This is a genomic window from Phytobacter diazotrophicus, from assembly GCF_052061655.1.
In the GTDB taxonomy this organism is placed as follows: domain Bacteria; phylum Pseudomonadota; class Gammaproteobacteria; order Enterobacterales; family Enterobacteriaceae; genus Phytobacter; species Phytobacter diazotrophicus.
Genome location: NZ_CM125428.1, coordinates 2,057,548 through 2,114,763, shown reverse-complemented (window position 1 = coordinate 2,114,763; position 57,216 = coordinate 2,057,548). Strand labels below are relative to the sequence as shown.

Genomic DNA, 57,216 nt, shown 5'->3' with positions numbered 1-57,216 from the left:
GAAGCGCTGGCGCTGCATAAACGCATCGATAGGTCCACGCAAGACCTGCAATTGCTCACGCAGATCCTGACGTTGAAACCGGATACTCTTCTCTTTGCCACTGCGATTTTCGTTATCCAGCACCTCGATCAGCGCCTTGACGGTCAACATCAGGGTCAGGGTGCGTTGCTGACCATCGACGATATCAAGCATCTCGCCCTGCTCACTATCGGTGTGCTGATGAAACACCACCGAGCCCAGCCGGTAGGCGCTCTTGTCCTGATGGGTTGCCAAATCGGTAAAGAGATCCGAGATATTCTTGGAGCCCCAGCGGTAAGGTCGCTGATAGCTTGGGATGGCCAGTTGGGGAATGGCCAGCAACTGGCGTACCGACTGCACTTGATTATTAATGCTCTCCATCATGCCTCCTGCGGTATGAAGTGGTCAACAAAAACTGGCCACCGCGTTAGAGTTTTTCCAGTATCGGTTTTCTGATTCGTTTGGCGGTAACCCACCATTATATTCGTGCGGTCTTAGTGCGCTGTAATATCCAACGATATAGTCCGTTATTGCGTGAGCTGCATCGCTGAAGCTTACATAGCCCGTCGCCGGCACCCATTCGTTCTTCAGACTCCTGAAGAAGCGCTCCATTGGGCTGTTATCCCAGCAGTTTCCACGCCGACTCATACTCTGCCTGATCCGGTATCGCCACAGTAACTGCCGGAACTGCCTGCTCGTATAATGGCTGCCTTGATCGCTGTGGAACATCACCCCGACGGGCTTACCACGGGTTTCCCATGCCATTTCCAGTGCTTTCATGGTGAGCCTGCTGTCCGGCGAGAACGACATGGCCCAGCCCACTGGTTTTCTTGCGAACAGGTCGAGAACAACGGCGAGGTACGCCCAGCGCTTACCCGTCCAGATATAGGTCACATCACCGCACCACACCTGATTTGGTTCCGTTACGGCGAACTGTCGCTCAAGATGATTCGGGATAGCAACGTGCTCATGACCGCCACGCTTATACCGGTGAGTCGGCTGCTGGCAACTGACCAGCCCCAGCTCTTTCATGAGTCTGCCAGCAAGCCAGCGCCCCATCTGGTAGCCTCTCTGGGTTGCCATTGTGGCGATGCTTCTTGCTCCGGCAGAGCCGTGGCTGATGCCATGCAGTTCAAGTACCTGACTGCGTAATACAGCCCGTCTGCCGTCTGGCTTTTCAGGACGGTTTTTCCAGTATTTGTAGCTGCTGCGATGAACCCCGAACACATGGCAGAGAGTGGCCACAGGATAACGCGCCCTGAGTTTCCCGATTATCGAGAACTGTTCAGGGAGTCTGACATCAAGAGCGCGGTAGCCTTTTTTAATATTTCATTTTCCATTTCAATACGTTGTAGCTTTTTCCTGAGCTCACGGATTTCAATTTGTTCGGGGTAATGGGGGAGGCTTTTGGTGTTTTGCCCTGCCGTTCATCACGTAATTATTTCACCCATCGCGTCATTGTGGAAAGGCCGACATCCATAGCGCTGGCTGCATCTGCCACGGTGTAGTTCTGGTCAACGACCAGTTGAGCGGATTCGCGTTTAAACTCTGCGCTGAAATTTCTTTTTTTCATTATGACACCTGTGTTGTTCTGAGGTGAGCATATCACCTCTGTTCAGGTGGCCAAATTCAGTAAACCACTTCATACCGACTGCGGCCTGAGTTTTTTAAATGGCGGAAAATCGTGTTGAGGCCAACGCCCATAATGCGGGCGGTTGCCCGGCATCCAACGCCATTCATGGCCATATCAATGATTTTCTGTTGCGTACCGGGTTGAGAAGCGGTGTAAGTGAACTGCAGTTGCCATGTTTTACGGCAGTGAGAGCAGAGATAGCGCTGATGTCCGGCAGTGCTTTTGCCGTTACGCACCACCCCGTCAGTAGCTGAACAGGAGGGACAGCTGATAGAAACAGAAGCCACTGGAGCACCTCAAAAACACCATCATACACTAAATCAGTAAGTTGGCAGCATCACCGACAAATGAGCCCATTGGAATAAGTTAGAAACTACATATCTGCCAACAACATCCCAGCCATACCATCCAGTCGCTTCTTGACCTTTTCCCACCCCGGCATAACCTGCCCCATCAGACGGTAAAACTCCTCACTATGGTTGTGCTCAGCAACATGACATAACTCATGTAGCAAGACATAATCGATGCATTCTGAGGATGCCTTAACCAGCCATGGATTCAAGGTCAGACAGCCTTTTGCTGAACAGTTGCCCCATTGCGTTTGCATCGCCCGCAGACGTATCGGAGGACGCTCACTGACCCAAAGGGTCTGCGGAATCAGTAAATCAAGCCTGCGTTGAAATACATCTCTGGCACGTTCCCGATACCATTCAGCCAGCAAGGCTTTAATCTTTTCTGCCGATTTGTGTCTGACAGTCACTTCCAGACGCCCACGCAACATTTTCACTCGTTGCGGCACAGTAGCGTCTTCTGTCACTTTCAACTGATATTGCTTACCGAGATAATAATGGCTTTCTCCGCTGACATACTGACGCGGAACAATGTGTGTCTGTTGCTCCCTGAAATCACGCAGTTGCTGGTATATCCAGCGACTTCTTTTTTTCAGCGCAGACAACAGCTCGTGCTCCGGTGTTTCTGGAGGTACAGAGACAATAACCCGGCAGTCCGGATGCACCTTGATGAGCACCCTACCCTTTACGACCTGACGCGGAACACACTGTACGACGATGACCTCATCACCATAGACAATGCGTAACGCTTTCATTGATGGCGATTCTTTTTCACTCATGATTTCATCAAACCAACGCGCAGTATCTGGATGATGGTTTCCACAATACGGTTAACCTGATTCATTCCGGCACCAATTTCCCGGCAGGCCGTAAACAGCAGTGGTAGCAGACTTGTCTTAACGACTTTCTCAATGTCCTGGGGGTTCAGGGAGTTTTCTGCCACCGCTTTGACGATAATGTTGTCCACTTCAAAAGCCAGCTTCGTCCACTTATCCTGCACCTGAACGTCGTTTACCGCAAAAACCTCAGGTAGCTCTTTTTTAAATACACCGTAATACGCCTGAGCATGCTTGTTTACCGCCAGTGCATCCGGGATATCGCTGAGCTTACGGGCTTCAACCTGTTCTTCAAATTCACGGAACAAAAGGTACTGTTTCAGCGGATGGTCAAACAGTTTTTCAGCCTCTTCGATAGCCATACGCAGGAGTTTTGAAAATGCCTCCTGAGCATACGGGTCATCACGCAGCTCCTGCTCAATCATCTTTGTCACACGGGTTTTAATGATGTCGGTTTCATTGCGGGTTTTATTGTTGTCCCACTCTTCGGGCTTTTCGCTCTTGCCCATTTTACCGACTTCATACACGCCATCCGGTTCACGAACCTCAACGCCGGTGACATGCTTATCCAGCAGTTTTTTCACCTGCTCAGCGTAGTCGTCATAATTGACCTGCTCTCCACTTACCTGCATCGCCCACTGGCGCAGGCTGGACATCTGTTTTACGGTTTCTTTATAGAGATTTCGGTCTTGTTCCGTAAAGCTCTTGTCGGTGAAGAAGGTAGCGGACTGCAGTGCCACTTTCAGGCATCCGGCAAAGGCCGTTAACGCCTCGAAGAAATCATCACGGGTTTTCTGATGGATATCGACCATCTCTCCGTCACGTTCTTCCATTTTAGGCACCAGTACCGCACGTAACTGCTCAGTATCATTTTTGTTTTTAACACCGGCAAATATGGCCCACAGCTGGTTATACAGATGCGGCAGACGCTTATATTCAGAGCTCATGGCGCTGTACAGCCCGTCAATATCTTTGATATCGTATCCGCCCTGAGTTCGGGAGGCGAGGTCCTGATATTTGCCGATAGTCGTGTCCAGCTCAGCCAGAATGCCGCGATAATCAATCAGCAGACCGAACTTTTTTAGTGGATGCAGTCGGTTCACCCGCGCAATCGCCTGGATAAGGTTGTGGGACTTAAGCGGCTTGTCGATATACAGCACGGTATTCTTCGGCTCATCAAACCCGGTGAGCAGTTTATCAACGACTATCAGCAATTTGAGCTTCTCATCGGTATCGAAACGACTGATGATATTGCGGGTATACACAGACTCATCCTGCGTGCCGACGTTATCTTTCCACCATTTCGTCACTTCCGGCAGTTTGCTTTCATCCACCTCAGTATTCCCTTCCCGGGTATCCGGCGGGCTGATAACTACAGCTGACTCAAACAACCCGGCTTCATCAAGATACTTTTTATATTTGATGGCGGAAATCTTGCTGTCGCAGGCAAGCTGGCCTTTCAGTCCCTCATCAATATTCTTCGAGAAGTGCGTGGCGATATCGAGTGCGATCAGACGGATGCGATCATCTGCACTATAAACCTCACCTTTACGGGCATATTTACGCTTAAGGTCGGCTTTTTGCGCTTCGCTTAACCCATCGGTAATACGATCAAACCAGGCATCTATTGCCCGATCGTTAACCTCAAGGTCGGGAATACGTTCTTCATACAGCAAAGGTGTAACGGCTTTATCTTCTACCGCTCGCTGCATGGTATAAGCGTGGACAATCGGTCCGAATTTATTGGTGGTCTTATCTTCTTTTAGCAATGGCGTACCAGTAAATGCCACAAAGGCGGCGTTCGGCAGTGCCAGTTTCATTCGCACATGGTTCTCACCACCCTGGCTACGGTGTCCTTCATCAATCAGTACGATGATGTCGGGGCTGGTATTGACGCATTCAGGAAGTTTTGTCGCTGAATTAAATTTCTGGATTAGGGTGAAAATGATGCGTTCTTTACCGGAGCCAATCTGTTTCGCCAGCATCTGCCCGGATGTCGCCATTGCATTGGCTTTGTCTTTTTTCCCGGCCAACTCGCCGCCGGATGCAAAGGTACTGCTGAGCTGCCCTTCAAGATCGACACGGTCCGTCACCACCACAATGCGACACTGCTTCAGGCTGTCATGAAGAATCAGCGCCTTACTGAGGAACACCATGGTGTACGATTTACCGGACCCCGTGGTATGCCAGATCACACCACCTTCTCTGCCCCCGTCCGGTCTGCGGGTGCTTATGCGTTCCAGCAGCTTTTTAATCCCGAACACCTGCTGATAGCGGGCGACAATTTTCCCGGTCTTTTTATCAAACAGGGTGAAAAAGCGGGTCATCTCCAGCAGACGTTCCGGTGAAAGCAGGCTGATGAGCAGCTTATCCTGCCCGCTGACGGCCAGTTCACCGGCGGCGATTAACTGTTGGTACCAGTCGAGATCGGCTGAAGGACGATGATCAAACAACGCATGAATTTGTTCAGTCGATAACTTATGGTTGCGCAGCGCATACATCTGCGCGTAAGTAATATCTTCTTCGCGCCATGCCGCCCAGAATTTCATTGGTGTATGACAGGTGCCGTAGCGCCCGTCATACCCGTTAATCGACAGTAATAGCTGGCTATAGGCAAACAGCTGCGGGATTTCGTCGTTGAGCTGATTGCGGATACTCTGGGATATCCCTTCGTCAATGGTTGGCCCTTTCTTGCCGTGACCCGCCGGGCTTTTCGCTTCAATGACGGCCAGCGGGATACCATTCACAAAACACACAATATCCGGTCTGCGGGTTTCGACACCGCCTGACCGCAATACCGTAAATTCTTCGGTAAAATGGAACTGGTTATTTTCCGGATGTTCCCAGTCAATGAGTGCAATCGTGGGGTTGACCTTCTTACCATCGACAAACTCCGTGACGGCGATACCATAAAGCAGATGGTTATACATCCGCTCATTGGCTTTCAGCAGCCCTTCATTCAGCGCCGGAGAACAAACCTGCGATATCAGGTTATCCAGTGCCTTTTCCGATAACTGGCAAGTTTTACCGCTCGCCATAAAGGAACGCTTCGACAACGCCTCACGCAGAACCGGACGCAGCACCACCTCATCCTGTTTATAGCCCCGATAACCCATAATCTGTTTCGGGGGTAAAAACGTCCAGCCGAGGCTGGTCAGTAACGTCAGTGCCGGGATTTTGGCGCTGTATTCTTCCTGAAACTTTGGCGTGTACGGCTGGTTCATTAGCTGTCCTTATTCTTCGCGTTAAGCGCTCACGGCTTCTTCAGCTTCTACTTTGACACGACGTTTCCCGGTCAGTAACTGCTGCATCAGGGCTTTTTTCTCTTCCTTCAGACAGGCGAGCTTTTTCTGCAGCGTGGTGATTTCGGCGTCGGCTGCGGACAGGACGTCAGCGATTTTTTGTTGTTCTTCAAAATGAGGAAACTTTAGCGAAACCTTTTCAAAACTGCTTTTATTTATTATAGGAACAGCAGTGGTTCCCGCTAACGTGAGGAGGGTTTTTACATTAAATTCGATTTGATAATAGAAAAATTCATTTGAATTGGAACCACGAACAATAACTGAGTTTATTTGCTGGTTTGTGCCCATATTTTCATCAGCAATAGCATTCTTCCCGATTGAGGCTATACATGTAACTAATATACTACCCTTCGGAACAATTCTGGCTTTTTTAGCTCCCTGTTCGGACAGCTTAATTTTTGTGTTTGAAACATATTTCCCAACAAAATCTTCTGCAGTAGCCCATGATATATCCCCACCATAGTTATCACTGTCGTTCTTCGGGGGTGTAGAGCCCGTGACAACCGTTCCAATGTCACTAATTTGTAAACTCTGCCACTCCCCACTAAACCTCACCCCATTCTCATCCAGCAGGCGTTTTTTTCCGGTAAGCAATTGCTGCATCAGGGCTTTTTTCTGCTGCTGACTGTTGGTGAGAAGCTTTTCCGTCACCGAAATCGCCTTATCCCAGGTTGACAGGATTTGGGCGATTTTCTTTTGTTCTAACTCGGGGGGAATAAGTACTGGTAACTCTTGTAGCTGCTTAGCCGATAAGTTAGCTTGCTTCGTTCCACCTGGAAATGAATACAATACAGATAGAATCAACTCACTCCGGAGTAGGTTCAAAATATAACCAGAGCTCGCATTATTTTTAGGAACTATCTTTAGTACCCGCTGATTTAGCAATGAGCATTGAGTGTTTGAAGGAATTTCAACTGTAAAACCATAATCACGTTTCCCCATGGTACCCGTCATAGACATGACCAAATCACCTGGCGACACCAAGAATCTTTTATAGTCAACTTTAAAGGAATCAGGTAAATACACAGGGTTACGGTTTAAATCTAATGTATTCTGGTATAGATTGCCCATCCTAAGTAAAGGAATACCTGTTGGAACAAAATCTTCACTTCTGAAGGCATACCCCATAATCGTATCTGCCAAATCTTTTAAGGTTCCAAGCGTCCATCCCTTAGGCACCATAACCCAACTCCTTCAGATAACCTGCCATCTCAACTTCCAGCTTCGCCAGTTCCACCTTCAGTTGCTCACGCTCAGCACGTACCGCCAGCAAATCAATTTCGTCTTCTTCCTCAAAGGTATCGACATAGCGTGGAATATTAAGGTTATAGTCGTTGTCCTGAATCTCTTTCAGGCTGGCGAGATAGGCGTATTTCTCGACGTTATCGCCTTCACGATAGGTGTTAACGATCTTCTGGATATTTTCTGCGCTGAGCTGGTTCTGGTTTTTGCCCGCCTTATATTCACGGCTGGCATCGATAAACAGTACCTTGTCATCCACTTTCTGTTTTTTGAAAATCAGAATCGCAGCAGGAATACCTGTACCGTAGAACAGTTTTTCCGGCAAGCCAATGACGGCATCCAGCAGATTTTCGTCGATCAGTTTCTGGCGAATTTTACCTTCGCTGGAGCCACGGAAAAGCACACCGTGTGGCACAACTACGCCCATACGGCCAGTTCCCGGTTTCAGGGTTTCGATCATATGTGAGATAAAGGCGTAATCGCCTTTAGTATTCGGCGGTACACCGCGACGGAAACGACCAAATTTATCGTTCTCAGCCTCGTCATGGCCCCACTTATCCAGGCTGAAGGGAGGGTTAGCTGTCACGATATCAAACAGCATCAGGTCGCCATTTTTATCGAGCAGTTTCGGGTTACGAATGGTATCGCCCCACTCGATTTTGTGGTTATCTTCGCCGTGAAGAAACATATTCATTTTCGCCAGCGACCATGTAGATCCAATCGCTTCCTGACCGAACAAGGCATAGTTACGGCTGTCATGCCCGGAGACAATTTTACGTCCGCACTTCATCAACAACGAACCGGAACCACAGGCCGGATCGCAGATGGTATCACCGGGTTGTGGGTCGAGCAGTTCAGCAATCAGGTCTGATACTTCCGGTGGGGTATAGAATTCCCCGGCTTTCTGCCCACCGCTGGCGGCAAAGTTTTTGATCAGATATTCGTAAGCATTACCGATAACGTCCAGCGTACCGACACGGCTTGGCTTCAGGTTAAGATCTTCACCGGCAAAGTCTTCCAGCAACTGACGCAGGATGGTGTTCTTCTGTTTTTCTTCGCCCAGACGGTCAGTGTTAAACGAAATATCCTGGAAGACACTTTTCCCGGCATCTTTCAGTTTGGTGCCGTTGGCTTCTTCAATCGCATGCAGCGCCTGATCGATACGCTCACCGTTGCCCGGCTCATGACGTCGCTCGTACAACGCATAGAAACTGGCGCTTTTCGGCAACACGAAGCGCTCGTTCGCCATCATCGCTTCAATCAGTTCCGGCGCATCGCCATATTGCACTTTATATTCGTCGTAGTGATCTTGCCAGACATCCGAAATGTACTTAAGGAATAGCATGGTAAGGATAAAGTCTTTATAGGTATCAGCACTGATGGTGCCACGGAACGTATCACACGCGGCCCACAGGGCTTTGTTGATCGTGTCCTGACTGATTTTGTCGTTCATGAATCATCCTGGTCTAAAGAAAAAGCTAGCGATGCAGGGCTTTGCATCTTAAAAATTGCGGTAAATGATACCGTAAGATGCCTCCCCTGACACGCCAATATCGCAGCATTCAGGTTTGCATCATCCCCGTAATATCGACATGAGACAGACTGACACAACCTGGCTCGTCACTCGCTAAAAACCAATTATCTTAGTAAGATAGCATCCATATTAGCCATGGTGTAAAACTGCCGTTGGGGTAATGATGATCCATATATCGCCCGTTCTGGTGTGTGGGGCTGACATGATCCATAATCGGCAACGTTGATGCCCTTTGATAGTAATGATGACCGTCAATGTGATTCCCCTGCTGACTGGAGGTCTCCGGATAGTATGAGTATTACCAACTGCGTTATCGGCCCACTTTACGATGAGCAAATAAAAAAAACACTTATGTATGCTGACCATAAATTCAAGCGGCTAATGAATACACGAATGTCGTTACTCGAACATTTATCACCCCACTATGACTTATCTTCCATGTTCAGCTGGCTTTGTTGAATAAATAAGATTTCGTGCGAACGACCCTGTAGCTGGCTGGATTTTCAGGCAATACGCACGCTTTCTGGCATCCCAGCCTTTGTCATCCTGTTCAACGCACGCACCATGGCCATAGCTTCCGCTACCTGACCATCGTAGTCACGCAGCGTCAGTGAATCTCCCAACAACTGCTTCATTCTATACATTGCCGTTTCCGCTATCGAGCGACGGTTATATTCCGTTGTCCATTTCCACCGTGCATTGCTTCCGCTCAGCCGCTGATTAGCAACGGCACGGTTGCGGTCTGCGTACTCACCGGGCCAGTAACCTGCTCCTTTTCGGGGAGGAATAAGCGCGCTGATTTTTTTGCGGCGCAGTTCATCGTGACAAAGCCGTGTATCGTAAGCCCCGTCTGCCGCGGCTGCCCTGATTTTTCTGTGAGTCTGCCGGATAAGGCCCGGGAAGGCTTCTGAGTCCGTGACGTTATTCAGCGACAGGTCTGCACAGACAACTTCATGTGTGTTGCTGTCAACAGCAAGATGCAACTTTCGCCAGATACGACGGCGCTCTTTGCCGTGCTTTCTGACTTTCCATTCGCCTTCACCAAAGACCTTCAGCCCGGTGGAATCAATCACCAGGTGTGCGATTTCACCCCGGGTGGACGTTTTGAAACTGACATTAACCGACTTTGCCCGCTTACTGACACTGGTGTAATCCGGGCAGCGCAACGGAACGTTCATCAGGGCAAAAATGGAATCAATAAAACCCTGCGCAGCCCGCAGGGTCAGCCGGAATACGCGTTTAATCACCAGAACGGTGGTGATGGCGAGATCAGAATAGCGCTGGGGCCTTCCTCGTGATGAAGGCGTTGCCGACTCATACCAGGCCTGAATCGCCTCATCATCCAGCCAGAAAGTGAGGGAGCCACGGTTGATGAGAGCTTTGTTGTAGGTGGACCAGTTGGTGATTCTGAACTTTTGCTTTGCCACGGAATGGTCTGTGTTGTCGGGAGGATGCGTGATCTGATCCTTCAACTCAGCAAAAGTTCGATTTATTCAACAAAGCCCAGCCATTGATCCAGTTCGGCTTCCACCCAGCCTACAGACTGTTGCCCCAGTCGCCGCTGCTTTGGAAAAGTAGCATCGTAGCGTGGTGACTTCGGATCGAGCCAGTCGTAAATAGTCGAACGGGCGATGCCGAGTTTGGCTGTAACTGCACGCATGCGAAGAATCTTCACGGTCGGGGTATGGACGATCATCTTTCTACCTCATTAAACTGTTCGAAATTAAGTTGCCTGTTGAATAACGATTCGCCGTTATTCTCCACCTAAGCCAACTGGCTGGTATGCGATGGATTGTAATGAGGTCTAATAGTGTCTAAAATTGGCAGTTATCACTTACTTTTTTTGACACTAACTTATGCCAGCAACAACCCCCTTGCAGAAAGCAGCGTTTGATGCCATCGACAGCCTTCACTTCAGTCAGGTTGTAATGAGTTTCATCTACGGAGAACCCGCTGCAGAGTGGTATCCGCGTATACTTGGCAGAATCAACGGTCTGCTTCAGAAAACAGGGATAACCGGAAAACAGGCTGAGATAACCCGGCACTATCTGCTGGCTGCTCTTGAAATTTACCTGTCTGTTGACAGCAACTATTTTTCTAATATGGATGAACACCATAAAAAAACTGATGCTGGCGGTACGCCTTATAACAGAGCTATGCATGAACAATTTGCTGAACACGCACGAAATTTTAGTATTGCCATGCTGAGCAAGCTTGCTCGCGAAAATGGTGTGGACAGTGATTTCCTTGTTGGGGCAACGGAAGAGTTGATGAATGATAAGGCGCTGGCATTATCAACCATGCCGTATCTAATCAGATACCGACTAACTGAATGTTGCTTTGCACTGGAATACCTTGATGCGCCTCTAGGTTTTTATCGCGAACTGGCGAGATCTGATGTTATTCCAACTGCAAAATACTCACCTACTGTAGACAAGACCGATAAGGAATCTAACTCGGAACTATCGTTGCTGTTCGTCCGTGTCGGATTGCTGTTTGAGTTTAAAATGCTGCAAAGATCGCTGTCAGTAATGATTTCGCTTCAGGAGAACGGCTCTATTGTTTTTCCTGCTCTTGACTCCAGAATGCCTCGTACAGATCGCAAGAATATTGCCGATTACTACAAGAGGATTGTTGATATCTGGTTGCTGGAGGCACAGCCGAATTCTTCTGCATCTTTTAAGTGTAAAGACCGGGTTTCAACAACAGATGCTGAACAGCTCCTTAAAAACATGAGCCGATTTTATTTTCATCAACGAATGTTTGGTGGCACACAGGGAAGCTGGCTGGGTACACTGGGGGCATTTGATATCGAGGTCAGCCGTTGGGAAGAACCAGGGATAGCGATTTATTACGAGATGAATAATAAAAATACAATCTCAGATAAAATAAGCTCAAAGTTTAAGGGATCTGGCTTTAGTATATCAGCAAGAAGTTTATATTTACGGCATAAAGTGATAAGAAAAGATAGTTACTCTAAAGTTAGATATTATTGTGGTCTTTTAATGAATCAGCCATGCATGATCCCCTGGCATCTAAATGACAACAGCTATTACAACATGGCTCTGAAATTTGAAGAGGGAGAATAACTACAACGCATTCATGAACCTACCTGTTAATATAACCTTAGTAGGATTTTCATGGTGGTGATGGTGAACCGGTAATACCCTTATTTCTGTACCAGTCAAATACGGATGATCAGTAAAGTCAAAAAAAGAAAAGCGCCCCGAAAGGCGCAGAGCAAGTTTATTTCACCGCTGAAAACACGTAATCAGCCCATGCCTGCATCACCGGAATACGCTGCTCCAGTAAATCAGTACGATGGTACGCAGCCTCTACTTTGTTTTTCAGCGTATGCGCCAGTGCTCGTTCGGCTACATCCCGCGATATCCCCTGCTCACTGCACCAGTCCCTGAAACTGGAACGAAATCCATGAGCGGTTGCGAGTCGTCCGGGCGTATCGCTGACAGCCCCTGTTTTACGCAGGAAAGTGGTCATCACCATATCAGACAATACGATCTGTTTTCGCGGTGAGGGGAAGACCAGCTCATCGTGCAAACCCTGCATTTTTTCAAGCACAGCGACAGCCTGCAATGATAATGGAACACGATGCTGAATCCCCGCCTTCATTCTTTCCGGTGGAACAATCCATATTCGCTTGTCCAAATCAACTTCCTGCCAGCGCATACCACGGGCTTCTCCTGACCTCGCCCCGGTAAGGATCACAATCAGCAACAACGCACGGGTCACGTTATAGCGCTCGTCACTGTAGACTTTCGTCGCCACGTAAAGTGGAACATTTCGCCAGGGCATCGCTGGTTGGTGCTCAGTTCTTACATTAATAACCGCCTGTACCGGCAGTAAATGGTCAACCACATCAACAGGATTGGCAACACAATGCCCGTGAGCCCATCCCCATTGCATCACCGCATGGATTCGCTGTTTTACGCGACTGGCTGTTTCTGCCAGCGTGAGCCACACAGGGCGCAATGTTTCTGCCACATCAGCAGGCGTGATACGGTCGAGTGGTTTAGTTCCTAATGACGGAAACGCATACTGCTCCAGTGTTGATAGCCACTGCTTTATGTGCTTCTGGTTTTTCCATCCCGGCGATAGTTCAGCGTGAACCTGACGCGCTGCTGCTTCAAATGTCGGAATAATAACCTTCTCAGCTTCGGCTTTTTTCAACTCAAGCGGATCATCACCAGTCGCCAGTTGTTCGCGCATGGCCTGCGCCATACGTGCTGCTTCCGCGATACCGATTTCGGGATAAGTCCCCAGTCCGGCATTTCGCCTTTTTTGAGTAACAGGACTTACATAGCGTAAAACCCACTTTCCCCTCCCCTTTACTGATGAAGGATGAAGCGTAAGTCCCGTAATTCCGCCATGAGGCAACGGCCTGTCATCAGGTTTAATGTGCCTGGCTTTAGTGTCAGTAAGTAGTGCCATAAAAGGGAAAATCCTGCTGTTTTCAGTATGCCATCCAGTATGCCATGAAAAATTCTTGCACATTTCCGGTATGCCATTCAGTATGCCATCTGTGGTGTGTTTCGTCAGGGTTATATTGGTTTCAATCGGACAGGCATCAAGAAAAAACGCTTAATTTTATTAGGTTACAGGATTAGATTGAACATCTCTGTATTCATATTTAGCGGTCCCCCTCACCGCCATCATTTCAGATAAGAGCCTGTACGAAAGTACGGGCTTTTTTCTTTTATAGTCTCCCATACCAGGGGGGATGAGAACCCCCGACCGGGGGCTCGACAACCGGCGCCAGCCGGGTGGACAGATGACGAGCCTGCGAGGAAGCTGCCCGCAGGGCAAGCGAAGCGAGTCAATCCCCCCTCACCGCCATCATTTCAGATAAGAGCCTGTACGAAAGTACGGGCTTTTTTCTTTTATAGTCTCCCACACCTGGGGGATGAGAACCTCCGACCGGGGGCTCGACAACCGGCGCCAGCCGGGTGGACAGATGACGAACCTGCGAGGAAGCTGCCCGCAGGGCGAGCGAAGCGAGTCAATCCCCCCCTCACCGCCATCATTTCAGATAAGAGCCTGTACGAAAGTACGGGCTTTTTTCTTTTATAGTCTCCCACACCTGGGGGATGAGAACCCCATGAAAGTACAAATGCCAGCAATCTGCCTTTATTTCCCCTCACCCCTATGATTGATTCAGTGCGCACTGTTATCCGGAGCCCGGGTAAGCGCCAGCGCATCCGGGGGAAATTAGACAATCGGGCCTGATACCACAAGACGAATCTGCGCATTGCCAGCCATCATTTCCATGCCGTTGCTCACACCTTAAGCGAACAATCATCAATACCGAAAATATGCTTGACCGTTTTAGCGCAACTCCCTATAGTAGCGCCCCGTTGCCCCCCAGTGGTGTGGCAGCAAAACAATGTGGTGAGGTGTCCGAGTGGCTGAAGGAGCACGCCTGGAAAGTGTGTATACGGCAACGTATCGGGGGTTCGAATCCCCCCCTCACCGCCATCATTTCAGATAAGAGCCTGTACGAAAGTACGGGCTTTTTTCTTTTTATAATCTCCCAATCCGGGGGGATGAGAACCCCCGACCGGGGGCTCGACAACCGGCGCCAGCCGGGTGGACAGATGACGAGCCTGCGAGGAAGCTGCCCGCAGGGCGAGCGAAGCGAGTCAATCCCCCCCTCACAGCCATCATTTCAGATAAGAGCCTGTACGAAAGTACGGGCTTTTTTCTTTTTATAATCTCCCAATCCGGGGGGATGAGAACCTCCGACCGGGGCTCGACAACCGGCGCCAGCCGGGTGGACAGATGACGAGCCTGCGAGGAAGCTGCCCTTCCCAATTCTTAGCTCTCCGGGAATTGATGACAGTGCGAATGCTGAACCCGCAGAACGCCAGCGGATCCTCTGAGTCTTCGCAAGCAACTAAAACTCAGCAGCACATCGTTGCCCATTTTCAGTGAGTTGATGTCATCAGCTATGGACGCTTTCATCTGGCCACCAAACTGCAGCCAGAGGACGCACATCAGGCAACAATAGAAGACCGAAAAATGAAAACTGTTACTGTTATCGGGAATCAGAAAGCGTGAATGGCTACGCGGTCAGGGGAAAAGCACCTTAGGCCGCATCTTCGGAATGGAGAGTATAAAAACAAAAAAACCACCCGGAGGTGGTTTCACGACACTGCTTATTGCTTTGATTATTCTTATCTTTCCCATGGTACCCGGGGCGGGACTTGAACCCGCACAGCGCGAACGCCGAGGGATTTTAAATCCCTTGTGTCTACCGATTCCACCACCCGGGCTCGGGAAGAAATTGGAGGCGCGTTCCGGAGTCGAACCGGACTAGACGGATTTGCAATCCGCTACATAACCGCTTTGCTAACGCGCCAGATTCTTCAGGCCTTTCGACCACACCCGCAATATGCCGATGCTTGTAAACTGGAGCGGGAAACGAGACTCGAACTCGCGACCCCGACCTTGGCAAGGTCGTGCTCTACCAACTGAGCTATTCCCGCAATATCAAGTTTTGTTCTAATCACTTGATTTTGTTATCTTCTGGCGAGCTACGCTGCCGTCTGATGCGATGCATTCTACTTACCTGACGCACTGAGTCAACGATATTTTTCAAAACCCGGATCGTTTGCTGAAAATTAACGCGAAACGATCACTGTTCAAGCAAATCTCCGCGTGCCGCGTTCAGATATTGCAACATCGACCACAAAGTCAGTACCGCAGCAACCAGGAACAGGCCAATCCCCGCCCACTCAACCCACTCGTTTGGACGCCACAACATCCAGACCAGTGCAGTCATCTGCGCGGTCGTTTTCACTTTCCCGATCCAGGAAACGGCAACACTGTTGCGTTTCCCCAGTTCCGCCATCCATTCACGCAGGGCCGAAATAATGATCTCACGGGCAATCATGGTAGCCGCCGGCAACGTCACCCACCAGGTATGGTAATGCTCTGCTACCAGCACCATTGCGATTGCGACCATCACTTTGTCCGCCACCGGGTCCAGGAATGCGCCAAAGCGCGTACTCTGGTTCCAGCGACGCGCAAGGAAGCCGTCAAACCAGTCGGTTACGGCGGCAACCAGAAAGATCAGCGCGCATGCGAACGAAGCCCATTGAAAAGGCAGGTAAAATGCCAAAACAAAAAACGGGATAAGAATGACGCGAAACAGGGTAAGCAACGTAGGGATATTAAATCGCATAATGACGGTAACTATCTGTTGTCAGTAAATTTTGACCCTATGTTGCTACAGAGCCCTTAATGTTTCAACGAGTAGTAGATCTTTTCTGCCAGACCTTGCGAGATGCCCGGCACTTTTGCAATTTCTTCAATGCTCGCATTCAGCAGTCCCTGCAGACCACCCATGTACTTTAACAGCATCTGACGGCGTTTTGGACCAACGCCTTCGATGGTTTCCAGCATACTGGTATTCTTCACCTTTGCCCGCTTTTTACGGTGGCCGCTGATGGCATGATCGTGTGACTCGTCGCGAATATGCTGAATCACATGTAACGCCGGGGAATCTGGCGGTAGGTTAAACCCTTCGCCTTCCGGTTCAAAGAACAAGGTCTCAAGCCCCGCTTTGCGGTCTGTTCCTTTCGCTACGCCCAACAGCAACGGATGATGTTTATCCCACGGGACGTCGAGTTCGGCAAACACCGTTTTGGCCTGCCCTAACTGCCCTTTCCCGCCATCAATCAGAATCACATCCGGAATTTTGTTCTCTTCAATCGCTTTCCCGTAACGACGACGCAGCACCTGATTCATGGCAGCATAATCATCACCAGGCGTGATGCCCGTAATGTTATATCGACGGTATTCCGCACGTAGCGGCCCGTTGGCATCAAACACCACACAGGACGCAACCGTCTGCTCGCCCATCGTATGGCTAATATCGAAACACTCCATACGCTTCACTTCCGGTAATTTGAGCAAGCTCGCCAGCGCGGTCAGGCGTTGGTGGACGGTCGACTGCTGCGACAATTTCGTACTGAGCGCCGTTGCCGCGTTCGTACGTGCCAGCTTCAGGTAACGCGCCCGATCGCCTCGCGGTTTGGTCTGCACGTTAACTTTCCGTCCGGCAAGCTCGGACAACGAATCCGCCAACAGCGTTTTGTCATTGAGGTTAAAATCAAGAAGGATCTCACCTGGCAGCGTGCGCATCTGGCTTCCCTGCAGGTAAAACTGCCCGACAAAGGTCTCCACCACCTCGCCAAGTTCAGTGCCATTCGGCACTTTCGGGAAATAACTCCGGCTACCCAGAACCTTGCCCTGACGAATAAAGAGCACATGCACGCACGCCATGCCAGCATCGAACGCCACGCCGATCACATCCAGATCGTCCCCGGTATTTGAGACAAACTGTTTTTCGGTGACCCGGCGTACGGCCTGAATTTGATCGCGAATACGCGCCGCCTCTTCAAATTCCAGCGCCTGACTGGCTTTTTCCATCCGGGTAATCAGTTTCGTGAGCACCTGATCATCTTTACCGGCAAGGAACAGACGCACATAGTCCACCTGCTGTGCGTATTCCTCTTCGCTCACCAGCCCCGCCACGCAGGGGCCAAGACAGCGGCCAATCTGGTATTGCAGACACGGACGAGAGCGATTGCGATAGACGCTATTTTCGCATTGCCGGACGGGAAATATTTTCTGCAAGAGCGCCAGTGTTTCCCGCACAGCATAACCATTAGGAAACGGGCCAAAGTACTCCCCTTTCGCGTGCTTCGCACCACGGTGCATCGCCAGGCGCGGATGGGTGTCGCCGCTTAGGAAAATAAATGGATAGGATTTATCATCGCGCAGCAGCACGTTGTAGCGCGGCTGATAGAGCTTGATGTAGTTGTGTTCCAGCAATAACGCTTCCGTCTCGGTATGGGTTACCGTGACGTCAATCTGTTGGATCTGTGCAACCAGCGCTTCTGTCTTTCGCGAGGCGAGATTGCTGCGAAAATAACTGGAGAGGCGCTTTTTAAGATCTTTTGCTTTGCCTACATAGATAACTGTGCCACCGGTGTCATACATACGGTAGACACCCGGTTTGCTGGTCACTGTCTTGAGAAAGGCTTTTGAATCGAAAACTTCATTCACTGACTTGCTAACGTCTCCGCATTGCACAGACCATGGCGAATCGCCAGGTGAGTCAGCTCCACATCACCATGAATGTTCAATTTACTGAACATACGGTAGCGATAGCTGTTCACCGTTTTGGGGCTGAGATTCAGTTGCTCAGAGATCTCATTGACCTTCTGACCTTTAGTGATCATCAGCATAATCTGCAATTCGCGTTCAGACAAACTCTCGAACGGTGAGTCGGTTTTTTCCGGTTCAATCTGGCTGAGAGCCATCTGCTGAGCAATGTCGGACGCAATGTATCGCTGCCCGGAATGGACGGAGCGAATCGCATTGACGACTTCCTGTGGGGCAGCGCCTTTGCTGAGATAACCTGACGCGCCAGCTTGCATTACTTTCGCCGGAAGCGGGTTTTCTGTATGAATGGTAAGCATGATGACTTTGGTGTCGATATTAGCGCGCGCAATCTTGCGTGTGGCTTCAAGGCCACCGATGCCCGGCATGTTCATGTCCATCAACACAACGTCAACGGAATGCGCCCGGCACCATTTTACGGCATCCTCACCGCAACAAACTTCGCCAGAAATTTTTATGCCTTTAATATCTTCGAGAATGCGTCGTATCCCTGCGCGCACCAGTTCGTGGTCATCAACAAGAAGTACGTTGATCAATGGAATATCTCCAGAAAAGGGATGACGCTGCTGCAAGCTAATTCTTCACATACTAACGGTTTTTACTGCGTTAATGAAAGTTAAAAAATGCCACTCATTCGATTTCGGTCTCGTTTTTGGAAATTAACCTGTACATTTTGTGGAAACTTTCACGCCCCGCTCCATATCTGGTTTGCGTGTTTAAAAGTACTTTACGGAAAGCTGCCTGAACGCACAGTTTTATTCTGATGGGGAATTTAAAGCGGCACTTTGTAACAATAATTAACCGTCATTCTACCTCTATTAAACATATATTTTGCCTACACTATTCAAATTAAATATATGGCTAATGTTTAATTTAATAAACCAGACAGCGGGTACGTGCAAAAAACAACCACTGCTATTTTTCCCCTGGCTTGTGGTATACTCCGCCGCTTTGACATTCACCGTCACGCTAAGCACGGTAACATAACGAGGTAAATAAATGAGCACACCTGATTTTTCCACTGCTGATAATAGCCAGGAACTGGCTCAGGAAGTCTCATGCCTGAAAATGATGATCACGCTGATGTTGCAGGCTATGGGGCAGGCCGATGCAGGTCGCGTCATCCTTAAAATGGAAAAACAGATCTCAGCACTGGAAGATGAAACCCAGGCGGCGGTGTTCACCAACACGGTGAAGCAGATCAAACAGGCTTATCGCCAGTGACTGAATCCGGCTGGCAGCCTACAAAAGCTGGCAGCCGGTATACGTCTGGCACGCAGAACGAAGGTTCAGGTCAGATAATTCCCGTCGCAGCCGCATAGCAGGCAATCTGCGTTTTATTCGGTGCGTTGAATTTTTTCTGCATGTTCTTCTGGTGAAAATTCACCGTATTCTCAGATATGGACAAAATCATAGCGATTTCGGCCGACGTCTTCCCTTCCGCTGTCCATTTCAGAATTTCTTTCTCGCGCTTACTGAATTTCATTTCTGGCGCAATGACCATATTGTCCCCCAGCCGGGAAAGCGTAATCAGGCTTTGCTGAATCAGCGTTTGCAGGCGCAACTCAATCTCTTCATCATGCTGTGGATGATGGAGAATACTTGTGCGGGACACTGACAAGAAACCCATTGCGTGATTTGGCAGCATTAAACACTGCGTAATCCCTTTGCGTAAGCCAAAATCCCGCGCACCATTCCATAATTCCGGCGTCTCGTGAAATAATTTGTCATTCCACGGCAAATGCCCGTGCAGGAAATTCTCTGGTTTGAGTACCGGGTCGACAGCGAAATAATTTTCGGACTGATAATGCGCCATCCAGGCATCCGGATACGTGGTGTGTACATTGATTTTCGGGCGCGTGAACGGCACCGGATGTCGGACACACAGTGCAAAAAAATCAAATTCAAGCAGCTGCGTTTGCTGCTCTAATGTTGAATATACCTCTTCCTTGTCTGTTATCTCCTGAAAACGTAGCAGCATCTCCCTGCGCCACGAGAAAAAGTCATTATCCTGCATACTGACCGATATCACCCCTGACAATAATAATCATTATTATGAATACATTAAATTAACACATAAATCTTTTTTATAAGTGTGAAATATCGGTATCAGCGAAAATCAGTAAAAATTTTCGCAGGTTATGGCGAGCAGATAAGGCAGAAAACACTGTTTTTGTGGGAAAACGTGACGGCGAAGCGTGGTCAAATATCATTATTTGCAAAGCATATGATTAAAAGCGCACAAATAAATTTAGCTTAAGTCAGCTTCAATCACCGATTCGGAAAGCGAGTGGCTGCCGAATCGGTGAATCCTTACTGCATCAGGAATTTTTCCAGAAACTGCTGGGTGCGTGGCTGCTGCGGATTGGCGAATAGCGACTTTGCAGCTCCCTGTTCAACAATGCGTCCCTGGTCCATGAAGATAGCCCGGTCCGCCACATCGCGCGCAAAGCTCATTTCATGGGTGACAATCACCATTGTCCGTTTTTCCTGCGCCAGTTGCCTGATGGTATTGAGCACCTCCCCTACCAGTTCGGGATCCAACGCCGAGGTCGGTTCATCGAACAGAATGACATCCGGGCGCATTGCCAGCGCGCACGCAATCGCCACACGCTGCTGCTGTCCGCCGGATAAACGCCGCGGATAGCTGGTCTCTTTACCACTTAACCCGACTTTAGCCAGCAACTCTCGCGCCCGCGCTGTCGCTTCCTCTTTCGGTTCGCCTTTCACAATGACCGGGCCTTCAATAATGTTTTCCAGCACCGTACGATGCGGAAAGAGATTGAAGTTCTGGAACACAAAGCCTACATGCTGGCGCAACTGGCGAATCAGGTTTTTCTGTTGTCCTATCGGTTTTGCCGTATCGATGGTTATGTCACCTACCCGAATCGTACCGCTTTCAGGCTGCTCCAGGAGATTGATACTGCGCAATAGCGTGGTTTTACCGGATCCACTGGGCCCAATAATAGCCACCACTTCCCCTTGCGCCACATCCAGATCGATGCCATGTAGCACCGTCTGGCCATGGAATTGTTTCACCAGGTTTTTCACTTCGATGGCACTCATTTCGGATCGCGCTCCTGCCGGTTCAACTGGTTTTCAAAATAGTTCTGCAACGCAGAGAGTACCGTCGCCATAACCCAGTAAATGAGCGAAGCGGCCAGATACATTGTGAACACTTCCAGCGTACGTGAGGTGATCAGTTGCGCCTGACGGAACAGTTCCGGCACCTGAATCGTCGCCGCCAGCGAGGTATCTTTCACCAGGCTGATAAAACTGTTAGAGAGCGGCGGCAGTGCCACACGCGCGGCCTGTGGCAGTATTGCACGCCGTAACGTTTGCCAGGGTGTCATCCCTATACTGGCGGCGGCCTCCCACTGCCCTTTATCGATAGACGAGATAGCCGCACGCAAGGTTTCCGAGGCGTAGGCGGCGGTATTAAGCGACAGACCGATCATCGCCGCCGGGATCGGGTCCAGCTCTATGCCAAATTGCGGCAACCCGTAGTAGATCATAAAAAGCTGGGCGATGAGCGGCGTACCGCGAAAAATCGAGATATAAATGCGCGCCAGCCAGCGCACAGGGAGCAGCGGGGAGAGACGCATTAACGCCAGCACAAACCCCAGCAGCAAGCCAAAGAACATGCCGCCAATGCTCAGTTGCAGCGTAAATACCGCCCCTTTAAGCAGGTACGGCGCAGAGTCGATCACCAGTTGTAGACTTTCTTGCATTATGGTTGTTCTGCCCGGCAATTAAACATGTGGGTGATAGGCAAACAGCGCCGGAGCGCCACCGGTGTGGACAAACAAAATCGGGCCATCATCTTTAAATCGCTTTTGCTCAATCCCATCGAGCAGCCCTGCCATCGCCTTGCCGGTATAGACGGGATCGAGAAGAATACCTTCCAGGCGCGCAAGCAGTTTAACCGCCTCCATGCCTTCATCATTCGGCTGACCGTATCCCGGCGCAAAATAGTCATCCCAGAGAGTAATCTCTGCGCTGGCCTTCACCTCCAGCAGTTGCGCGATCTCCTGTTGCAGGGTCACTACTTTGGGTTTTTGGTCGGCCACACTGCGCGATACCGTCACGCCGATTAACTCGACATCCGGGAGCAGTTGTTCCAGGCCAATCGCCAGCCCTGCATGCGTTCCGGCGCTGCCCGACGCCACCACGACTGAAGAGAGTCCTACAGCACCTTCACACTGTTGGGCAATTTCTAACGCACTTTCGACATAACCCAGCGCCCCCAATGCGTTTGAGCCGCCAACCGGAATCACGTAAGGGCGAAAACCCTGCGCTTCAATACGTGTTGCCAGCTCATCCAGTTGGCGTTTGGGATCGGTCAGCGCGTCGCACATTTCGATTTGCGTATTAAACAGGTCCAGCAACAGGCGATTACCGTTGGTCAGATAGTTTTCCGCGGTCGTGCCAATAGGATTTTCCAACAGCGCCACGCAGTGCAGCCCCAACTTTGCCGCCACTGCCGCCGTCTGGCGCACGTGGTTAGACTGAATAGCCCCTGCGGTAATCAGCGTGTCGGCCCCTTCGCGTAGCGCGTCTGCGGCGAGAAACTCCAGCTTACGCAGCTTGTTCCCCCCCATCGCCATCGGAGTAACATCATCGCGCTTAATAAAGATGTCACGACCGACGAAATCAGAAAAACGCGGCAGGTATTCAAGCGGCGTCGGCGCACCGATAAATTCCAGGCGGGGAAAATGGGTGAGATTTTGTAAGGACATCGATTCTCCGGTAGCGAGATAGGAATGGCTTTTATTATGCACGTATACCGCGCGTAAATAAAAAAGGCGCTGAAGGTAGCGCCTTTTTCTTACGGAGAGATTACTTCGTTACATCAGCGCCGAACCATTTTTCAGATAGCGCTTTCAGCGTGCCGTCTTTCTGCATGTCGGCAATCGCGGCATCAATGGCTTTCAGCAAGTCTTCGTTACCTTTGCGCAATGCGATGCCAGATTCCTGACGAGAGAAAGCATCACCCGCAACGGCCAGCGTATTGTTGGTTTTTTTCACCAGATCGAGGGCGGCAAGACGGTCCACCAGAATGGCGTCAATGCGGCCTACACGCAGATCCTGGTATTTGGTCGGGTCATCATCGTAGGTGCGGATATCCACGCCCTGCACGTTGGCACGCAGCCACTCTTCATAGTTGGTACCCAGCCCCACACCCACTTTTTTGCCTTTCAGATCGGCGGCGGATTTGATGCTTCCTTCATTGCCTTTTTTCACCAGCGCCTGAATCCCGGAGACGGTGTAGGGAGTGGAGAAATCATATTTTTTCTTACGTTCGTCAGAGATAGTGACCTGGTTAATCACCACATCAATACGTTTTGAATCCAGCGACGCCAGCATGCCATCCCACTTGGTGGGTTTCAGGTCCGCTTTCACGCCCAAATGTTTCGCCAGCGCATCGGCAAACTCCACTTCAAACCCGGTGAGCTTGCCATCATCCCCCTGAAAACTGAACGGCGGATAAGTGCCTTCCAGTCCAACCAGCAAGGTGCCACGCTCTTTAACTTTATTCAGTAGATTTTCAGCGGCGAACGTTTTGACGCTCATCCCCGCAACCAGCGCGACAGCCATAACCCCCATCAGCGCCTGACGACCCAAAAGTGCAAGTTTCATAGTGACTCCGACCAGAAAATGAAGAGCGTAACGCACGGTGCCTGAATCATTTTCAGGCACCTGTGCGTCACATTTTATTCATTTTTAATATATATCAGATCGAGCACCGACAGCGATCTTTTGCACAACGTTAAAGCGTGATTGTGCTTTAAATTGTGCGTACTTACGCAACGCGATACGGTAATTATTGGTACTGGTGGTCGGTAACCAGGGCTCCAGATTCTCATCAGGATACCCTTCGTCAAGAAGGTCACGGGAGATATTAAGCTCACTCAAATGATTTCCGAGGCGGCGAAGACGAACGACGTATTCACGCACCGTGCCATGGCTCATTTCAGTGTGATCGAACAGGAATTGTTTAAATCCAATGATATCGAAGAAATCACTTTGCTCTTTGCAATGCAGGTCCCCGCAGAATCGGCAGAGTGCCACCCATTCTTTCTGTTCCTGCTGCCAGGCTGCCTCATCCAGAAGCATATCCAGGCGTGAGATTGCAATTTTGTTCACAATTTCGCCTCGACGCACCAGGGTGATGCGGTCGAGTAATTTGTGACAATGTGCGCAATGCGTTTGGCTGTGTTTAAAGTCTTTTAAATAGCGGCTTAAGGGCCGTCTTTTAGGTTGCTGCACCGTCATGATAACTCCTGGTTGTCAATGCGTTGTGCGGCATTTTTCAGGGGCGATCCAGTACAGACAGTCTCACCAACCTATAACTTACCCAGCTTTGTACGTAAGCGCTTAATAGCCTGACTATGCAATTGGCTAACCCGAGACTCTCCGACGTCAAGAACAGCACCAATCTCTTTGAGATTAAGCTCTTCCTGATAATAAAGCGTCAGAACCAGTTGTTCGCGCTCCGGTAAGGATTCAATGGCTTCCATTACACGGTGACGCAAATTACTTTCCATTAACTGGAATAACGGGTTTTCCTGTTGATGATCGTCAGTCACCACTTCGATACTGTCACCATGCTCTTCTCGCCATTCGTCATAGGAGAAAAGCTGGCTATTATTGGTATCAAGCAGCATCTGACGGTATTCTTCAACCGGAACACCGAGGCGTTGTGCAACTTCTGTTTCGGTCGCATTACGTCCCAGCTCTTGCTCAAGTTGCCCCATAGCCTGTGCTACCTCGCGAGCGTTACGCCGGACACTGCGCGGTACCCAATCACGGCTGCGCAATTCATCCAGCATAGCCCCACGAATGCGCTGCACTGCGTAAGTGGTAAATGCCGTTCCTTGCAGAGCGTCGTATCGGTCCACTGCATTCAGTAACCCGATCCCGCCCGCCTGTAGCAGATCGTCCAGTTCCACACTCGCCGGCAAACGCACCTGCAGGCGCAATGCTTCGTGACGCACCAGAGGTACATAACGCTGCCACAGCGAGTGTTTATCCATTACACCTTCAGCGGTATAGAGTGAATTCACGATAAACAGCCCTGCGTTAGTTTGAGTTATCGGCATGATTATCCGATTCTGTAGCACTTTTAATCGGATGAATAGTGGGTGAAATGGGGGGTTATTTGCAGGGTTGTGTATCAGAGTTCATCTCATACTGTAAATGTACACTCCCATCCGCCCGGGCGCCGCATGATCAATGTTTTAATTTCACCTGCTGGAACAGAAATCGATCGTGAGATTTTGCTATCGCTCCGTTATCAAAAAGCGGTAAAGCTATTTCTTGCAGGCTCCAGTTGTGACAACCATGCCCAGGATAATAATGGGGGGCCTATATTGTCAGTCGTCGCGAAAGCGCTTTGCCGACAGGCCTACCGGGCGTTTAATCTATTATACGACATCCCATTTTTCTTTCCCGCGCATAGCGTAAATTCAGTGGTCGGCGCTTGGTATCTGGCTGAAAAGTCGACAAAAAAAGCAATCCATCATAGCCACTTCGACTCGCATTTGTATTATAAATTCCAGCGTCGGGTTAATACCCCGGATAACATTTTCTCAACTGCTAATGATAACGTCATGGAAGTGACTGAATATTGGCAGCTATTTATTAAGCCAAACGGTAAAAAGTATAAGTGTCGTGGGCTGACAATTAATGACAAGCAGACGCCAAAAATACAATTATGCGCCAGGCAGGGTTTGCCGGTTCGAACCTACCGCTGTGGTTATGAATATCGGGTGGGTGATTTTGCTCATGAAAAATATGGTGATATTTTTTGTCAGCGCCCTTTTCAAAAAGGTATTCACTGCGGATTATCGCTTTATCCGCCTTTTATCTACGAACATCACAAAATGCCTGTTACCGTTATGCACACTACGACTGCTAAAGGTCAGCGCGTAAAACGGCAACGCAGAGATTTTTATGGCAGAGCCAACCATTTAAGCCGCAATAATAAGATATTGCGGTGCATCGACCATACAAACGTCATCCAAAAGAGTGGCATTGATGAACGATCCGGAAGGCTTTCAACAACAGGTATTTATACCTTGATGTCATTATGACAGACCTTATTCTCAAGGAATAATCATGAAAAAAAATGTCGTTTTCATTCACCTCGAAAGCCTTAACCAGGCGATATATAGCCGTCGCCAGTGGTTTCCATGCCTGAACAGCCTGACGCCACATACATTACGCTTTAATAACTTTATCTCATCCGCAACCTCGTCCTTTATGGCCGTCAGCGACTTACTGCATGGTGATGATGACATCCTTGAGCATAATGTGAATTTTGAGATCGGACTGGTACCGCACCGTAAGTCGCCGTCCATGTTTGATGATCTGCATAATGCCGGCTATCGTACTGCCGGTCTGGGTTTCCCACAAAACGTGGTAAGTTTCGATATGATCTGGAGCGAACGCGATCGCTTCAAATGGTTCGACACGTCCAGCGAGATGTTGCATAACGCCGAGTCAATTATTTCTGACCATTCTCAGCCCTTCGCGCTCTATATTTGGAATCTGTGTAGCCACCTGTGCTACCAGGACGGCTATAAAGGCGCCAGTGAGAATAGTTTCATCCGCTGGCAACGGGGTTATGAAAGTATGGACAATACCGTTGGCGATATCCTGCGTCTGCTGATGAACCATAAACAGATGGAAAACACCACGCTGGTTATCTTCGGCGATCATGGCGACGATTTCTGGAACCATGGCCTTAACGGGGGGTTTGCCCACGCTATCGAACCTTATACTTCGTTGGTCCATACACCGGCATTTATCTATGACAGCAACTATAAAGCACGTGATATCAATCATCTGGTTAGCATGATTGATTTGAAAAAAACGGTCTTTGATATGTTGAACATTCCAGTGACAGGTGAAGATAACCCTGCCAGTTTCTCGGCGCTTTCGGGGGACAGGAAATACAGTTACAGCCGTAACCTGTTTGCTGCGCAGACCGGTGAAACGCGCCATACCCCGCTTCGTAAAGGTTACTCCATCACCTCTGAACTTTTCCATCTGCTGTATGTGAATGGCGAGTACAAGATGTATGCGTGGCAAGCGGATAGTGCGAACCAGTTCAACTTACTGGATTACCTGAAAACCGAAAATGGTAAAGCTTCTATTGATTATGAACGCCTTGGCGCAGGCAGAGCCGCGGGCGCGCATCCGCATGTTCAGTACTTCTTATACCCAGGTTGTGAAACGGTAATCGTGGAGGCGTTTGAAGAGATGTCATCACTATTACAACAGTGGATTGCTGACAAAAACAGTCTGGTTGGTTAAGCACAGAGATAAAAAAACCCATCGTAAAGATGGGTTTTTTACTCTTAGCGCAGACGGGCAATCTCGATAATTTCGGTCGTCGAGATCGACGGGGTTCGCGGCAGGTAAACAACCTCACACCACGGCTTAACCCAGTCAAAACGCCCTTCCCAGTCATCACCCATCACCAGCAAATCAGCGTTTTTCATCTCGATATATCGGGCTTTATCTTCCAGCGATTCTTCAATGAATACTTCATCCACGCAGCGCATTGAACTGATAATTTTAACGCGGTCATCCTGGCTATATAGCGGGTAGCGCTGCTTCTTTTTATAGCTCAGCGCGTCAGAGGAAACACCCACAATAAGATAATCGCCAAGCTGAGCTGCTCGCTCAAGGATATTTACATGTCCAATATGAAAAACGTCAAAAGTACCGAAGGTGATCACTCTTTTCATATCATATCCCCGGCAATACTAATTTAAGGTCACAGTGGTCAGGAGAGATCGAGTGTCCCAAACTTTTCTCGCGAATAAGATCGGTAATCATATCGACTTCATCAAGCGTCAGCGTTGGATAAATCGGCAAACAAAGTACCGAAGCAGATACTTTTTCAGCCACAGGCATCAGGCCAGGCTGCGCACTGGGTAATCCACGGTACATCGGGAATTCAGAAATCAGCGGGTAGAAGTAACGTCGGGTAAAAATATTATGCGGCTTGAGACTTTCATAGAGCTCATCGCGGGAGCATGCAAAATCTTGATCAATAAAGATCGGTGTATAAGCATAATTCCACTCGATATTTTGCGGTTTATCGAGGATCCGCAACCCTTTAATACCCGCGAGTTTTTCGACGTAGCGCTTATAGATGACTTCACGGTTGAGCAAAGCCTGATCGATATGTTGCAACTGGAGCATACCAAAAGCAGCCTGAACTTCGTTCATTTTGCCGTTTATCCCCGTCGCTACAACCGTAGTCTCATTTGCGAAGCCAAAGTTTTTCAGATCGTCGATGCGCTTTTTCATCTTCGCATCCTGACAAATAATGGCGCCACCCTCGACAGTATTAAAGACTTTCGTCGCGTGGAAACTGAGGATGGATAGATCCCCATGAGTCAGAATGCTACTGCCATTTTCTTTCACGCCAAAGGCATGGGCAGCATCATAGATAACACGCAGGTCATACATATCAGCGATGCGCTGAATCTCATCCACATTACACGGAATACCATAACAGTGGACTGGCAGAATGGCCGTCGTTTCCGGGGTAATCGCCGCTTCAATTTTGCGCGGATCCATATTGCAGGTTTTTGGATCGATATCCACGAACACCGGTTTCAACGAATTCCAGAGGATGGTATGCGCCGTTGCCACGAAGGAATAGGGGGTGGTAATCACCTCCCCTTTTACTCTCAATGCCTGCAGGGCGGTCAACAGTGCCAGCGTACCGTTTGAAAACAGCGACAGGTACTCAACACCCAAATATTCAGCCAGTGCCGCTTCAAATTGTTGATGAAACGGCCCTGAGTTAGTCAGGTGTTTGCTTTGCCAGATCTGCTCGAGATAAGGAATAAACTCCTCAAGTGGCGGCAGTAACGGGCTGGTTACATAAATGTTTTCGCGCATGGATTTACTCCTGGCTCGTCTCGATATCACTGATATCGAGGACAAAACTTTGCGGCTTCTTACCATCGCAATAATTCTGCCAGATGGTACGGAGCAATTTTTCAAAGGTTCTCGAAGGATCGACAACCTCGTTTTTCCGCTGCACAAAACGTTCACGCATGTTTAGACGGATGGCATTCAACTCTTCTTTTTTGTCTATCCATGCAAGAGCATGCTCAATATAGGCTTCCTCGTCTTTCACAAGGAATTGTTCGAGCTGATAGGCTTTTATGATCTCATTACCCTGACGACCGGCCATGGTTCTTCCGCTCAGGGTGAGCATCGGTACCCCCATCCAGACGGCGTTATTACTGGTCGTGCCGCCGTCGTACGGGAAAGTATCAAGCATGAGATCTATCTCAAGGTGCATGCGCATATATTCTGCAAAATGCGTTTTTGCACGGAAAATAAGCTGTTCGGGTTTGACCCCCAGCGCTTCAAATTTCTCACGCAGGCGTGCGGAAACCTCTTCTGAGGGCATGTAACCAATTAACATTCTGGCATTCGGCGCAGCCGTCAGTATTTTGGCCCATGTGTTTACCACACCGTCGCTGATTTTTTTCGGGCGGTTAAGGCTACCGAAGGTAAATACGCCATTGGAAAGGGCTGGCAATGGATTCACATCCGGCACGTTTTTCGGCGGCTCATACTGAACCGGCATTGGCATAAAGATCAGTTTTTCAGTGAACTGATCGTCAAGCTCTCCGGGTTTCGCCATCCCGGTACCGCAAATATGATAATCCATGGCGTTGAGGCCGGACGTGCAGGGATACCCAATCCAGCCAAGCGCCACCGGTGCCGGTTTCAGCGCAAAGGTCGCAAGCCGGTTGTAGCCGGTATGGCCGGAGAGATCGATAAGAATATCCACGGCATCTTCATGAACGATGCGGGCAAGCTCCAGCGCACTCTTCGTGAAGACATTGCGCCATTTCGTTGACGTTTTCTCGAAATACTCGCTCACATCGTCATAAATTGGCGAGGTGTTGTAGACGTACAACTCATACTGTTCACGGTTGAAATTCGCCCAGTAGGGTTTAAGGAACCAGGTGACCGGGTGATGGCAAAGATCGCCGGACACGAACCCAATCCGCAGTGGACGTTTCGGATCTTTACTGCCTGCCCACTTAAAGTGAGTTTTCTGTTCTTTAGCCCATTTCTCTGTCAGCCGACCGTATACGCGGTGCTCCTCGAACAGCGCGGCTGGCTCTATATTCGCGCTGTGGGACAGTGCAAAATTCAAACGGCTGTGATTGCCCTGGTCGGAAGGCATGAGTTTAATGGCCTGGCGAAGTAAGCTGATAGACTCTTCTACCCGCAGGTTTTCTGCCACTAACACGGCGAGGTTAGAGACCATGCCCGCATTATTTGGCGTAATGGATAACGCTTTTTTATAGCAATATTCAGCACTGGCCACGGCTTCATAATCAGAATAGAGGCGCCCCAGCGCATCCCAGGCAAGTGCATTACGCGGGTCTGCACGCAGGATGGCGCGCACTACGCGACCGGTCAGCCAGTCTTGCTGCAAATGCCACAGCGCCACTGCCAGCTCGAAATAGATGTCCCAGCTTACAGCGGTAATACTCAGCGTACGGTTAATGGCGCCAATCGCTTTACCGTATTCAGAAGTGCGGCTGTATACGCGTGAAAGTTCCAGCCATGCATTCGGATTCGCCTCCATCTTACTGACCACGTCCAGCGCCAGTTCTCTCGCTTTATCAAACTCACTGTTGAGAATAAGCGAATCGAGGCGATCGACAGTTTTATGGTCGACTGGCTGCATGTTCTTTTTATCAAGCGGGATAATATCCGCACGCAGACTTGCCCCTTCAAAGCCCCCATTCTGCGGCGCGCTGGAGAAAAGAATGAGCGGCAGGATCGTACCCGCCATTTCTGGCAGCGTAGCAACTTTGATTAACGACTGATAATGCGCAATCCAACTGGCAACGCTACCCGTCAAAACCCCTTTGCGACGCAAACCGTCTACCAGCTTAACGTCAGCGAAGGTCAGATTATCTTTTTCCAGCACCGACACTTCCTGCGCGGTCAGTTCGATGGCTTCGTTCCAGAAGTTAAAGCCCGATTTTAATTGCTGGAAAGCCTGGCCAAAGATGGTGGTCAAACGCGGCGTTTTTTGTTGATTGTAAACAGAAGGGACGCGCTGGAAATATAATCCTGCTGCGCCCTGCATGAACAATGCGCCCAAAGATAACAGGAGCTTCTCTTCATGCTCTGCTTTATCGGCTTCCGGGGAATGTGTATGGAAGGCCAGTTGCTCAAAGCTCATGCTAAGCGGCCAGGCCTCCCCCAACGCATCCAGCACGGACAACGTAACTACATCATCGGTCGCAATAAAGGCGCCGGATTCAGAACGCAGGCGATTATAAATCTTACCGTTGCCATCAATTTCGCGATGGAAACTCGCCGCCCAGTGGAAATCCTGCAAACGGGCAAGATCGGGCTGGGCGGAAATAACCTGTGATGGCTCAGCGGCTGTGAGCAAGCTAAAGCGCGAACGGCGGTTCACAGAGAAATCGAGATATTGCTGAACCAGCAATTTATCCTGGTGAGGACAGACAGCCTCTGAAAGCTCCGCCACTTTGTCGCCGTAATGCGCCGGACACTCCTTCCAGGGAAAGAGATCGCCAACATAGCGCAGCCCGGAACGTGTAACGCTGTCATGGAAATCAACAAAGTAGCTGGCATTGTTCATGCCGTGTAAATAACGCAAAGCGAAGGTTTCATCATCCATCGCTTCGGCTTCACGGATTAACTCTTGCAGCGCTTCGCGAGCCGGGTGTTGACTCATCCCCAACGAAAGCCAGGTTAATGCTGCACGGGCACTGCTTAAACGCAGTTCGTCACTGTTGGCGTCGCGCGTGTGCAGGGCAATTGCGTCCTGAATAATCTGGCTGACACCCGCACCAGGCTGGGTAAGCCACTCGGTCGCGACCACACCCTGAGCCGTAAGATGCTGTTGGCAAAAAGCGAAGAGCGCTTCACGTGTCTGGCTATCCAGCAGCGAGAAAATATTGTGGATAATGATGTAATCAAACTGAACGCCAAGACCTGCCAGCAAATTTTCAAGGTCAGCGCAAAACAGTTGTGTGTTCTTAATGCCCGCTAATTTGAACTGCAACTGCCCGGCATCAATTTTCTCCGGTGACAGGTCGATACCGATAATTTCGGCCTGCGGATAGGCGAGAGCAAAGGGCATAAGATGCGAAGCATCACCGCAACCAATATCAAGGATACGTGCGTGGTCTGGCGCAGCGCCGTCAATACCATACAACCAGGCGCTAGCCTGAATACGTGTTGCGCTGAGATAAGGAGCAACAGTGTTCGACTTAGGTATAGCGGAACTGACTGACGCTAAATTGAAATTTTGCGGTAAATCTAAAGAGAACACAGCGCTATCCTTTACAGTTTGGAAACCATTTTCCTCATCCTACCAGCGCGCTGTGGTGTCCATTGGCAGAGTAAACGTCAATAATAGGGGTAATTCTATCTATCAAAAAGCGAGGCAAAGGGGCGCAACCAATACGCCGCGCCACTTAAGATTGCGAAGAAAAATTATAATTTAAAATCAACTGGATAAGATATTTTCTGAAAATATAATTCCATTACTCCAGATAAAAATCGACGGCATCGACATCCAATACCAGCACGTCATCAAGTTGTGCAACATCCAGTCGCTCTGGAAAATAGTTATCAATGAAAATAGCGGGCCCTTTTATATGGGCTGATTTTTTGGCTGTGTCTTGCAAATGAATGATTTCATCAAATAACAGCGGTGAAATCGCCGCCTGATTTAATGTCTCAAGCGGTTTTTTCTCGTGGCGGGTGATTAAATGCAATGATTTACCACGGGCGCGGCTTTGATATAAAAAAGCCAGAACAACAGGGTTAGGTTGCTGACGAATAATTAGCGTATCGTCCAGATCGACATAGACGCGTTGGTATGACAACGTCGTTGCCGCGCGAGTGCGGATCGATCGTTCAATGAGCGTCACGTGCGGCGTCACCAGCGGAACCACATCCCTCCCCATAAAATCATGTAACGCCATAAGCGGTAAATTAACACCCCGAGCGCGTTGAGCAACCATGGTTCCGGCGACGCGGCATGACACTTCAAGTAATTTCCAGCGTTGGTCACGATCTTGTTTTAGCTGGAAAAACCAGGGCCCTCGTAAGGTCAACCCGGCATTAATTTCGCTGGCGATAGCAGCAATCTCATCGTTCAGGGGGACACTTTGCGAGCGCATCGTGATACCTGCCCTCACCCGTTCACGTGTACGCGGCCCCGCCCAGACAAGTTCGCCGCGCCGGTTGGTAAAACAATCCACCGTCAGTTCCCGGCCAGGCAGATATTCAACAACCACGGGCATATCACTGTGGGCAAGAGTTTGCGTGAGTTGCTCCTCATTCTCCACAAGTGCAATGCCATTTCCCCCCTGCCCACAGTCGGGTTTTACGATAACCGGCCAGCTTATTGGCGTTTCGCCCATAGCGTAGACATGCGGAACCCAGTTTGCGCCAGCAAAACGTTGGTATGTCAGGCTTTTACGGCGAGCAATTCGCGTGGTTTCCCGATCGCCATTAACGAGATAACACCCGGATAAATCGCCCATCTCAGACAATTTTTCGCATACCGTATCGTGGGTAGCAAAAATCACGTCAATGTCGTGGGTCACCAGCAAGTCTCTGAAATGAGCATCGAATTCCGCTGCATTGATATAGGGAATATCACCTATATAATCCGTGAAATGAAAACGCCCATGATCCTCGCAGCTTGATGCGCCAATCAGCCGGTTAATATGGAGCGAATAACGAAGCGATTGCGCGATCTCTCCTGCGTTTTCCGATCCACAGGGAAAAACGAGCACATTGAGTTTTTTCATTATTTTTACTCCTCAGCCTCATCCGTAACCACAGACCTGACAATCTCGCTAAGCTGCTGAATGTCGTCTTCGCTATAGCGCTGGTCGCACGGCAAGGGGATCATGTAATTGACAAACTTCGCCTCGACGCTATCTGGCTCAACACGTTCAAGGACTTCACGCCAGTAGGTCGCAACAAACACACCACGGGCAATGAGCGGCTGATGTAATGGGCGCGCCGGGTAGAAAAATGGGTAACAAAAGGGTCCCGGGACAGGAACCGTTGAAAAGCGAAATGCATTGAGCGAGCCAAGTGATTCACTTAGCAGAGCATAATTCCGCTCACGGACCGCCCTGATACGTTCGTAATCGACCGAACGCAAGATCCGTTCCGTCAATGCTGACATTTTCATGGCAGTGATGGAATTAAGCGCAGACTCCGACTGCTGAAAATCAGCATAACCGGCAGAGGTGCCATGCTCATGTTGCACTAAAAGATGTGCAGAATGATGGAGCGATTCTCGATCCTGACTCTCAGGGAGCGGTAAATCAGTCTGCGTCTGCAGAAATCCGCCATCGGCGACGCCAAAAAATTTGCGTGGTGAATAGAGATTGGCCAGTGCCGGATAGTGCTGCTGATAAAATGCCTGAGAGTGATCGAAGATGATCCGTTGCGCGGGGATCATTCGCGAAAGTTTTTCTTTCTGCTCCCCGCCCTGCCCCAAATAATCGACATAAAGAAGGCAATCTGCTTTTTCAAACGGCAAAGATAACAATGGCAGATAATCGTCTGTAAGTCTGTACCAGACAATTTCTACCTTTGCGGCAACGACGGCATCAATAACACTTTGGCATATCAGTCTGGGTAACCAGAGGCGTTGCGGCCGCACGCAGGCTAAAAAATGATAAAGGGCACTGCGCGCAGAACGGTATGCTCTGGCGTGTGGATAATAATGCGCACCGGCAGGCGGTAATTCTAACGGGAAGTAACCACCGAATGTTTTATTTGCCATTCTGAATTCAGTCAACGTAGCTAAAATTCTTTAACGCCTGCCTCACCTGCTCAGGCTCACAGTGCATCAAAACATCAATCATCGACAGATAAGGCACGAAATCGTGCGCGCCTTGTAAATACGCGGTATTTTTTGCCTGCAAAAATTGCAGCCTGATACCGTGTTCAGCAAAAGTTTTTGCATTATACAGATGCCGTCCCCCGGTGCTGTTTACATACCTGTCGCCATCCAGCGCTTTGCAAATACCGATCACCTTGTTCTCAGCATTTTCATTGCGATCATAAGTCAGGCTGGAGGATCGGACTATATTTTGCTCCAGTCCAAGGTAACGTGATACTCCGTTAATCGCGACGTGGCAGCACGCGGTAATATCGCGATCCTCATTCCATAATGCGCTTTCCACCAGCGGCATGACGTCAGGAAAAAAAGGCGCTTTGCGATAACTCTGCTCAAGGGTCCGTGCGATTTTCTCAACCTGCAAAGAGAACGTCAGTTCACCAATTCGCTTAAATGATGAAGCTGAGGGTACAGGTAACGTAAATCTCTGTGCCTGTCCATCAACAAGAATGCTGTTGCGATTGATATATCCCTGCTTAATAAAGTTGGCATCGTCGTAGAGCACGAAGACATCTGACTGATAGATAAGTTGGAAGTACCCTATCCATGGAAAAAAATAGGGCTGCATTATGGCAACATTCATCTTCCTTCTCCCTTTATCCTCAGTATTACCACCAGCGCGCGAAAGAAAAATTATCGTAACATTGCGCTGTTTTCACCATAGAGCAAAAAGGCGGAGGATCGACATTCTGTTTATGAAATTAGCCGGTGTGAGGGCAAAAAAAAACCAACCCCGAAGGGTTGGTTTTCAATGTCACGTTGAAGCGTATTATTAACGCAGCAGGGACAGTACAGACTGCGGAACCTGGTTCGCCTGAGCCAGTACAGAAGTACCTGCCTGTTGCAGAATCTGCGCACGGCTCATGTTGGACACTTCGGTCGCGTAGTCAGCATCCTGAATACGGGACTGTGCTGCGGACAGGTTAGTCACGGTGTTGTTCAGGTTGGAGATAGTAGAGTCGAAACGGTTCTGAATCGCACCCAGAGAAGAACGCTGAGTATCAACAGCTTTCAGTGCATCGTCGATAGAAGACAGTACGTTGGTTGCCAGAACGTCGAAGCCTTTAGTCTGAACGCTACGAGTTTCACCAGTAGCCAGACCAGTGGTAACACCGGTGGTACCAGTTGCGCTGTATTTGTTCCAGCCGCTGTTGCCAGAGATGGTGATGTCGATTTTCTCGCCATCTTTAGAGCCAACCTGGATAGAGATAGTGGTTGCAGAGTTAGAACCAGCCAGGATTTTGATACCGTTGAACTGGCTCTGGCTTGCAACACGGTTGATCTCGTCCAGACGTTGGTTAACTTCAGACTGGATGGAGTCGATGTCGGAACCGGAGTTGGTACCGTTCTGAGCCTGAACTGCCAGCTCACGGATACGCTGCAAGTTGTTGTTGATTTCGTTCAGAGAACCTTCGGCAGTCTGAGCGATAGAAATACCGTCGTTCGCGTTACGAGAAGCCTGAGTCAGGCCTTTGATGTTTGCAGTGAAACGGTTGGAGATTGCCTGACCAGCGGCATCATCTTTAGCGCTGTTGATACGCAGACCGGAGGACAGACGCTCAATAGCAGTGCCCAGCGCAGACTGAGATTTGTTCAGGTTGTTCTGAGTAGTCAGTGACAACAGGTTAGTATTGATAACTGCCATAATTACTTTCCTTCAAAAATTGATTTAGGGTCGGTGCCTAACACTTACGGCGTCTCTCACCGTCAACAAGGGTATCGGCGCATCTTCGAAGGACTTTAGAAATAATCGATAAAAACTTTTATCTTATTGTTTTTAAATGATTTAAATTTCTTAAAGCGTCTTTTTTGCTTAAAAAATCACCTGTTCATAGCGATTTTTGTCTTCTACAATCCTCTTATTTACCACCAACTGCTCCCGCTTTTCTGTCGATTATTTTTTCATACGATGTGTAAACTTTTTTCTCGGGTTGCCGATAGAGAGTCAAGTTACACACAAGACGCAAAGGAAAACAGACATGGCTTCTATTAGTAACCTTGGTGTAGGTTCCGGTCTGGATCTAACCACGTTGTACAACAACCTGGAAGCAGCTGAAAACACCAAGCTGACAACGATTACCAACCAGAAGACCACATATACCGCTCAATTAAGTGCGTATGGTAAGTTGCAAAGTGCCTTAACCAGCCTACAAACCGCGACAGCGGCGTTGGGTAAAGCAGCTACATGGAACTCAACAACCGTTAATAGTACGAACACCTCATTCTCTGCGGCCACGACCAGTGATGCAACCGTCGGGAATTATACTGTTAACGTAACTCAGGTTGCGAAAGCGCAAGTACTGATGTCCTCCAGTATTGCCAGCAACACTACGCAGCTTGGCGGAACGACAACTGACAACACGCGTACCATTACCATTACCCAGGCGGGGACAAAAACGCCGCTGACGGTAAAATTAGCAGATTCTGATACTTCATTAACCGGTATCGCTAATGCGATCAACAAAGCGGGCGGCAACGTCAGCGCGACCGTAATGAAGGCAACGGATGGCGACTACCGCCTGATGCTGACCTCAAAATCGACCGGTACCGATTACGACATGACGGTCACTGTAACGGGCGATGATACCCTGCAGCAGAAGATTGGTCATGACAGTACAAGTAGTGCACTTGCCGTGCAGACAGCCTCACAGAATGCGAAGGTGTCCATCAATAATGTTGCGATCGAACGTGCAAGCAACACCATTACTGATGCATTGCCAGGCGTGACGCTGACGCTCAAGTCAAAAAGTACGGCAGATGAAACGTTAAGTATTGGCCGTGCAACAGATGCGAACACCACGGCAATTAATAACTGGGTTACCGCCTATAACTCGCTGCAATCCACTATCGCCAGCGTGACGAAATATGTTGCTGTGGATGCAGGTGCTGATAGCCAGTCCTCCAGTAACGGTGCGCTATTGGGCGACTCGAACGTTCGTTCGATTCAGTCTCAACTGCGTTCGCTGCTGACAGATGTACAAAGCCAGGGCGGGAATTACAAAATTCTGGCTCAGCTTGGGATTACCCAAAACCCGGTAACCGGTTCCGATGGTTCAACCGGCACATTAACCGTGGACTCAACGAAGTTATCGAAAGCGTTAACGGATAACCCGGAAGCGGTTCAGGCCTATTTTATTGGTGACGGTACTAAGACCGGTTTAGCGACCAAAATGAACAATACCCTGACGACGATGCTGAGCACCGCGACAGGTAAAACGGGCGTTATCCAGAACGCGCAAGACGGTATTAACAAGACCATTAAGACTCTGGATCAGCGTTATACCGATATGGAAGCAACGATTGAAGCAACCATGGCGCGTTACAAGTCTCAGTTCACTGCGCTCGACACGCTGGTGAGTAAGTTAAACAGTACCGCAACTTACTTAACGCAGCAGTTTAGTTCTTCCCGCAGTTAAGGATTTGATATGTATAGCCAAAGTGGTGCTAATTCTTACCAAAAAGTTGGGCTGGAAAGCGCAGTAATGAGCGCAAGCCCACATCAACTTATTGTCATGCTTTTTGACGGGGCACACAGTGCCCTTGTCAGGGCACGACTGTTCCTCGAACAAGGGGATTTGGTGTCTAAAGGCCAGGCGCTTTCACATGCTATCAGCATTATAGATAATGGTCTCAAGGCAGGGCTGGACATGGATGTTGAGGGAGATCTCCCTCAAAATATGGCATCGCTTTACGACTATATGGTGCGCCGTTTGTTACAGTCAAACCTGCATAACGACGTAGAAGGCATCATCGAGGTAGAGGGACTGCTGAACAATATCGCCGATGCGTGGAAACAAATTAACACATCGGCTTCTACTCATCAGGACATGCGTTGATGACTAACTTCATCCCATCTCTTACCGACTGGCATGCGTTGCATGCTCTAAGCATCACCATGCTAAATCTCGCCCATTCAGGTAAATGGGATGAATTGATTGAACAGGAAGTCAACTACGTACAGCTTGTAGAGAGTATTGCTCGCAACCCGATTTCACCCGGCAATAAAGTACAAACTCAGCAGGCTAAAGAGCTGCTGGGTATGGTGCTATCAAACGAAGCTGAACTCAAGGTGCTGTTGCATAACCGCATGGAAGAGCTGCGCCACCTGATTGATAAAACGGGTAAGCAACAGTCTCTGACCTCAGCCTATGGCAATTTGTCCGGTAAAATCTTGTTCCCAAATAATTTAAATCAGTAACCACCAATCCTATGGTTTTCTTCCATACTCCAGAAGTCCAATGACGCGACTTCTGGAGCAAGGAAGATGAAAAACCCCACTTTATTACAGACCTTTCACTGGTATTACCCCGATGGCGGAAAACTGTGGCCCGAAATTAAGGCCCGTGCTGCCAGCTTCAATGATCTTGGCATCAACATGGTCTGGTTACCGCCCGCGTATAAAGGCGCTTCCGGTGGTTATTCTGTGGGATATGACACCTATGATCTCTTTGATTTAGGTGAATTTGATCAAAAAGGATCCGTGGCCACAAAATATGGCGACAAGGCTCAGCTTCATGCCGCTATCGACGCGCTGCACAGCCACGGCATTGCTGTTCTTCTGGATGTGGTGGTGAACCATAAAATGGGCGCCGATGAAAAAGAGGCCATTCGCGTCAATCGTGTGAACGAGCAAGACCGGACACAAATCGATGACACCGTGCTGGAGTGCGAAGCCTGGACGCGCTACACCTTCCCTGCCCGCCAGGGCAAATACTCGAAATTTATCTGGGATTTCAAATGCTTTAGCGGCATCGACCATATCGAAAATCCGGCAGAAGACGGCGTATTTAAAATCATCAATGATTACACCGGCGAAGGCTGGAACGATCAGGTGGATGACGAGATGGGTAACTTCGATTATCTGATGGGGGCGAATATCGATTTTCGTAACCATGCGGTGACCGAAGAGATCAAATACTGGGCGCGCTGGGTGATGGACCAGACCCACTGTGACGGTTTCCGCCTTGATGCCGTGAAACATATTCCCGCCTGGTTCTACAAAGAATGGATAGAACATGTTCAGGATGTGGCGCCTGAGCCGTTATTTATCGTCGCCGAATACTGGTCCCACGATGTCGATAAACTGCAGCAGTATATCGACCAGGTCGATGGCAAAACCCTGTTATTTGACGCACCGCTGCAGATGAATTTTCATGAGGCCTCAAAACAGGGGCGCGACTACGATATGAGCCAGATTTTTAACGGTACCCTGGTTGAAGCTGACCCGTTTCACGCCGTGACGCTGGTCGCCAATCATGACACACAGCCGCTTCAGGCGCTGGAAGCGCCGGTAGAAACCTGGTTTAAGCTCCTGGCCTATGCCCTTATCCTGCTACGGGAAAACGGCGTGCCGTCCGTGTTTTACCCGGATCTGTTCGGCGCAAGTTACGAAGATACCGGCGGCGATGGTGAAAAACACCATGTCGATATGCCGGTTATCGAAAAGCTGGACCAGCTCATCCTCGCTCGCCAGCGCTTTGCCCATGGCATGCAGACGCTCTGGTTCGATCACCCTAACTGTATTGCCTTTAGCCGTAGCGGGACGCAAGACAATCCCGGCTGTGTGGTCGTTATGTCAAACGGTGACGACGGCGAGAAAACGCTGAACCTCGGTGCGAACTACGGCAATAAAGTGTGGCGTGATTATCTGGGATACCGTCAGGAGAGTGTCACCACCAATGAAAACGGTGAAGGCATATTTTGCTGTAATGGCGGGAGTGTCAGCGTCTGGGTACTGGAAGAGGTGCTGTGATGAATGCGCTGAGCGAAAGGACTCCCTCAGCGCCTTCGTTCAGGGTTTAACGCCAATAACCGTTTTCTTTGCCAACGCCTGCGTGCACTCGACGGTCGGCTTATCAACCCGACGCAAGGTCATGCCGTCATACTCCAGTTGGCTACCGTCGCGCTCAAGGCGATAGATATCGCGCTGTTGCGTCACGTTATACCAGTCATCCCCTCTGGGCATCAGCTTGCCCGGTACCGCAATCACACGTTGCCACTGGCGGCAATCCAGCGTATCCCCTTCTGGCGTAATGATCAGCGAGGCAATGGCCTCAGGACTGACCAGACTGCTTTGCGGTCCCACCGTCTGCCAGTTACCCGCCAGCCCTTCCGGGGCCGGATGCTTGACCACAGAGGTAAAATCATCCACCTGCACGCAACCACTCAGTGCCAGCATTGCGCCAATAATCAGTTGTTTTTTCATCATCTTTCCTGCTTTTCGCGACAGAATGAGTGTGGCACTAAACGTCCCCGGCCACCAGGGTTTCATCATACCAGACACGATTTTTGACTGAGTACAGGTTTCCATTCATTAAACACAGGTAATATGCGCGTCCCGGGCACCGCCCGGTTCCTGTTTTGTTGGCTCCTTCTGAGTTCAGAGGCTAATACCATGTCATGGCAACACATTAAAACGACCTTCCTGATTAAATTCTGGTCACCTGTTCCGGCGGTTATCGCAGCCGGGATCCTTTCCACCTACTATTTCGGCATTACCGGGACCTTCTGGGCCGTTACGGGAGAATTTACCCGCTGGGGCGGGCAGCTCCTGCAACTGGCGGGCGTGCATACGGAGGAGTGGGGTTACTTCAAACTCATTCATCTTGATGGCACGCCGCTGACCCGAATTGACGGCATGATGATTATCGGCATGTTTGGCGGTTGCTTCGCCGCAGCCTTATGGGCAAACAATGTAAAGCTACGCCTGCCGCAACATCGTATCCGTATTGCCCAGGCTATCGTCGGCGGGATTATCGCCGGGTTTGGCGCGCGTCTGGCAATGGGCTGTAATCTGGCGGCCTTTTTTACCGGCATCCCACAGTTCTCGCTGCACGCCTGGTTTTTTGCCGTCGCCACAGCCATCGGTTCGTGGATGGGCGCCCGCTTTACGCTCCTTCCCATGTTCCGCATTCCGGTAAAAATGCAGAAAGTCTCAGCGGCATCGCCACTCACCCAAAACGCGGACCAGGCGCGGCGTCGCTTCCGTCTGGGTATGCTGATATTCGCCGGGATGATTGGCTGGGCTCTGCTGACCGCCATGAACCAGCCGAAGCTGGGGCTGGCCATGCTGTTCGGCGTTGGCTTTGGTTTGCTCATTGAACGGGCGCAAATTTGCTTCACCTCTGCCTTCCGCGATATGTGGATAACGGGCCGTACGCTGATGGCGAAAGCCATTATTTTCGGCATGGCGGCCAGCGCGATTGGTATTTTCAGTTACATACAACTGGGTGTGGAAGCCAAAATCATGTGGGCAGGCCCGAACGCCGTGCTCGGTGGCTTGCTGTTTGGTTTTGGTATTGTGCTGGCGGGTGGCTGTGAAACTGGCTGGATGTACCGTGCCGTTGAAGGTCAGGTACACTACTGGTGGGTCGGTCTGGGTAATGTTATGGGTTCGACCCTGCTGGCTTACTTCTGGGATGATATCTCCCCTGCACTCGCCACAAGCTGGGATAAAGTGAACCTGCTGAAAACTTTTGGTCCGCTCGGCGGCCTGCTGGTGACCTATTCCCTGCTGCTTCTCGCCCTGCTCTTTGTTATTGGTTGGGAAAAACAGTTTTTCCGCCGCGCATCGCGGGCGGCAATTAAGGAAACCGCATGAATATAGTACCCGATTACCGTCTGGATATGACCGGTGAACCCTGCCCTTACCCGGCGGTAGCGACACTTGAAGCACTGCCTCAGCTACAAAAAGGCGAGATTCTGGAAGTCGTCAGTGACTGCCCCCAGTCAATCAATAACATTCCCGTTGATGAGCGAAACCATGGCTATACGGTGCTGGATATCCAGCAGGATGGGCCAACGATTCGCTATATGATTCAGAAATAGGGGAAATGCGGCCTGGAAGTGGCTCAGCGAAGAGGTTTGATAAAAAAGGACTGCCCCGGACGGGGCAGTCATCAAACAAACTAAACCTGCATATTCATGATGTCCTGATAGGCCGTCACAAGTTTGTTACGCACCTGGACACCCATCTGCAGGGAAATGGATGATTTCTGTAGATCGGTCATTACGTCATTCAACGCCACGCCCGGTTCGCCAAGGGTGAATTTTTCAGCCTGTGTACGCGCTGCGTTCTGCGTATCGCTGATTCGGTCCAGCGCGGCATGTAATTGCCCGGCAAAACTCACCGTCTGAACGCTGTCAGCGTTATCAATGCTTTGATTTTTCGCCAGACCTGCCGTTGCCTGCAGTTGGCTGATAACGCTTTCTATACCCTGAATTGCCATGGATTATCCCCGGATGGTTTGATACACGGACAAGGTTACCAGTTCGTCAATAAGATAATGGCGGTAAATAACGATAAAAAACCAGGTTATTTGAGGCATAGAAAATTCTGAATCATCAAATAATGGCATAGCCATATTAATGGACAAATGTCGAGTTTGCCGATCCGGGAGTCTGTTTTGTTTCACTACTCAAATAACAACATCCACCCTGAGTTACGAGGTGCGCAATGAGTGCGACTGCAACTTCTGCACCACAGAATAAATCTCTGGAGTGGCTCAACCGCTTACGCGCGAACCCCAAGATCCCATTAATGGTGGCGGCGGCAGCGGCCGTTGCTATTGTCGTCGCCATGGTACTGTGGGCAAAAAGCCCGGACTACCGCACCCTTTATAGCAACCTCTCCGACCAGGACGGCGGGGCTATTGTTACCCAGTTAACTCAAATGAACGTCCCTTATCGTTTCTCTGATAACGGTGGGGCTATTGAAGTGCCGGCAGATAAAGTTCATGAACTGCGTCTGCGACTCGCACAACAGGGGCTGCCAAAAGGCGGCGCTGTCGGTTTCGAACTGCTGGACCAGGAAAAATTTGGCATCAGCCAGTTCAGCGAGCAGGTTAACTACCAGCGTGCGTTGGAAGGAGAACTGGCTCGTACCATTGAAACACTCGGTCCGGTGAAAAGCGCGCGCGTCCATCTCGCGATGCCGAAACCGTCTTTGTTCGTGCGTGAACAAAAATCACCGTCCGCCTCGATCACGGTCAATCTTGCACCGGGTCGCGCCATGGACGATGGTCAAATCACGGCGATTGTTCACCTGGTTTCCAGCGCCGTCGCCGGCCTGCCGCCGGGTAACGTGACCGTGGTTGATCAGAGCGGTCGTCTGTTAACCCAGTCTAATACCGCCGGTCGTGACCTGAACGATGCGCAGTTGAAATACTCAGCAGATGTTGAGAGCCGGGTACAGCGTCGTATTGAGTCCATCCTCGCGCCAATCGTGGGTAACGGTAACGTCCATGCCCAGGTTACCGCACAGATTGATTTTGCAAATAAAGAACAAACCGAAGAGCAATACCAGCCAAACGGCGACGCCTCTCAGGCGGTACTGCGCTCTCGCCAGACCAACGAAAGCGAGCAGATTGGTGGAAACTATCCGGGCGGCGTACCGGGTGCGCTGTCTAATCAGCCTGCCCCGGCTAATGCTGCACCGATCACCACACCGCCTGCGAACCAACAGAATGGTCAGCAAAATCAGAATGGTCAGCAGACGGCTACTTCCGCCACAAGCAACGCGGTGCCGCGCAACACCACCCGTAACGAAACGGCAAACTACGAAGTCGACCGCACCATTCGTCATACCAAGATGAATGTCGGTGATATTGAGCGTCTCTCTGTTGCTGTGGTGGTGAACTATCGCACCCTGCCGGATGGCAAGACCGAAGCGCTGAGCGCAGACCAGCTTAAGCAAATTGAAGACCTGACCCGCGAAGCCATGGGCTACACCGAAAAACGTGGCGATACCCTGAACGTGGTGAACTCACCGTTCAACGCAACCGACGATGTGGGTGGTCAGCTTCCGTTCTGGCAACAGCAGAGCTTCATCGATCAGATGTTGAATGCAGGTCGCTGGCTGCTAGTGCTTATTGTCGCCTGGCTGCTGTGGCGTAAAGCGGTTCGCCCGCAACTGGTTCGCCGTCAGGAAGAAGCGAAGGCGATACAGGAAGCGCAGCGTGCCCGTGCTGAAATTGAAGAATCCGTGGAGGTTCGTCTGAGCAAAGACGAGCAACTCCAGCAGCGTCGTAATAATCAGCGTCTGAGTGCAGAGGTGATGAGCCAACGCATTCGTGAAATGTCAGACAACGATCCGCGCGTTGTGGCGCTGGTCATTCGCCAGTGGATGAGTACTGAAAATGAGCAATAATGCAACCGGCCTTACCGGTACCGATAAAAGCGTCATTCTGCTGATGACCATTGGGGAAGACCGCGCAGCGGAAGTGTTCAAGCATCTGTCCCAGCGGGAAGTGCAGCATCTCAGTACCGCGATGGCCAGCATGCGTCAGTTTTCCAATAAGCAACTAGTGGAAGTACTGCAGGAATTTGAAGGCGAAGCAGAGCAATTCGCGGCACTGAACATCAATGCCAACGACTACCTGCGTACGGTACTGGTGAAAGCGCTCGGCGAAGAGCGCGCTGCCAGCCTGCTGGAGGATATTCTCGAAACCCGCGATACCACCAGTGGCATCGAAACGCTCAACTTTATGGAACCACAGAGTGCCGCCGACCTTATTCGCGACGAGCACCCGCAGATTATCGCCACCATCCTCGTCCACCTCAAACGTGGCCAGGCTGCCGATATTCTCGCCCTGTTTGATGAGCGTCTGCGCCATGACGTGATGCTGCGTATCGCTACGTTCGGCGGCGTACAGCCAGCCGCACTGGCAGAACTGACCGAGGTACTCAACAACTTGCTCGACGGTCAGAACCTCAAACGCAGCAAAATGGGCGGCGTGAGAACGGCGGCGGAGATCATCAACCTGATGAAAACGCAGCAGGAAGAAGCGGTTATTACTGCGGTTCGCGAATTCGACGGCGAGCTGGCACAAAAAATTATCGACGAGATGTTCCTGTTCGAAAACCTCGTGGATGTGGACGACCGCAGTATCCAGCGCCTGCTGCAGGAAGTGGATTCCGAATCCCTGCTTATCGCGCTCAAAGGCTCCGAAGCACCGTTGCGCGACAAGTTCCTGCGCAACATGTCCCAGCGTGCGGCGGATATCCTGCGCGACGACCTTGCCAACCGTGGCCCGGTCCGTCTGTCTCAGGTGGAAAACGAGCAGAAAGCCATCCTGCTTATTGTTCGTCGTCTGGCCGAAACCGGCGAGATGGTAATTGGCAGCGGCGAGGATACCTATGTCTAATGAATTGCCGTGGAAGATCTGGACACCAGAAGATCTTGCTTTGCCGGTACCTGAATTTATCGCGGCACTGTCCACAAGCGATGAACCGCGCGTAGAGGTCGAAGACGAGCAATCTGCTGAGCAAAAGCGTCAACAGCAGTTGGCGCAGATACAAATGCAGGCGCATGAAGCAGGCTATAATGCAGGTCTGGCGGAAGGCAGACAAAAAGGCCAGGAGCAAGGCTACCAGGAAGGTCTCTCTCAGGGCTACGAAAATGGTATGAACCAGGCACGCCAGCAGCAGGCACCTATCCATGCCCGTATGCAACAACTGGTTAGCGAATTTCAGTACACCCTGGATGCGCTGGACAGCGTGATTGCCTCGCGTCTGATGCAGATGGCGCTTGAAGCCGCGCGTCAGGTGATTGGCCAGGCCGCCTGCGTGGACAATGGCGCACTGATTAAACAGATTCAGATGCTGCTGCAACAGGAACCCCTGTTCAGCGGTAAACCGCAACTGCGTGTGCATCCGGATGATTTGCAGCGCGTAGAAGAGATGCTTGGCGCAACGCTCAGCCTGCACGGCTGGCGTCTGCGCGGTGACCCGACCCTGCACCCCGGCGGCTGTAAAGTCTCTGCGGATGAGGGCGATCTCGACGCCAGCGTGGCAACGCGCTGGCAGGAACTGTGCCGTCTTGCGGCACCGGGAGTCGTCTGATGACTGCACGTCTGACCCGATGGCTGACTTCGCTCGATAATTTCGAAGCCCGAATGGCACAACTGCCCTCCGTGCGTCGTTATGGTCGTTTGACGCGTGCTACCGGTCTGGTGCTGGAAGCGACAGGTCTGCAACTGCCGCTGGGTGCGACCTGTGTTATTGAACGCCAGGAGAACGGCGAAACCCGTGAAGTCGAAAGCGAAGTTGTCGGTTTTAACGGGCAGCGCCTGTTCCTGATGCCACTCGAAGAAGTGGAAGGCATCCTGCCTGGCGCACGCGTGTATGCGAAAAGTATTCTTGGCGATGGTTTGCAAAGCAGTAAACAATTGCCACTGGGCCCTGCCCTCCTGGGCCGTGTGCTGGACGGCGGCGGCAAACCACTTGATGGCATGCCCGCACCGGATACCGGTGAAACCGGCGCGCTGATTACCCAACCGTTTAACCCGCTGCAACGTACCGCTATCGAGCATGTGCTGGATACCGGCGTGCGTGCCATCAACGCCCTGTTAACGGTAGGCCGCGGCCAGCGTATGGGGCTGTTTGCCGGTTCCGGCGTGGGTAAGAGCGTCTTGTTAGGCATGATGGCCCGCTATACCCAGGCTGACGTTATCGTGGTCGGGCTTATCGGTGAGCGTGGTCGTGAAGTTAAAGATTTTATCGAGAATATCCTCGGTGCCGATGGCCGCGCACGTTCGGTTGTGATCGCCGCGCCTGCGGATGTCTCGCCGTTATTACGTATGCAGGGTGCTGCCTACGCCACCCGCATTGCGGAAGATTTCCGCGATCGCGGTCAGCACGTGTTGCTGATTATGGATTCCCTGACGCGTTATGCGATGGCCCAGCGTGAAATCGCGCTGGCTATCGGCGAGCCGCCAGCCACCAAAGGTTATCCACCTTCCGTCTTTGCCAAATTACCAGCACTGGTGGAGCGCGCAGGCAACGGTATTAGCGGCGGTGGTTCTATTACCGCATTTTATACCGTCCTGACCGAAGGGGATGACCAGCAGGATCCTATTGCCGACTCCGCGCGCGCCATCCTGGATGGACACATCGTACTGTCTCGCCGACTGGCAGAGGCGGGGCACTACCCTGCCATCGACATCGAAGCTTCTATCAGTCGTGCGATGACGGCCCTGATTACGGAAAAGCATTACGCCAGAGTAAGAAATTTCAAACAGTTGTTGTCGAGCTTCCAGCGTAACCGTGATTTGGTGAGCGTTGGCGCCTATGCGCGGGGCAGCGACCCGATGCTGGATAAAGCTATCGCATTGTGGCCGCAGCTTGAGGCTTTTTTACAACAAGGCATTTTCGAACGTGCCGGGTGGGAAGATTCAATACAAGCCCTTGAACTCATTTTCCCGAACGCATAACGCAGTGGGAGAGCGACGAATATGACGCAAAATAGCGCATTAACGACGCTAAAGGATTTGGCAGAGAAAGAAGTTGACGACGCAGCCCTGAGACTGGGTGAAATGCGCCGCGGTTGCCAGCAAGCGGAAGAGCAGCTAAAGATGCTGATGGATTATCAGCACGAATACCGCAACAACCTGAATAACGATATGAGCCAGGGCATCGGAGCCCAGCGCTGGCAAAACTATCAGCAGTTTATTCAAACGCTGGAAAAAGCCATCGAGCAGCATCGACAGCAACTGATGCAGTGGAATGAAAAGGTTGATACCGCACTGAATTGCTGGCGAGAGAAAAAACAACGACTGCAGGCATGGCAAACTTTGCAGGAAAGACAAAACGCTGCCGCACTACAGGCGGAAAACCGCCTCGATCAAAAGAAAATGGATGAATTTGCACAACGCGCATCCCAGAGGAAACATGAATGATCAACTTGCAGAAATTGCTTACGACAGATGTGGATGCAACCTCCGGTGTGCAAACGGGTGTCGGTAAAACCAGCGGCGATACGGCGCAAGATTTTCTGGCCCTGCTGGCAGGCGCCCTTAGTGGAAAAACGCTAACCGGTACTGACGCAGAGGGTAAGACAACCTTAACCCTTGCTGACCTGCAAGCCGCCAGCGGTAAGTCACTGAAAAATCTACGCGCATTGTCTTCTGACGATGCGCAGAGCCCTGCCCAGAAACTGGCAGATTTACTGGCCCGTCAGACGGCGAAAACCGATGGCGATACACTGACACTGACCACCGACAGTAAAACCCAGGTACAAACGCTGTTATCTGGCCTGACGCCGGAAACCAAAAACAGTGTTCTTGCTGCGCTCGGAAAAACGAACACCGCGACTGACACTACCATCAAATCGGCCGCTGACGATGACAGCAGTGATTTAAACGAAGAAGAGTTGGCGGGTCTTAGCGCTTTGATGGCTATGCTGCCGCATCAGCAAACCGCACAACTGGCGCCGACGAAATCCGCCGCCGATGTTTCTACCGCAGCCAACAGCGCGCTGGGTGCCACAAAACGTAGCGGGGTTGATCTGGCGAACCTCGCAGCCGGTGCACAAAAAGGCGATAACGCGAATACCGCAGCACAGGGAACATCCCTCTCTGCCGGAAGCGATACTGCACAACAGCAGGCAGGCATTTTTGGCAGCGCACTGGCGCCCGCCGCGAAGCAAGATGCGGATAACGCCACCATGACCATCAACACAACCGCCAGTATCGCACCGGTTATCAGTAATGCGTCATCAGCACAAGCCAGCGCGCCGATCTCTTCTGCGGTTCTGAGCGCACCGCTAGGCAGCAGCGAATGGCAACAGACGCTCAGCCAGCACGTCACCATGTTTACCCGCCAGGGTCAGCAAAGCGCTGAGTTGCATCTGCACCCGGAAGATCTTGGCCAGGTACAGATCTCCCTGAAACTTGATGACAATCTGGCGCAAATTCAGATGGTGTCGCCACACAGCCACGTCCGTCAGGCGCTGGAAGCGGCACTGCCTACGCTCAGGACATCGCTGGCTGAAAACGGCATCCAGTTGGGGCAAAGCAGCATCAGTAGCGAAAGTTTTGCCGGGCAGCAACAGTCTTTTTCTCAGCAGCAACAGTCTTCACGCACCGGTGGCGGCAGCAATCTGGCGGCTGAAGAGGATGAGCCGCTGATCGTGCCTGCAAGCCTGCAATCGGCGGCGCGTGGTAATGGTGCGGTCGATATCTTTGCCTAAACGCCAGAGGTAGCATGATTATCTCCGTCTTTTCCGCGCTTTGACGCGGACAGGACACGGGATAATCAGACTATGAGCAGTACCTAACAGGAAGCACGTATCAGATGACTGACACCGCTATCAACAAAAAAAAACGTAAGCGTAAAATCTGGATCCCGCTATTGGTGTTAATCACCCTCGCTGCATGCGCGACTGCTGGCTATAGTTACTGGCGTATGCAACAGCATCCGTCTACGGAAGCGAAAGCGGAGGCAGAAGCCCCGCCACCGCCGCCGGCGCCTGTATTTTTCGCACTCGATACCTTTACGGTAAACCTGGGCGATGCGGATCGTGTGCTGTATATCGGCATCACACTGCGTCTGAAAGATGACGCCACGCGTGCCAGACTGAGCGAATATTTACCAGAAGTGCGTAGCCGTTTGCTGTTGCTGTTCTCACGTCAGGATGCCTCCAAGCTCGCCACTGACGATGGTAAGCAACAACTGGCTACAGCGATTAAAGAAGCAATCGCAACACCGTTAGTGGCAGGGCAACCGAAACAAGAAGTCACTGACGTTCTTTATACAGCTTTCATTCTGCGGTAAAGACATGGGCGATAGCATTCTTTCTCAGGCCGAAATCGACGCGCTGCTCAACGGAGACAGCGATACGAGCGATGCTCCGAAGCCAGGTGCAAGTGGCGATAGCGATATTCGTCCCTATGACCCGAATACCCAGCGCCGCGTTGTACGTGAACGTCTACAGGCGCTGGAGATTATTAATGAACGTTTCGCGCGCCAGTTCCGTATGGGGTTGTTTAACCTGCTGCGTCGTAGCCCGGATATTACCGTCGGCGCGATCCGCATTCAGCCCTATCACGAGTTTGCGCGTAACTTACCGGTTCCGACCAACCTTAACCTTATCCACCTTAAGCCACTGCGCGGCACGGGATTATTTGTATTCTCCCCAAGCCTGGTGTTTATTGCCGTAGATAACTTATTTGGTGGTGATGGACGTTTCCCGACGAAGGTAGAAGGCCGCGAATTTACGCATACTGAACAGCGTGTCATTAACCGCATGTTGAAGCTGGCGCTTGAGGGCTACAGCGATGCATGGAAAGCTATTCATCCGCTGGACGTTGAGTATGTCCGTTCGGAGATGCAGGTTAAGTTCACCAATATTACGACCTCACCTAACGATATCGTGGTGAATACGCCATTCCATGTGGAAATTGGCAACCTGACGGGTGAGTTTAATATTTGTTTGCCGTTCAGCATGATAGAGCCGCTGCGTGAAGTGCTGGTCAACCCGCCGCTGGAGAACTCCCGCTCGGAAGATCAGAACTGGCGAGATAACCTGGTGCGCCAGGTTCAGCACTCCGAACTGGAACTGATTGCTAACTTTGCTGATATTTCGCTGCGGCTGTCGCAGATACTTAAACTTAAGCCCGGCGATGTCCTGCCGATCGATAAACCCGATCGCATCATTGCGCATGTGGACGGAGTGCCTGTACTCACCAGCCAGTATGGCACGCTAAATGGTCAGTACGCCCTGCGTGTCGAGCATCTGATTAACCCGATTTTGAATTCGCTGAATGAGGAACAGCCCAAATGAGTGATATGAACAATCCGTCCGATGAAAACAGTAGCGCAATGGACGATCTGTGGGCTGACGCGTTGAACGAACAAAAAACCACGACCAGCAAAAGCGCAGCTGACGCTGTCTTCCAACAGCTGGGCGGCGGTGACGTCAGTGGCAGCCTGCAGGATATCGATCTGATTATGGATATCCCGGTCAAACTGACCGTAGAGCTGGGCCGTACGCGTATGACTATTAAAGAGCTGCTGCGTCTGACGCAGGGTTCTGTGGTTGCCCTTGATGGCCTGGCCGGTGAGCCGCTGGACATCCTGATCAACGGTTACCTCATTGCGCAAGGCGAAGTTGTGGTCGTTGCGGATAAATACGGCGTCCGTATTACCGATATCATTACCCCGTCTGAGCGCATGCGTCGCCTGAGCCGCTGAGGCCAATGAATGAAAACCCAGGCCACGGTTAGCCAGCCGTCAAATGTACCGGGTTCGCCACTACTGCAAGTCAGTGGCGCGCTGGTGTTGATTCTGGCGATAATTTTTATTGTCGCCTGGCTGGCGAAGCGTCTGGGATTCGCCGGGAAATCTGCGGGTAGCCGCGGTCTAAAAGTCAGCGCCAGCACCTCTGTAGGGCCACGCGAGCGCGTGGTCATTGTGGATGTGGAAGATGCACGTCTGGTGCTGGGCGTAACCCCTTCGCAGATTAATTTACTGCACACGCTTCCTCCGGCACCCGCCGAAAATGAAGACATGAAAGAGAAGACCCCGGACTTTCAGTCCGTGATGAAGAATTTGCTTAAGCGTTCCGGGAGAACCTGATGCGCCGTTTGTTACCTTTCGCGCTGGCCGGATTATGGCTGGCTGCCCCTGCCGCATTTGCTCAACTCCCGGGCCTGGTGAGTCAACCGCTGGCCAACGGCGGACAAAGCTGGTCTCTGCCGGTACAGACGCTGGTCTTTATCACGTCGCTGACCTTCCTGCCTGCCGTACTGCTGATGATGACCAGCTTCACCCGTATCATCATCGTGTTTGGTCTGCTGCGTAATGCCCTGGGTACGCCTTCCGCGCCGCCGAACCAGGTTATGCTGGGGCTGGCGTTGTTTTTAACCTTTTTTATTATGTCGCCGGTCATCGATAAGATTTACGCCGACGCCTATCAGCCTTTTAGCGAAAATAAGATTTCCGTCGATGTGGCGCTGGAGCGCGGTGCGCAACCACTGCGTGAGTTTATGCTGCGCCAGACGCGCGAAGCCGACCTCGCTCTCTTCGCCCGCTTAGCCAATAGCCCACCAATTCAGGGGCCGGAAGCCGTCTCCATGCGCATCCTGCTGCCGGCTTATGTGACCAGCGAACTCAAAACCGCCTTCCAGATTGGTTTTACGATATTCATTCCGTTTTTGATTATCGATCTGGTGATCGCCAGCGTCCTGATGGCGCTGGGGATGATGATGGTGCCACCTGCCACTATTGCCCTGCCGTTCAAGCTAATGCTGTTCGTGCTGGTGGATGGCTGGCAGTTACTGGTCGGTTCGCTGGCACAGAGTTTCTACAGTTAGGAGTGAAAGATGACACCTGAATCGGTCATGATGATTGGCACCGAGGCGATGAAAGTTGCCCTCGCGCTTGCCGCTCCGTTGCTCCTGGTAGCCCTGGTAACGGGTCTGATTATCAGCATTCTGCAGGCCGCCACGCAGATTAACGAAATGACGCTCTCGTTCATTCCCAAAATCATTGCGGTATTTGTGACTATCATCATTGCCGGACCGTGGATGCTCAATCTGCTGCTGGATTATATGCGCACGTTATACAGTAACCTGCCTTATATGATTGGATAAGCCCCGCATGTTTCATGTCACCAGCGATCAATGGCTACAATGGCTCAGCATGTATTTCTGGCCCTTGTTGCGCATTATGGCGCTGATCATGACGGCCCCTATCCTGAGTGAGCGCTCTATCCCCCGGCGCGTAAAAATGGGGCTGGGGCTGGTGATTACCTTTATCGTCGCCCCGACTCTGCCGCCCGTCGACGCGTCGATGTTTTCCTCTAATGGCTTATGGCTGGCGATACAACAGCTTCTGATAGGCATCGCGCTTGGTTTTACAATGCAGTTTGCCTTCGCGACGATTCGTTATGCCGGTGAGCTGATTGGCTTACAGATGGGCCTGTCGTTCGCGACCTTTGTCGATCCTACAAGCCACCTCAACATGCCTGTCCTTGCCCGATTTATGGACATGCTGGCGATGCTGCTGTTTTTAGTTCTCAATGGCCATCTATGGCTGATTTCAATGCTGATAGACACCTTTCATACGCTGCCAATTGGCGGAGACCCGGTAAACAGCGACGCGTTTATGGCCATTACCCGCTCTGCGGGCATGATTTTCGTCAATGGCGTTATGCTGGCATTACCCATCATCACCCTGCTGCTGACCATTAACCTGGCGATGGGGTTATTAAACCGCATGTCTCCACAATTCTCCCTTTTTGTTATTGGTTTCCCGATAACATTGACGGTGGGTATTTTGCTGATGGTCGCTATGATGCCCTTAATCGCACCCTATACCGAACGAGTATTTGGGGAAGTTTTCAATCTATTAGCGGATATCGTTGGCGAACTGCCGAAGAAATAACAACCCACACTTTTTATATAGCCTTCCTAAGGAAATTCCTAAAATCAATTTCGGAAATTACCCCCTACGATATACCTGGCGCGGGTTAATTGTTTTTAAGGTTCTCACAGAACACAACATTTACTTTACTTTGAGATGATTCCTGGCAAATTATACGTAACTTTACGGGATAGTGGTTTCGCCTGAGGTCGTCCTGCTCATTGTTTATTACTTTTTTGCCTGGTGGTTCGGGGACCTCTGGCGAGGGTGAATTATCGTTACGCATTGAGTGAGGGTATGCCATGTCAACGATTATTATGGATTTATGCAGTTATACCCGGTTGGGACTAACGGGGTATCTGGCAAGCCGGGGGGTAAAGAAACGAGAAATCAACGACGTAACAACTGTTGATGAACTCGAATCGGCATGTGTGGCGTTACAACCCACGGTGGTGTTTATTAATGAGGACTGCTTCATTCACGATCCTGTCAGCAGTCAGCATATAAAAGAAATCATTACTCAACACCCCCGGACGTTATTTATTGTATTTATGGCAATAGCTAATATTCACTTCGATGAATATTTGTTAGTTCGCAAGAATTTATTGATCAGTTCCAAGTCAATAAAGCCTGAGTCCCTGGACGATATTTTGGCCGACTATCTTAGTAAAGAGAAAAAAAGTATTGGGCACATTAATTTACCCACGCTATCACTGAGCCGGACGGAATCCAGCATGCTCAAAATGTGGATGTCGGGGCAGGATACCATCCAAATATCCGATCAGATGAATATTAAAGCGAAAACGGTATCATCACATAAAGGTAATATAAAAAGGAAAATCAAAACGCATAATAAGCAAGTGATCTATCATGTCGTGCGTCTGACCGACAATGTGACCAGCGGTATCTTTGTGAATATGCGGTAAAAAATTGAGGGATCACCCTCCGGAACGGAGGGCGAAAAGACTAATCAAGCAATTCAACAAAAACCCCGTCCGGATGACCTTTTTCATTAAAGAACCAGATACCGAGCGGGTAATCATCAAGTGACACCAGGTACATCGTACCTTCATTGAATTCTTCAATAGCCAGCACAACACCCGGACGGCGCGGACCACCGTCCGTCTTGACCGTAACCCGATCGTTTACCTTCATATTCATCCTCCTGTTTCATTTGTGCCAGTGTAGAACAATTCTCAATAACTAGCAGCGCCCGGGCGTTTGGCTGGCTATTTTTTCTACCGACTATACTTACCCGTGGGCCTGACGATGAGGTGAAACGGATGAGTACAGTTAAAGAGTACAGCGACACCGCAAAGCGGGACGTCAATGTCGACGTTGATGCCCTGCTGGCTGCAATAAACGAGATTTGTGAGAGCGAAATCCATCGTGTTGATGACGGCGAGGGTCAGCGCGTTAGCGTCGATGGGCGGGATTACCATACCTGGCGTGAACTGGCGGAGGCGTTCGAGCTTGATATTCACGACTTTAGCGTGACAGAAGTGAATCGCTAGAAAGAAAAAATCCCGGTCATGGGGTGGCCGGGATAAAGCTTGCTCTCGCAAGAAGCACTTGAAAATTCGTTACACCAGGGAATCTGATGTAACTGGCACCATATCCTCAAACTTATTGCATGACAAGGTAATATTACTTTGCTGAATAATTTAGTTTCGTAATATTTTCATCGCGGGCACATTCATAAACCCCGCGCCATGCCGCTTACCTGCTTTGGTTGCAGACTTTTCGCTAAGTGGCCTTACTAAAAAATGAGATTTGTCTTACCTGACTGCAAGGAGCAGACCATGCCAACACTTGACGACCCATTGCTGGTGTTTTCCGATGTTGACGGCACACTCCAGGATAGCCACACCGGCAACTGGCAGCCCGCGGCTGAGTGGCTTGCCCGTCTGCGTGAACATCATATCCCCCTGATCCTCTGTAGCAGTAAAACTGCCGCCGAAATGCTTGCCGTGCAACGCATGGTGGGTCTGGAAGGCCTGCCCTTTATCGCCGAAAACGGGGCTGTCATTCAGCTTGATGAACGCTGGAAGGATCACGAAAACTATCCGCGTATCATTACCGGCTCCTCCCACGACGAGATTGCTAAAGTGCTCATCGAATTGCGCAGCCGTGATGGCTATAAGTTCACGACCTTTAGCGAAATGGATGAGCATGTTCTGGCCGATGTCACCGGTCTTACCCCGGCACAAACCTCGCTGGCTCGCTTACAGGAAGCCTCTGAAACCTTAATCTGGCGGGATAGCGATGAACACATGCAGGCGTTAGACGCCGAACTGGCCCAACTCGGCTTACGCTTTGTGCAGGGGGCGCGATTCTGGCATGTCCTTGATGAACGCAGCGGGAAAGATCAGGCTGTAAACTGGCTGCTGCGCCAGTATCGCCATTACGATGGGGGCAGCCACGTCACTATAGGATTGGGCGATGGTCCTAACGATGCCCCTCTGTTAGACACCGTCAACTTCGCTATTGTGGTAAAAGGGCTGAACCGCCAGGGGATCCGCTTACAACACGATACGCCTGAGCGGGTATATCACTGCGCCCTTGAAGGCGCAGCGGGGTGGCGTGAAGGCATGGATTATGTGTTGGGTAACGGCGTCACGCCGTCTTCGGCGCAAACCTGATTACGACCATTATTTTTTGCGTGATACAACCGACTGTCGGCAACAGACTGGAGATACTCGAAATCATAGTTGCCGCTTTCCTGTGCGCTACTCACCCCAAGTGAGGCGGTAACACGAATGGTTTTGCTCTTCTGGACAAAAATTTCTTTGCTACTGATACGCTGGCGGATTTTTTCAGCAACGGCGGTAGCATCCGCAAGCGTCGCCCCCGGGAGCAAGACGCAAAACTCTTCTCCCCCGACGCGTCCGGCCACATCCTGCTCACGGATCGATTTACCAATCAAGCCCGCAGCATACGACAAGACCAAATCTCCCGCCTGATGGCCGAATCGATCGT

General features: G+C 50.6%; 56 protein-coding genes, 4 tRNA genes and 2 pseudogenes (2 of these 62 cut by a window edge). 28 read left to right on the top strand and 34 right to left on the bottom strand.

Features of this window, described 5'->3' with window-relative positions:
* The 9 genes and pseudogenes from ACS0RQ_RS10315 to ACS0RQ_RS10275 form a co-directional block, all read right to left on the bottom strand.
* Positions 1–399, bottom strand: partial view of a DUF262 domain-containing protein gene (locus tag ACS0RQ_RS10315; protein ID WP_103281222.1) — the 5' end (the start) only. It extends 1,053 nt beyond the left edge of the window; 399 of the gene's 1,452 nt are visible here — the first part of the coding sequence; its start codon is at positions 397–399; the stop codon falls past the left edge of the window.
* Between the two features lie 24 nt (positions 400–423).
* A pseudogene (locus tag ACS0RQ_RS10310) lies at positions 424–1,591 on the bottom strand (IS3-like element ISEc52 family transposase).
* A 72-nt stretch (positions 1,592–1,663) separates the two neighbouring features.
* Positions 1,664–1,938, bottom strand: a pseudogene (locus tag ACS0RQ_RS10305) (IS1-like element transposase); the annotation flags it as partial.
* Positions 1,939–2,024: 86 nt separating this feature from the next.
* On the bottom strand, positions 2,025–2,780 hold the full coding sequence (locus tag ACS0RQ_RS10300) for a M48 family metallopeptidase (protein WP_094888004.1): 756 nt from the start codon (positions 2,778–2,780) through the stop codon (positions 2,025–2,027).
* A complete protein-coding gene (locus tag ACS0RQ_RS10295; protein WP_236906847.1) occupies positions 2,777–6,061 on the bottom strand; it encodes a type I restriction endonuclease subunit R in 3,285 nt (1,094 codons plus the stop codon). The genes ACS0RQ_RS10300 and ACS0RQ_RS10295 overlap by 4 nt, the downstream gene beginning before the upstream one ends.
* Positions 6,062–6,082: 21 nt before the next feature.
* Positions 6,083–7,321 (bottom strand): restriction endonuclease subunit S, encoded by a 1,239-nt coding sequence (locus ACS0RQ_RS10290; RefSeq protein WP_071448112.1) that lies wholly within the window; start codon positions 7,319–7,321, stop codon positions 6,083–6,085.
* On the bottom strand, positions 7,311–8,834 hold the full coding sequence (locus ACS0RQ_RS10285) for a type I restriction-modification system subunit M (RefSeq protein ID WP_236906848.1): 1,524 nt from the start codon (positions 8,832–8,834) through the stop codon (positions 7,311–7,313). The genes ACS0RQ_RS10290 and ACS0RQ_RS10285 overlap by 11 nt, the downstream gene beginning before the upstream one ends.
* A 584-nt stretch (positions 8,835–9,418) precedes the next feature.
* Entirely contained in the window at positions 9,419–10,387 is a 969-nt protein-coding gene (locus ACS0RQ_RS10280) for an IS5 family transposase (protein WP_000654811.1), read from the bottom strand.
* Positions 10,388–10,404: 17 nt separating this feature from the next.
* Complete coding sequence (locus tag ACS0RQ_RS10275) at positions 10,405–10,611, bottom strand: AlpA family phage regulatory protein (protein WP_103278977.1); 207 nt, start codon at positions 10,609–10,611, stop codon at positions 10,405–10,407.
* Positions 10,612–10,771: 160 nt separating this feature from the next.
* Between ACS0RQ_RS10275 and ACS0RQ_RS10270 the strand changes: the two genes are divergently transcribed.
* Positions 10,772–12,004: a hypothetical protein gene (locus ACS0RQ_RS10270; RefSeq protein WP_334633484.1), complete on the top strand. Its 1,233-nt coding sequence runs from the start codon at positions 10,772–10,774 to the stop codon at positions 12,002–12,004.
* A gap of 157 nt (positions 12,005–12,161) precedes the next feature.
* Here ACS0RQ_RS10270 and ACS0RQ_RS10265 read toward each other — a convergent pair whose 3' ends face one another.
* Complete coding sequence (locus ACS0RQ_RS10265; RefSeq protein WP_334633487.1) at positions 12,162–13,364, bottom strand: tyrosine-type recombinase/integrase; 1,203 nt, start codon at positions 13,362–13,364, stop codon at positions 12,162–12,164.
* A 956-nt stretch (positions 13,365–14,320) separates the two neighbouring features.
* Here ACS0RQ_RS10265 and ACS0RQ_RS10260 point away from each other — a divergent pair.
* Positions 14,321–14,408 (top strand) — tRNA-Ser (locus ACS0RQ_RS10260).
* 710 nt (positions 14,409–15,118) lie between these two features.
* Here the strand turns inward: ACS0RQ_RS10260 and ACS0RQ_RS10255 are convergent.
* The 6 genes from ACS0RQ_RS10255 to uvrY all read right to left on the bottom strand — a co-directional run bounded on the left by ACS0RQ_RS10255 (position 15,119) and on the right by uvrY (position 18,658).
* Positions 15,119–15,205: transfer RNA gene (locus ACS0RQ_RS10255), tRNA-Leu, on the bottom strand.
* A 12-nt stretch (positions 15,206–15,217) separates the two neighbouring features.
* Positions 15,218–15,291, bottom strand: a tRNA-Cys gene (locus ACS0RQ_RS10250).
* A gap of 51 nt (positions 15,292–15,342) precedes the next feature.
* Positions 15,343–15,418 (bottom strand) — tRNA-Gly (locus ACS0RQ_RS10245).
* 149 nt (positions 15,419–15,567) lie between these two features.
* Entirely contained in the window at positions 15,568–16,116 is a 549-nt protein-coding gene (gene pgsA, locus ACS0RQ_RS10240; protein WP_041851800.1) for a CDP-diacylglycerol--glycerol-3-phosphate 3-phosphatidyltransferase, read from the bottom strand.
* Positions 16,117–16,172: 56 nt separating this feature from the next.
* The gene (uvrC, locus tag ACS0RQ_RS10235) at positions 16,173–18,005 is read right to left on the bottom strand and encodes an excinuclease ABC subunit UvrC (RefSeq protein ID WP_271849104.1); all 1,833 of its coding nucleotides are present in this window, start codon (positions 18,003–18,005) and stop codon (positions 16,173–16,175) included.
* The gene (gene uvrY, locus ACS0RQ_RS10230; RefSeq protein ID WP_041851802.1) at positions 18,002–18,658 is read right to left on the bottom strand and encodes a UvrY/SirA/GacA family response regulator transcription factor; all 657 of its coding nucleotides are present in this window, start codon (positions 18,656–18,658) and stop codon (positions 18,002–18,004) included. The genes uvrC and uvrY overlap by 4 nt, the downstream gene beginning before the upstream one ends.
* Positions 18,659–18,986: 328 nt before the next feature.
* Between uvrY and ACS0RQ_RS10225 the strand changes: the two genes are divergently transcribed.
* The gene (locus tag ACS0RQ_RS10225; RefSeq protein WP_418904016.1) at positions 18,987–19,109 is read left to right on the top strand and encodes a hypothetical protein; all 123 of its coding nucleotides are present in this window, start codon (positions 18,987–18,989) and stop codon (positions 19,107–19,109) included.
* A gap of 12 nt (positions 19,110–19,121) precedes the next feature.
* Positions 19,122–19,346 carry a DUF2594 family protein gene (locus tag ACS0RQ_RS10220; protein WP_271849105.1) on the top strand — a complete coding sequence of 75 codons (225 nt, stop codon included), beginning with the start codon at positions 19,122–19,124 and terminating at the stop codon, positions 19,344–19,346.
* Positions 19,347–19,416: 70 nt separating this feature from the next.
* On the opposite strand, the gene sdiA is transcribed toward ACS0RQ_RS10220, so the two are convergent.
* The 7 genes from sdiA to ACS0RQ_RS10185 all read right to left on the bottom strand — a co-directional run bounded on the left by sdiA (position 19,417) and on the right by ACS0RQ_RS10185 (position 25,189).
* On the bottom strand, positions 19,417–20,139 hold the full coding sequence (sdiA, locus tag ACS0RQ_RS10215) for a quorum-sensing transcriptional regulator SdiA (RefSeq protein ID WP_041851804.1): 723 nt from the start codon (positions 20,137–20,139) through the stop codon (positions 19,417–19,419).
* Positions 20,140–20,435: 296 nt separating this feature from the next.
* A complete protein-coding gene (gene tcyN / locus ACS0RQ_RS10210; protein ID WP_334633493.1) occupies positions 20,436–21,188 on the bottom strand; it encodes an L-cystine ABC transporter ATP-binding protein TcyN in 753 nt (250 codons plus the stop codon).
* Positions 21,185–21,853, bottom strand: coding sequence for a cystine ABC transporter permease (gene tcyL, locus ACS0RQ_RS10205; RefSeq protein ID WP_041851806.1), 669 nt, complete (start codon positions 21,851–21,853; stop codon positions 21,185–21,187). Before tcyL ends, tcyN begins: the two co-directional genes overlap by 4 nt.
* A gap of 21 nt (positions 21,854–21,874) precedes the next feature.
* Positions 21,875–22,861, bottom strand: coding sequence for a D-cysteine desulfhydrase (gene dcyD, locus ACS0RQ_RS10200; protein WP_271849106.1), 987 nt, complete (start codon positions 22,859–22,861; stop codon positions 21,875–21,877).
* 100 nt (positions 22,862–22,961) lie between these two features.
* Entirely contained in the window at positions 22,962–23,762 is an 801-nt protein-coding gene (gene tcyJ, locus ACS0RQ_RS10195; RefSeq protein WP_041851808.1) for a cystine ABC transporter substrate-binding protein, read from the bottom strand.
* A gap of 84 nt (positions 23,763–23,846) precedes the next feature.
* Positions 23,847–24,398 (bottom strand): flagella biosynthesis regulatory protein FliZ, encoded by a 552-nt coding sequence (fliZ, locus tag ACS0RQ_RS10190; protein ID WP_041851809.1) that lies wholly within the window; start codon positions 24,396–24,398, stop codon positions 23,847–23,849.
* Between the two features lie 71 nt (positions 24,399–24,469).
* Positions 24,470–25,189 (bottom strand): RNA polymerase sigma factor FliA, encoded by a 720-nt coding sequence (locus ACS0RQ_RS10185; RefSeq protein WP_041852034.1) that lies wholly within the window; start codon positions 25,187–25,189, stop codon positions 24,470–24,472.
* A gap of 162 nt (positions 25,190–25,351) precedes the next feature.
* Here ACS0RQ_RS10185 and ACS0RQ_RS10180 point away from each other — a divergent pair, with 162 nt between their 5' ends.
* Positions 25,352–26,218 carry a hypothetical protein gene (locus tag ACS0RQ_RS10180; RefSeq protein WP_271849107.1) on the top strand — a complete coding sequence of 289 codons (867 nt, stop codon included), beginning with the start codon at positions 25,352–25,354 and terminating at the stop codon, positions 26,216–26,218.
* Positions 26,219–26,243: 25 nt separating this feature from the next.
* The gene (locus ACS0RQ_RS10175; protein ID WP_041851811.1) at positions 26,244–27,443 is read left to right on the top strand and encodes a sulfatase-like hydrolase/transferase; all 1,200 of its coding nucleotides are present in this window, start codon (positions 26,244–26,246) and stop codon (positions 27,441–27,443) included.
* Positions 27,444–27,487: 44 nt separating this feature from the next.
* Here the strand turns inward: ACS0RQ_RS10175 and ACS0RQ_RS10170 are convergent, their stop codons facing one another.
* The 7 genes from ACS0RQ_RS10170 to ACS0RQ_RS10140 form a co-directional block, all read right to left on the bottom strand.
* The gene (locus ACS0RQ_RS10170) at positions 27,488–27,880 is read right to left on the bottom strand and encodes an FAD synthase family protein (protein ID WP_271849108.1); all 393 of its coding nucleotides are present in this window, start codon (positions 27,878–27,880) and stop codon (positions 27,488–27,490) included.
* A 1-nt stretch (position 27,881) separates the two neighbouring features.
* Positions 27,882–29,048 (bottom strand): DegT/DnrJ/EryC1/StrS family aminotransferase, encoded by a 1,167-nt coding sequence (locus ACS0RQ_RS10165; protein WP_271849109.1) that lies wholly within the window; start codon positions 29,046–29,048, stop codon positions 27,882–27,884.
* A gap of 4 nt (positions 29,049–29,052) precedes the next feature.
* Entirely contained in the window at positions 29,053–32,493 is a 3,441-nt protein-coding gene (locus ACS0RQ_RS10160; protein ID WP_271849110.1) for an O-linked N-acetylglucosamine transferase family protein, read from the bottom strand.
* Positions 32,494–32,707: 214 nt separating this feature from the next.
* Entirely contained in the window at positions 32,708–33,985 is a 1,278-nt protein-coding gene (locus ACS0RQ_RS10155) for an ATP-grasp domain-containing protein (RefSeq protein ID WP_271849111.1), read from the bottom strand.
* A 5-nt stretch (positions 33,986–33,990) separates the two neighbouring features.
* Positions 33,991–34,977, bottom strand: a complete 987-nt coding sequence (locus ACS0RQ_RS10150; RefSeq protein WP_271849112.1) for a hypothetical protein — start codon at positions 34,975–34,977, stop codon at positions 33,991–33,993.
* A gap of 7 nt (positions 34,978–34,984) precedes the next feature.
* A complete protein-coding gene (locus ACS0RQ_RS10145) occupies positions 34,985–35,677 on the bottom strand; it encodes a WbqC family protein (protein WP_271849113.1) in 693 nt (230 codons plus the stop codon).
* A 189-nt stretch (positions 35,678–35,866) separates the two neighbouring features.
* Positions 35,867–36,739, bottom strand: coding sequence for a flagellin N-terminal helical domain-containing protein (locus tag ACS0RQ_RS10140; RefSeq protein WP_041851816.1), 873 nt, complete (start codon positions 36,737–36,739; stop codon positions 35,867–35,869).
* Positions 36,740–37,073: 334 nt separating this feature from the next.
* Here ACS0RQ_RS10140 and fliD point away from each other — a divergent pair, with 334 nt between their 5' ends.
* From fliD to amyA, 4 genes are all read left to right on the top strand, one after another.
* Positions 37,074–38,510 (top strand): flagellar filament capping protein FliD, encoded by a 1,437-nt coding sequence (fliD, locus tag ACS0RQ_RS10135; RefSeq protein ID WP_041851817.1) that lies wholly within the window; start codon positions 37,074–37,076, stop codon positions 38,508–38,510.
* Positions 38,511–38,519: 9 nt separating this feature from the next.
* Positions 38,520–38,930 carry a flagellar export chaperone FliS gene (gene fliS / locus ACS0RQ_RS10130; RefSeq protein ID WP_271849114.1) on the top strand — a complete coding sequence of 137 codons (411 nt, stop codon included), beginning with the start codon at positions 38,520–38,522 and terminating at the stop codon, positions 38,928–38,930.
* A complete protein-coding gene (fliT, locus tag ACS0RQ_RS10125) occupies positions 38,930–39,292 on the top strand; it encodes a flagella biosynthesis regulatory protein FliT (protein ID WP_041851819.1) in 363 nt (120 codons plus the stop codon). The genes fliS and fliT overlap by 1 nt, the downstream gene beginning before the upstream one ends.
* 66 nt (positions 39,293–39,358) lie before the next feature.
* On the top strand, positions 39,359–40,846 hold the full coding sequence (amyA, locus tag ACS0RQ_RS10120) for an alpha-amylase (RefSeq protein WP_271849115.1): 1,488 nt from the start codon (positions 39,359–39,361) through the stop codon (positions 40,844–40,846).
* Between the two features lie 39 nt (positions 40,847–40,885).
* Here amyA and yedD read toward each other — a convergent pair whose 3' ends face one another.
* Positions 40,886–41,299, bottom strand: coding sequence for a lipoprotein YedD (gene yedD, locus ACS0RQ_RS10115; protein ID WP_041851821.1), 414 nt, complete (start codon positions 41,297–41,299; stop codon positions 40,886–40,888).
* A 189-nt stretch (positions 41,300–41,488) separates the two neighbouring features.
* On the opposite strand from yedD, the gene yedE reads away from it, so the two are divergent.
* Together yedE and yedF are read left to right on the top strand one after the other, a co-directional pair.
* The gene (gene yedE / locus ACS0RQ_RS10110; protein ID WP_271849116.1) at positions 41,489–42,694 is read left to right on the top strand and encodes a selenium metabolism membrane protein YedE/FdhT; all 1,206 of its coding nucleotides are present in this window, start codon (positions 41,489–41,491) and stop codon (positions 42,692–42,694) included.
* On the top strand, positions 42,691–42,921 hold the full coding sequence (yedF, locus tag ACS0RQ_RS10105; protein WP_334633501.1) for a sulfurtransferase-like selenium metabolism protein YedF: 231 nt from the start codon (positions 42,691–42,693) through the stop codon (positions 42,919–42,921). Before yedE ends, yedF begins: the two co-directional genes overlap by 4 nt.
* Before the next feature lie 80 nt (positions 42,922–43,001).
* Here yedF and fliE read toward each other — a convergent pair whose 3' ends face one another.
* Complete coding sequence (gene fliE, locus ACS0RQ_RS10100) at positions 43,002–43,322, bottom strand: flagellar hook-basal body complex protein FliE (RefSeq protein ID WP_193793802.1); 321 nt, start codon at positions 43,320–43,322, stop codon at positions 43,002–43,004.
* 227 nt (positions 43,323–43,549) lie between these two features.
* On the opposite strand from fliE, the gene fliF reads away from it, so the two are divergent.
* The 14 genes from fliF (at position 43,550) to rcsA (ending at position 55,163) form a co-directional block, all read left to right on the top strand.
* Positions 43,550–45,241: a flagellar basal-body MS-ring/collar protein FliF gene (gene fliF, locus ACS0RQ_RS10095; RefSeq protein ID WP_271849118.1), complete on the top strand. Its 1,692-nt coding sequence runs from the start codon at positions 43,550–43,552 to the stop codon at positions 45,239–45,241.
* The gene (gene fliG, locus ACS0RQ_RS10090) at positions 45,231–46,238 is read left to right on the top strand and encodes a flagellar motor switch protein FliG (protein ID WP_334633504.1); all 1,008 of its coding nucleotides are present in this window, start codon (positions 45,231–45,233) and stop codon (positions 46,236–46,238) included. The genes fliF and fliG overlap by 11 nt, the downstream gene beginning before the upstream one ends.
* Positions 46,231–46,935: a flagellar assembly protein FliH gene (gene fliH / locus ACS0RQ_RS10085; RefSeq protein WP_271849120.1), complete on the top strand. Its 705-nt coding sequence runs from the start codon at positions 46,231–46,233 to the stop codon at positions 46,933–46,935. The genes fliG and fliH overlap by 8 nt, the downstream gene beginning before the upstream one ends.
* Entirely contained in the window at positions 46,935–48,305 is a 1,371-nt protein-coding gene (gene fliI, locus ACS0RQ_RS10080) for a flagellar protein export ATPase FliI (RefSeq protein ID WP_041851828.1), read from the top strand. The genes fliH and fliI overlap by 1 nt, the downstream gene beginning before the upstream one ends.
* A gap of 21 nt (positions 48,306–48,326) precedes the next feature.
* Positions 48,327–48,770 carry a flagellar export protein FliJ gene (fliJ, locus tag ACS0RQ_RS10075; RefSeq protein WP_041851829.1) on the top strand — a complete coding sequence of 148 codons (444 nt, stop codon included), beginning with the start codon at positions 48,327–48,329 and terminating at the stop codon, positions 48,768–48,770.
* Complete coding sequence (gene fliK / locus ACS0RQ_RS10070; protein ID WP_271849121.1) at positions 48,767–50,062, top strand: flagellar hook length control protein FliK; 1,296 nt, start codon at positions 48,767–48,769, stop codon at positions 50,060–50,062. The genes fliJ and fliK overlap by 4 nt, the downstream gene beginning before the upstream one ends.
* Positions 50,063–50,166: 104 nt before the next feature.
* A complete protein-coding gene (gene fliL, locus ACS0RQ_RS10065) occupies positions 50,167–50,646 on the top strand; it encodes a flagellar basal body-associated protein FliL (RefSeq protein ID WP_271849122.1) in 480 nt (159 codons plus the stop codon).
* Positions 50,647–50,650: 4 nt separating this feature from the next.
* A complete protein-coding gene (gene fliM, locus ACS0RQ_RS10060; protein ID WP_041851832.1) occupies positions 50,651–51,655 on the top strand; it encodes a flagellar motor switch protein FliM in 1,005 nt (334 codons plus the stop codon).
* A complete protein-coding gene (fliN, locus tag ACS0RQ_RS10055; protein WP_041851833.1) occupies positions 51,652–52,065 on the top strand; it encodes a flagellar motor switch protein FliN in 414 nt (137 codons plus the stop codon). Before fliM ends, fliN begins: the two co-directional genes overlap by 4 nt.
* A gap of 9 nt (positions 52,066–52,074) precedes the next feature.
* On the top strand, positions 52,075–52,449 hold the full coding sequence (gene fliO, locus ACS0RQ_RS10050) for a flagellar biosynthetic protein FliO (RefSeq protein WP_271849123.1): 375 nt from the start codon (positions 52,075–52,077) through the stop codon (positions 52,447–52,449).
* Complete coding sequence (gene fliP, locus ACS0RQ_RS10045) at positions 52,449–53,186, top strand: flagellar type III secretion system pore protein FliP (protein ID WP_041851835.1); 738 nt, start codon at positions 52,449–52,451, stop codon at positions 53,184–53,186. Before fliO ends, fliP begins: the two co-directional genes overlap by 1 nt.
* Before the next feature lie 9 nt (positions 53,187–53,195).
* Positions 53,196–53,465 carry a flagellar biosynthesis protein FliQ gene (gene fliQ / locus ACS0RQ_RS10040; protein ID WP_041851836.1) on the top strand — a complete coding sequence of 90 codons (270 nt, stop codon included), beginning with the start codon at positions 53,196–53,198 and terminating at the stop codon, positions 53,463–53,465.
* Between the two features lie 7 nt (positions 53,466–53,472).
* A complete protein-coding gene (gene fliR / locus ACS0RQ_RS10035) occupies positions 53,473–54,258 on the top strand; it encodes a flagellar biosynthetic protein FliR (protein WP_271849124.1) in 786 nt (261 codons plus the stop codon).
* Between the two features lie 281 nt (positions 54,259–54,539).
* Positions 54,540–55,163, top strand: a complete 624-nt coding sequence (gene rcsA / locus ACS0RQ_RS10030; protein ID WP_041851838.1) for a transcriptional regulator RcsA — start codon at positions 54,540–54,542, stop codon at positions 55,161–55,163.
* Between the two features lie 40 nt (positions 55,164–55,203).
* Here rcsA and dsrB read toward each other — a convergent pair whose 3' ends face one another.
* Positions 55,204–55,392, bottom strand: a complete 189-nt coding sequence (gene dsrB, locus ACS0RQ_RS10025; RefSeq protein WP_041851839.1) for a protein DsrB — start codon at positions 55,390–55,392, stop codon at positions 55,204–55,206.
* Positions 55,393–55,520: 128 nt separating this feature from the next.
* Here dsrB and yodD point away from each other — a divergent pair, with 128 nt between their 5' ends.
* Positions 55,521–55,751 carry a YodD family peroxide/acid resistance protein gene (yodD, locus tag ACS0RQ_RS10020; protein WP_041851840.1) on the top strand — a complete coding sequence of 77 codons (231 nt, stop codon included), beginning with the start codon at positions 55,521–55,523 and terminating at the stop codon, positions 55,749–55,751.
* A gap of 288 nt (positions 55,752–56,039) precedes the next feature.
* The gene (locus tag ACS0RQ_RS10015) at positions 56,040–56,879 is read left to right on the top strand and encodes a mannosyl-3-phosphoglycerate phosphatase-related protein (RefSeq protein WP_271849125.1); all 840 of its coding nucleotides are present in this window, start codon (positions 56,040–56,042) and stop codon (positions 56,877–56,879) included.
* On the opposite strand, the gene dgcQ is transcribed toward ACS0RQ_RS10015, so the two are convergent.
* Positions 56,834–57,216: the 3' portion of a cellulose biosynthesis regulator diguanylate cyclase DgcQ gene (gene dgcQ / locus ACS0RQ_RS10010; RefSeq protein WP_271849126.1), read on the bottom strand. 1,330 nt of this gene lie beyond the right edge of the window; the window shows 383 of its 1,713 coding nt (coding positions 1,331–1,713); its start codon lies off the right edge, out of view; its stop codon occupies positions 56,834–56,836. The genes ACS0RQ_RS10015 and dgcQ overlap by 46 nt on opposite strands.

Excerpts from the sequence above, each read along its gene's own strand:
- ACS0RQ_RS10015 (WP_271849125.1), top strand. The coding sequence starts at position 56,040 with ATGCCAACACTTGACGACCCATTGCTGGTGTTTTCCGATGTTGACGGC.
- fliZ (WP_041851809.1), bottom strand. The coding sequence starts at position 24,398 with ATGACGGTGCAGCAACCTAAAAGACGGCCCTTAAGCCGCTATTTAAAA.
- fliL (WP_271849122.1), top strand. The coding sequence starts at position 50,167 with ATGACTGACACCGCTATCAACAAAAAAAAACGTAAGCGTAAAATCTGG.
- yedE (WP_271849116.1), top strand. The coding sequence starts at position 41,489 with ATGTCATGGCAACACATTAAAACGACCTTCCTGATTAAATTCTGGTCA.
- ACS0RQ_RS10265 (WP_334633487.1), bottom strand. The coding sequence starts at position 13,364 with ATGGCACTACTTACTGACACTAAAGCCAGGCACATTAAACCTGATGAC.
- tcyL (WP_041851806.1), bottom strand. The coding sequence starts at position 21,853 with ATGCAAGAAAGTCTACAACTGGTGATCGACTCTGCGCCGTACCTGCTT.
- dcyD (WP_271849106.1), bottom strand. The coding sequence starts at position 22,861 with ATGTCCTTACAAAATCTCACCCATTTTCCCCGCCTGGAATTTATCGGT.
- ACS0RQ_RS10150 (WP_271849112.1), bottom strand. The coding sequence starts at position 34,977 with ATGGCAAATAAAACATTCGGTGGTTACTTCCCGTTAGAATTACCGCCT.
- sdiA (WP_041851804.1), bottom strand. The coding sequence starts at position 20,139 with ATGCAGGATAATGACTTTTTCTCGTGGCGCAGGGAGATGCTGCTACGT.
- fliH (WP_271849120.1), top strand. The coding sequence starts at position 46,231 with ATGTCTAATGAATTGCCGTGGAAGATCTGGACACCAGAAGATCTTGCT.
- ACS0RQ_RS10285 (WP_236906848.1), bottom strand. The coding sequence starts at position 8,834 with ATGAACGACAAAATCAGTCAGGACACGATCAACAAAGCCCTGTGGGCC.
- ACS0RQ_RS10295 (WP_236906847.1), bottom strand. The coding sequence starts at position 6,061 with ATGAACCAGCCGTACACGCCAAAGTTTCAGGAAGAATACAGCGCCAAA.
- fliF (WP_271849118.1), top strand. The coding sequence starts at position 43,550 with ATGAGTGCGACTGCAACTTCTGCACCACAGAATAAATCTCTGGAGTGG.
- fliQ (WP_041851836.1), top strand. The coding sequence starts at position 53,196 with ATGACACCTGAATCGGTCATGATGATTGGCACCGAGGCGATGAAAGTT.
- fliO (WP_271849123.1), top strand. The coding sequence starts at position 52,075 with ATGAAAACCCAGGCCACGGTTAGCCAGCCGTCAAATGTACCGGGTTCG.
- fliG (WP_334633504.1), top strand. The coding sequence starts at position 45,231 with ATGAGCAATAATGCAACCGGCCTTACCGGTACCGATAAAAGCGTCATT.
- ACS0RQ_RS10300 (WP_094888004.1), bottom strand. The coding sequence starts at position 2,780 with ATGAGTGAAAAAGAATCGCCATCAATGAAAGCGTTACGCATTGTCTAT.
- yodD (WP_041851840.1), top strand. The coding sequence starts at position 55,521 with ATGAGTACAGTTAAAGAGTACAGCGACACCGCAAAGCGGGACGTCAAT.
- fliK (WP_271849121.1), top strand. The coding sequence starts at position 48,767 with ATGATCAACTTGCAGAAATTGCTTACGACAGATGTGGATGCAACCTCC.
- ACS0RQ_RS10270 (WP_334633484.1), top strand. The coding sequence starts at position 10,772 with ATGCCAGCAACAACCCCCTTGCAGAAAGCAGCGTTTGATGCCATCGAC.
- tcyN (WP_334633493.1), bottom strand. The coding sequence starts at position 21,188 with ATGAGTGCCATCGAAGTGAAAAACCTGGTGAAACAATTCCATGGCCAG.
- fliI (WP_041851828.1), top strand. The coding sequence starts at position 46,935 with ATGACTGCACGTCTGACCCGATGGCTGACTTCGCTCGATAATTTCGAA.
- fliM (WP_041851832.1), top strand. The coding sequence starts at position 50,651 with ATGGGCGATAGCATTCTTTCTCAGGCCGAAATCGACGCGCTGCTCAAC.
- ACS0RQ_RS10275 (WP_103278977.1), bottom strand. The coding sequence starts at position 10,611 with ATGATCGTCCATACCCCGACCGTGAAGATTCTTCGCATGCGTGCAGTT.
- fliS (WP_271849114.1), top strand. The coding sequence starts at position 38,520 with ATGTATAGCCAAAGTGGTGCTAATTCTTACCAAAAAGTTGGGCTGGAA.
- rcsA (WP_041851838.1), top strand. The coding sequence starts at position 54,540 with ATGTCAACGATTATTATGGATTTATGCAGTTATACCCGGTTGGGACTA.
- dsrB (WP_041851839.1), bottom strand. The coding sequence starts at position 55,392 with ATGAAGGTAAACGATCGGGTTACGGTCAAGACGGACGGTGGTCCGCGC.
- amyA (WP_271849115.1), top strand. The coding sequence starts at position 39,359 with ATGAAAAACCCCACTTTATTACAGACCTTTCACTGGTATTACCCCGAT.
- ACS0RQ_RS10165 (WP_271849109.1), bottom strand. The coding sequence starts at position 29,048 with ATGCGCGAAAACATTTATGTAACCAGCCCGTTACTGCCGCCACTTGAG.
- ACS0RQ_RS10220 (WP_271849105.1), top strand. The coding sequence starts at position 19,122 with ATGAGCACACCTGATTTTTCCACTGCTGATAATAGCCAGGAACTGGCT.
- yedF (WP_334633501.1), top strand. The coding sequence starts at position 42,691 with ATGAATATAGTACCCGATTACCGTCTGGATATGACCGGTGAACCCTGC.
- fliR (WP_271849124.1), top strand. The coding sequence starts at position 53,473 with ATGTTTCATGTCACCAGCGATCAATGGCTACAATGGCTCAGCATGTAT.
- ACS0RQ_RS10180 (WP_271849107.1), top strand. The coding sequence starts at position 25,352 with ATGATCAATGTTTTAATTTCACCTGCTGGAACAGAAATCGATCGTGAG.
- ACS0RQ_RS10290 (WP_071448112.1), bottom strand. The coding sequence starts at position 7,321 with ATGGTGCCTAAGGGATGGACGCTTGGAACCTTAAAAGATTTGGCAGAT.
- pgsA (WP_041851800.1), bottom strand. The coding sequence starts at position 16,116 with ATGCGATTTAATATCCCTACGTTGCTTACCCTGTTTCGCGTCATTCTT.
- fliP (WP_041851835.1), top strand. The coding sequence starts at position 52,449 with ATGCGCCGTTTGTTACCTTTCGCGCTGGCCGGATTATGGCTGGCTGCC.
- ACS0RQ_RS10225 (WP_418904016.1), top strand. The coding sequence starts at position 18,987 with ATGTTTAATTTAATAAACCAGACAGCGGGTACGTGCAAAAAACAACCA.
- fliE (WP_193793802.1), bottom strand. The coding sequence starts at position 43,322 with ATGGCAATTCAGGGTATAGAAAGCGTTATCAGCCAACTGCAGGCAACG.
- fliN (WP_041851833.1), top strand. The coding sequence starts at position 51,652 with ATGAGTGATATGAACAATCCGTCCGATGAAAACAGTAGCGCAATGGAC.
- fliT (WP_041851819.1), top strand. The coding sequence starts at position 38,930 with ATGACTAACTTCATCCCATCTCTTACCGACTGGCATGCGTTGCATGCT.
- tcyJ (WP_041851808.1), bottom strand. The coding sequence starts at position 23,762 with ATGAAACTTGCACTTTTGGGTCGTCAGGCGCTGATGGGGGTTATGGCT.
- fliD (WP_041851817.1), top strand. The coding sequence starts at position 37,074 with ATGGCTTCTATTAGTAACCTTGGTGTAGGTTCCGGTCTGGATCTAACC.
- yedD (WP_041851821.1), bottom strand. The coding sequence starts at position 41,299 with ATGAAAAAACAACTGATTATTGGCGCAATGCTGGCACTGAGTGGTTGC.
- ACS0RQ_RS10140 (WP_041851816.1), bottom strand. The coding sequence starts at position 36,739 with ATGGCAGTTATCAATACTAACCTGTTGTCACTGACTACTCAGAACAAC.
- ACS0RQ_RS10175 (WP_041851811.1), top strand. The coding sequence starts at position 26,244 with ATGAAAAAAAATGTCGTTTTCATTCACCTCGAAAGCCTTAACCAGGCG.
- ACS0RQ_RS10170 (WP_271849108.1), bottom strand. The coding sequence starts at position 27,880 with ATGAAAAGAGTGATCACCTTCGGTACTTTTGACGTTTTTCATATTGGA.
- fliJ (WP_041851829.1), top strand. The coding sequence starts at position 48,327 with ATGACGCAAAATAGCGCATTAACGACGCTAAAGGATTTGGCAGAGAAA.
- ACS0RQ_RS10155 (WP_271849111.1), bottom strand. The coding sequence starts at position 33,985 with ATGAAAAAACTCAATGTGCTCGTTTTTCCCTGTGGATCGGAAAACGCA.
- ACS0RQ_RS10145 (WP_271849113.1), bottom strand. The coding sequence starts at position 35,677 with ATGAATGTTGCCATAATGCAGCCCTATTTTTTTCCATGGATAGGGTAC.